41 protein-coding genes, 3 tRNA genes and 5 pseudogenes (1 of these 49 running past the window's edge) are annotated in these 57671 nt (G+C 70.1%); 29 read left to right on the forward strand and 20 right to left on the reverse strand.

The window, feature by feature from the left end:
• Nucleotides 1-166 precede the first annotated feature (166 nt).
• Entirely contained in the window at nt 167-4903 is a 4737-nt protein-coding gene (locus ACIBB8_RS00215) for an aminotransferase class I/II-fold pyridoxal phosphate-dependent enzyme (protein WP_398948143.1), read from the reverse strand.
• 47 nt (nt 4904-4950) lie between these two features.
• A complete protein-coding gene (locus tag ACIBB8_RS00220) occupies nt 4951-5271 on the reverse strand; it encodes a hypothetical protein (protein WP_398948144.1) in 321 nt (106 codons plus the stop codon).
• Between the two features lie 417 nt (nt 5272-5688).
• Here ACIBB8_RS00220 and ACIBB8_RS00225 point away from each other — a divergent pair, with 417 nt between their 5' ends.
• The 4 genes from ACIBB8_RS00225 to ACIBB8_RS00240 all read left to right on the forward strand — a co-directional run bounded on the left by ACIBB8_RS00225 (nt 5689) and on the right by ACIBB8_RS00240 (nt 11578).
• Nucleotides 5689-7965 (forward strand): MMPL family transporter, encoded by a 2277-nt coding sequence (locus ACIBB8_RS00225; protein WP_398948145.1) that lies wholly within the window; start codon nt 5689-5691, stop codon nt 7963-7965.
• A complete protein-coding gene (locus ACIBB8_RS00230) occupies nt 7962-8972 on the forward strand; it encodes a hypothetical protein (protein ID WP_398948146.1) in 1011 nt (336 codons plus the stop codon). Before ACIBB8_RS00225 ends, ACIBB8_RS00230 begins: the two co-directional genes overlap by 4 nt.
• Before the next feature lie 288 nt (nt 8973-9260).
• The gene (locus ACIBB8_RS00235) at nt 9261-10214 is read left to right on the forward strand and encodes an IclR family transcriptional regulator (RefSeq protein WP_398948147.1); all 954 of its coding nucleotides are present in this window, start codon (nt 9261-9263) and stop codon (nt 10212-10214) included.
• Nucleotides 10215-10309: 95 nt separating this feature from the next.
• Nucleotides 10310-11578 carry a beta-ketoacyl-[acyl-carrier-protein] synthase family protein gene (locus tag ACIBB8_RS00240; protein WP_398948148.1) on the forward strand — a complete coding sequence of 423 codons (1269 nt, stop codon included), beginning with the start codon at nt 10310-10312 and terminating at the stop codon, nt 11576-11578.
• 106 nt (nt 11579-11684) lie between these two features.
• On the opposite strand, the gene ACIBB8_RS00245 is transcribed toward ACIBB8_RS00240, so the two are convergent.
• From ACIBB8_RS00245 to ACIBB8_RS00260, 4 genes are all read right to left on the reverse strand, one after another.
• Nucleotides 11685-12122: a transcriptional repressor gene (locus ACIBB8_RS00245; protein ID WP_366689607.1), complete on the reverse strand. Its 438-nt coding sequence runs from the start codon at nt 12120-12122 to the stop codon at nt 11685-11687.
• A gap of 65 nt (nt 12123-12187) precedes the next feature.
• Nucleotides 12188-13096: a metal ABC transporter permease gene (locus ACIBB8_RS00250; RefSeq protein WP_398948149.1), complete on the reverse strand. Its 909-nt coding sequence runs from the start codon at nt 13094-13096 to the stop codon at nt 12188-12190.
• Nucleotides 13097-13098: 2 nt separating this feature from the next.
• Nucleotides 13099-13881, reverse strand: a complete 783-nt coding sequence (locus tag ACIBB8_RS00255; protein ID WP_398948150.1) for a metal ABC transporter ATP-binding protein — start codon at nt 13879-13881, stop codon at nt 13099-13101.
• 38 nt (nt 13882-13919) lie between these two features.
• Nucleotides 13920-14885, reverse strand: a complete 966-nt coding sequence (locus tag ACIBB8_RS00260; RefSeq protein ID WP_398948151.1) for a metal ABC transporter substrate-binding protein — start codon at nt 14883-14885, stop codon at nt 13920-13922.
• A gap of 208 nt (nt 14886-15093) precedes the next feature.
• Here ACIBB8_RS00260 and ACIBB8_RS00265 point away from each other — a divergent pair, with 208 nt between their 5' ends.
• The 6 genes and pseudogenes from ACIBB8_RS00265 (at nt 15094) to ACIBB8_RS00290 (ending at nt 23083) form a co-directional block, all read left to right on the forward strand.
• The gene (locus ACIBB8_RS00265) at nt 15094-16476 is read left to right on the forward strand and encodes a glycine--tRNA ligase (protein WP_398948152.1); all 1383 of its coding nucleotides are present in this window, start codon (nt 15094-15096) and stop codon (nt 16474-16476) included.
• 101 nt (nt 16477-16577) lie between these two features.
• A pseudogene (locus ACIBB8_RS00270) lies at nt 16578-16783 on the forward strand (hypothetical protein).
• 232 nt (nt 16784-17015) lie between these two features.
• On the forward strand, nt 17016-17246 hold the full coding sequence (locus ACIBB8_RS00275; protein WP_398948698.1) for a DUF6243 family protein: 231 nt from the start codon (nt 17016-17018) through the stop codon (nt 17244-17246).
• 353 nt (nt 17247-17599) lie between these two features.
• A complete protein-coding gene (gene dusB / locus ACIBB8_RS00280) occupies nt 17600-18748 on the forward strand; it encodes a tRNA dihydrouridine synthase DusB (RefSeq protein ID WP_398948153.1) in 1149 nt (382 codons plus the stop codon).
• 773 nt (nt 18749-19521) lie between these two features.
• Nucleotides 19522-22260, forward strand: a complete 2739-nt coding sequence (gene ppdK, locus ACIBB8_RS00285) for a pyruvate, phosphate dikinase (RefSeq protein ID WP_398948154.1) — start codon at nt 19522-19524, stop codon at nt 22258-22260.
• Between the two features lie 412 nt (nt 22261-22672).
• Nucleotides 22673-23083 (forward strand): VOC family protein, encoded by a 411-nt coding sequence (locus ACIBB8_RS00290; protein ID WP_398948155.1) that lies wholly within the window; start codon nt 22673-22675, stop codon nt 23081-23083.
• Between the two features lie 21 nt (nt 23084-23104).
• Here ACIBB8_RS00290 and ACIBB8_RS00295 read toward each other — a convergent pair.
• Together ACIBB8_RS00295 and ACIBB8_RS00300 are read right to left on the reverse strand one after the other, a co-directional pair.
• Nucleotides 23105-23350: pseudogene (locus tag ACIBB8_RS00295) on the reverse strand (short-chain dehydrogenase); the annotation flags it as partial.
• Nucleotides 23351-23566, reverse strand: a pseudogene (locus ACIBB8_RS00300) (nitrite reductase (NAD(P)H) small subunit); the annotation flags it as partial.
• A gap of 291 nt (nt 23567-23857) precedes the next feature.
• Between ACIBB8_RS00300 and ACIBB8_RS00305 the strand changes: the two are divergent.
• From ACIBB8_RS00305 to ACIBB8_RS00315, 3 genes and pseudogenes are all read left to right on the forward strand, one after another.
• Nucleotides 23858-24262 (forward strand): nuclear transport factor 2 family protein, encoded by a 405-nt coding sequence (locus ACIBB8_RS00305; protein ID WP_398948156.1) that lies wholly within the window; start codon nt 23858-23860, stop codon nt 24260-24262.
• A 737-nt stretch (nt 24263-24999) separates the two neighbouring features.
• Nucleotides 25000-25781, forward strand: a pseudogene (locus tag ACIBB8_RS00310) (polysaccharide deacetylase family protein).
• Between the two features lie 312 nt (nt 25782-26093).
• Nucleotides 26094-26879 (forward strand): sulfite exporter TauE/SafE family protein, encoded by a 786-nt coding sequence (locus ACIBB8_RS00315; RefSeq protein WP_398948157.1) that lies wholly within the window; start codon nt 26094-26096, stop codon nt 26877-26879.
• Nucleotides 26880-26918: 39 nt separating this feature from the next.
• Here ACIBB8_RS00315 and ACIBB8_RS00320 read toward each other — a convergent pair whose 3' ends face one another.
• The 3 genes from ACIBB8_RS00320 to ACIBB8_RS00330 form a co-directional block, all read right to left on the reverse strand.
• Complete coding sequence (locus ACIBB8_RS00320; protein WP_398948158.1) at nt 26919-27542, reverse strand: class F sortase; 624 nt, start codon at nt 27540-27542, stop codon at nt 26919-26921.
• Nucleotides 27543-27669: 127 nt separating this feature from the next.
• Nucleotides 27670-28506 (reverse strand): hypothetical protein, encoded by an 837-nt coding sequence (locus tag ACIBB8_RS00325; protein WP_398948732.1) that lies wholly within the window; start codon nt 28504-28506, stop codon nt 27670-27672.
• A gap of 694 nt (nt 28507-29200) precedes the next feature.
• The gene (locus ACIBB8_RS00330) at nt 29201-29992 is read right to left on the reverse strand and encodes an aminotransferase class IV family protein (protein ID WP_398948159.1); all 792 of its coding nucleotides are present in this window, start codon (nt 29990-29992) and stop codon (nt 29201-29203) included.
• A gap of 74 nt (nt 29993-30066) precedes the next feature.
• On the opposite strand from ACIBB8_RS00330, the gene ACIBB8_RS00335 reads away from it, so the two are divergent.
• A complete protein-coding gene (locus tag ACIBB8_RS00335; protein WP_398948160.1) occupies nt 30067-30657 on the forward strand; it encodes an NADPH-dependent FMN reductase in 591 nt (196 codons plus the stop codon).
• Nucleotides 30658-30713: 56 nt separating this feature from the next.
• On the opposite strand, the gene ACIBB8_RS00340 is transcribed toward ACIBB8_RS00335, so the two are convergent.
• On the reverse strand, nt 30714-32363 hold the full coding sequence (locus ACIBB8_RS00340; RefSeq protein ID WP_398948161.1) for a M4 family metallopeptidase: 1650 nt from the start codon (nt 32361-32363) through the stop codon (nt 30714-30716).
• A gap of 191 nt (nt 32364-32554) precedes the next feature.
• Between ACIBB8_RS00340 and cutA the strand changes: the two genes are divergently transcribed.
• Nucleotides 32555-32893, forward strand: a complete 339-nt coding sequence (gene cutA / locus ACIBB8_RS00345) for a divalent-cation tolerance protein CutA (RefSeq protein ID WP_366134771.1) — start codon at nt 32555-32557, stop codon at nt 32891-32893.
• Between the two features lie 2 nt (nt 32894-32895).
• The gene (locus tag ACIBB8_RS00350; protein ID WP_398948162.1) at nt 32896-33363 is read left to right on the forward strand and encodes a gamma-glutamylcyclotransferase family protein; all 468 of its coding nucleotides are present in this window, start codon (nt 32896-32898) and stop codon (nt 33361-33363) included.
• Here the strand turns inward: ACIBB8_RS00350 and ACIBB8_RS00355 are convergent.
• A pseudogene (locus ACIBB8_RS00355) lies at nt 33323-33592 on the reverse strand (molybdopterin dinucleotide binding domain-containing protein); the annotation flags it as partial. The gene ACIBB8_RS00350 and the pseudogene ACIBB8_RS00355 overlap by 41 nt on opposite strands.
• A 3-nt stretch (nt 33593-33595) precedes the next feature.
• Nucleotides 33596-34300, reverse strand: a complete 705-nt coding sequence (locus ACIBB8_RS00360) for a vancomycin high temperature exclusion protein (RefSeq protein WP_398948163.1) — start codon at nt 34298-34300, stop codon at nt 33596-33598.
• Nucleotides 34301-34890: 590 nt separating this feature from the next.
• On the opposite strand from ACIBB8_RS00360, the gene ACIBB8_RS00365 reads away from it, so the two are divergent.
• The 6 genes from ACIBB8_RS00365 (at nt 34891) to ACIBB8_RS00390 (ending at nt 42591) form a co-directional block, all read left to right on the forward strand.
• The gene (locus ACIBB8_RS00365) at nt 34891-35703 is read left to right on the forward strand and encodes an HAD family hydrolase (protein ID WP_398948699.1); all 813 of its coding nucleotides are present in this window, start codon (nt 34891-34893) and stop codon (nt 35701-35703) included.
• A gap of 66 nt (nt 35704-35769) precedes the next feature.
• The gene (locus tag ACIBB8_RS00370; protein ID WP_398948164.1) at nt 35770-36048 is read left to right on the forward strand and encodes a hypothetical protein; all 279 of its coding nucleotides are present in this window, start codon (nt 35770-35772) and stop codon (nt 36046-36048) included.
• 82 nt (nt 36049-36130) lie between these two features.
• On the forward strand, nt 36131-37456 hold the full coding sequence (locus ACIBB8_RS00375; protein WP_398948165.1) for a deoxyguanosinetriphosphate triphosphohydrolase: 1326 nt from the start codon (nt 36131-36133) through the stop codon (nt 37454-37456).
• 541 nt (nt 37457-37997) lie between these two features.
• Nucleotides 37998-39257, forward strand: a complete 1260-nt coding sequence (locus tag ACIBB8_RS00380; protein ID WP_398948166.1) for an NAD(P)/FAD-dependent oxidoreductase — start codon at nt 37998-38000, stop codon at nt 39255-39257.
• A 113-nt stretch (nt 39258-39370) separates the two neighbouring features.
• A complete protein-coding gene (dnaG, locus tag ACIBB8_RS00385) occupies nt 39371-41275 on the forward strand; it encodes a DNA primase (protein WP_398948167.1) in 1905 nt (634 codons plus the stop codon).
• A 200-nt stretch (nt 41276-41475) separates the two neighbouring features.
• On the forward strand, nt 41476-42591 hold the full coding sequence (locus ACIBB8_RS00390) for an RNA polymerase sigma factor (RefSeq protein WP_398948168.1): 1116 nt from the start codon (nt 41476-41478) through the stop codon (nt 42589-42591).
• A 58-nt stretch (nt 42592-42649) separates the two neighbouring features.
• Here the strand turns inward: ACIBB8_RS00390 and ACIBB8_RS00395 are convergent, their stop codons facing one another.
• The 4 genes from ACIBB8_RS00395 to ACIBB8_RS00410 all read right to left on the reverse strand — a co-directional run bounded on the left by ACIBB8_RS00395 (nt 42650) and on the right by ACIBB8_RS00410 (nt 48452).
• Nucleotides 42650-44575 (reverse strand): ABC transporter ATP-binding protein, encoded by a 1926-nt coding sequence (locus ACIBB8_RS00395; protein WP_398948169.1) that lies wholly within the window; start codon nt 44573-44575, stop codon nt 42650-42652.
• The gene (locus ACIBB8_RS00400) at nt 44575-46308 is read right to left on the reverse strand and encodes an ABC transporter ATP-binding protein (RefSeq protein ID WP_398948170.1); all 1734 of its coding nucleotides are present in this window, start codon (nt 46306-46308) and stop codon (nt 44575-44577) included. The genes ACIBB8_RS00395 and ACIBB8_RS00400 overlap by 1 nt, the downstream gene beginning before the upstream one ends.
• Nucleotides 46309-46477: 169 nt before the next feature.
• Nucleotides 46478-47923, reverse strand: a complete 1446-nt coding sequence (locus ACIBB8_RS00405; protein ID WP_398948171.1) for an FGGY family carbohydrate kinase — start codon at nt 47921-47923, stop codon at nt 46478-46480.
• Nucleotides 47924-48146: 223 nt separating this feature from the next.
• Entirely contained in the window at nt 48147-48452 is a 306-nt protein-coding gene (locus ACIBB8_RS00410; RefSeq protein ID WP_398948700.1) for a YtxH domain-containing protein, read from the reverse strand.
• A gap of 183 nt (nt 48453-48635) precedes the next feature.
• Here ACIBB8_RS00410 and ACIBB8_RS00415 point away from each other — a divergent pair.
• The 6 genes from ACIBB8_RS00415 to ACIBB8_RS00440 all read left to right on the forward strand — a co-directional run bounded on the left by ACIBB8_RS00415 (nt 48636) and on the right by ACIBB8_RS00440 (nt 54308).
• Nucleotides 48636-48708 (forward strand) — tRNA-Asn (locus tag ACIBB8_RS00415).
• A 5-nt stretch (nt 48709-48713) separates the two neighbouring features.
• Nucleotides 48714-48786, forward strand: a tRNA-Asn gene (locus ACIBB8_RS00420).
• A 223-nt stretch (nt 48787-49009) separates the two neighbouring features.
• Nucleotides 49010-49083, forward strand: a tRNA-Ile gene (locus ACIBB8_RS00425).
• 1598 nt (nt 49084-50681) lie between these two features.
• Entirely contained in the window at nt 50682-50867 is a 186-nt protein-coding gene (locus tag ACIBB8_RS00430) for a hypothetical protein (protein WP_398948172.1), read from the forward strand.
• Between the two features lie 128 nt (nt 50868-50995).
• On the forward strand, nt 50996-52879 hold the full coding sequence (locus ACIBB8_RS00435) for an ABC transporter ATP-binding protein (RefSeq protein ID WP_398948173.1): 1884 nt from the start codon (nt 50996-50998) through the stop codon (nt 52877-52879).
• Between the two features lie 151 nt (nt 52880-53030).
• Nucleotides 53031-54308: an MFS transporter gene (locus ACIBB8_RS00440; RefSeq protein ID WP_398948174.1), complete on the forward strand. Its 1278-nt coding sequence runs from the start codon at nt 53031-53033 to the stop codon at nt 54306-54308.
• A 166-nt stretch (nt 54309-54474) separates the two neighbouring features.
• Here the strand turns inward: ACIBB8_RS00440 and ACIBB8_RS00445 are convergent, their stop codons facing one another.
• Entirely contained in the window at nt 54475-55275 is an 801-nt protein-coding gene (locus ACIBB8_RS00445) for a VOC family protein (RefSeq protein WP_398948175.1), read from the reverse strand.
• Between the two features lie 117 nt (nt 55276-55392).
• Nucleotides 55393-56868 carry an acyl-CoA synthetase gene (locus ACIBB8_RS00450; protein ID WP_398948176.1) on the reverse strand — a complete coding sequence of 492 codons (1476 nt, stop codon included), beginning with the start codon at nt 56866-56868 and terminating at the stop codon, nt 55393-55395.
• A 508-nt stretch (nt 56869-57376) separates the two neighbouring features.
• On the opposite strand from ACIBB8_RS00450, the gene ACIBB8_RS00455 reads away from it, so the two are divergent.
• Nucleotides 57377-57671, forward strand: the 5' portion of a protein-coding gene (locus ACIBB8_RS00455; RefSeq protein WP_358858953.1) for an Lrp/AsnC family transcriptional regulator. 137 nt of this gene lie beyond the right edge of the window; 295 of the gene's 432 nt are visible here — the first part of the coding sequence; it begins with the start codon at nt 57377-57379; the stop codon falls past the right edge of the window.

The following is a 57671-nucleotide window of genomic DNA, read 5'->3' on the forward strand; positions in this document are numbered from 1 at the left end:
CCTCCGGGCCCGCCGCGCCGGGGGGCCCCCCCCCCCCCCCCCCCCCCGGGGGGTCCCCCCGGGGGGGCCCCCCCCCCCCCCCGGGGGGCCCCCCCCCCCCCCTGCTCCGTGCGCCGACGAGGACGCTGACGGTTCAGGACGCCGGCGGGGTCAGGATGCCGACGGGTCAGGCCAGCTTCGCCAGCTCCTCGGCCATGACCTTCACCGTGTACTCGATCTGCTCCTCGGTGTGCTCGGAGGTGATGAAGAACCGGAGCCGGGCCAGCCGCTCCTCGACCGCCGGGTGCAGGATCGGGTTGGCGCTGATGCCGCGCTGGTAGAGCCGGTCGGCGAGCTTGAGGGCCTTCTCCGAGTCGCCGGTGATGCACGGCACGACCGGCGTGCCCTCGCTGGTACCGACGTCGATCCCGGCCGCCGCGGAGAGCCGCAGGAACAGGGCCGAGCGCTGGTGGAGCCGGTCGAGCCGCTCGGGCTCCTCCTGGATCACCCGCAGCGCGGCCAAGGAGGCGGCGGTGTTCGGCGGGGTGAGGCCGGCGCTGTAGATGAAGCCGGGGAGGGTGTAGCGGAAGTGCTCGATCAGCTCGTGCCGGCCGGCCACGTAACCGCCGCAGCTCGCCAGTGACTTGGACAGGGTGCCCATCCACACGTCGACGTCGTCGGCGTCGACGCCCCAGTGCTGGCCGATGCCGCCACCGGTCTTGCCCAGCACGCCGATGCTGTGGGCCTCGTCCACCATCAACAGCGCCGCGTGCCGCTGCTTGACGGCGATCAGGGCGGGCAGGTCGGCGATGTCGCCGTCCATGCTGTACACGCCCTCGACCACGATCAGCACCCGGCGGTAGCGGTCGCGCACCTGGTGCAGGATCCGGTCCAGAGCGGCGATGTCGTTGTGCGGGAAGGGCTGGCGGCTCGCCCCCGACAGACGGCAGCCCTGGATGATGCTGTCGTGCGCGAGCGCGTCGTGGAGGATCAGGTCCTCGGGGCCCACCAGGTGGCCGATGACGGTGACGTTGGTGGCATGGCCGCTGACCAGCGTGACCGCGTCCTGGGCGCCGACGAGGCGGGCGAGGCCCTGGTCGAGTTCCTCGTGCAGTGGACGGTTGCCGGACAGGATGCGGGCGGCCGAGACCGAGCTGCCGTACTGCTTGACCGCCTTGGTCACGGCCTTGACGACGGTCGGGTGGCCGGACAGGCCCAGGTAGTTGTAGCTGGAGAACGAGATCAGCTCGGTGCCCTCGACCCGGGTGACGTCCCGGATCGTGCCCTCGTGCGGAAGGTAGTAGGGGTTGCGGACTCCGAAGCGCTCGTACATGCGTGAGCGTTCGAGCGTGGCGACGACTTCGGGCAGGGCCCTGACATCACCGGTCGCGGTGCGGTCCGGTGCGGGGACGGCCTCGGTGCGGGGCGCGGGCACGGAGGGTACGGCGGGGACCTCGGTGGGTACCGGCATCGGGGCGGGGGTGGTGGTGGGGGCGGTACCGAGGAGCTCCTGGACCGTCGTGATCAGCTCGCCGACGGTGCTGATCCTCACCACGTCCGAGGCCCGCACCTCGATGTCCGGCCACTGCCTGCGCAGGCCCGCGGCGAGCTCGGCGAGCATGATCGAGTCGAAGCCGAGGTCGGTGGCGAACACGTGCTCCGGCTGCAGGAAGTCCTCGGAGTACGCGCTGACCTTGGCTATCGCGGAGAGTACACGGGATGTCACCACGTCCGCCGGGTCGGCGGTCGCGGGCGCGTGGGCCGTGAGGACGTCGGCCGGTGGCACCGGGACGGGGACCGGACGCGCAGCTGCGGTCACAGTCGCCGGCGCACCGTTCGGTACCGGGCCGTCGACCGCGACGGCGCCGACCGACTGCAGCAGATCGACCTGGGCGTGGAGGAACGAGATAAGGCTGCTCATGCTCGATTCACCGTTCGAGTGGGTGGAGGCGGCGGACGTGTGGTTGGTCGTGGAGCTGTACGGCACGGCGGCCGTGGGCGCGACGACGACCGGAGCCGGGGCCGTGACGGCGGCCGCAGAGGCCACGGAGGCGGCAGGGGTGACAGAGGAGGCCAGGGCGGCAGGGGCCGGAGTGTCGGGGCGCGGGGCGTCGGTGGTCCGTTTCCGGCCCGTTCCCTTGAGGATCGTGAAGGACGAGGTCTCCAGGGGCGACGCCGGAAGCGACAGCAGCGGCGGGGCGTCGGCCGGGAAGAGCGGGGCGGGATCCACCGGCACACCCGCCACCGCGAGCCTGCCCAGCGCCGTCAGGAAGGCCCGCGCGCCGTCCGGCCGGCTCGTGGTGAGCGGTACGACGTCCAGCATCTTGGCACCGGGGGTACGCCGAGCCATCCGAAGCAGCGAGTCGCCGCCGTAGATCTGAACCAGGAAACGCGCCCCGGCGTCCGCCACCGATGTGACGGCCTCACTGAAGCGCACGGGGACGCTGTTGTGCCGGCTCCACAGGTCCCGGATCTCCTGCGGCTGGTTGCACACCCGGCCGCCGACACCGGAGACGAAGGTACGGGCGGGCGCCACGAGCGGCAGGGCCGCGATGCGATGGGTCACCGCCTCGTCGGCCGCGGCCACCAGCGGCGAGTGGAAGGCGTGCGACACCCGCAGCCGCACCGCGGCTACGCCGCGTTCCGCGCAGCGCTCGCGCAGCTGCTCCACGGCCGCCTCGCCGCCGCTGAACACCAGCTGGTGCTCGTGGTTGTAGCAGGCGGGCCAGACCCCGTCCACGTCGGCGGCGAGCTTCTCCGCCTTCTCGTGCGTCGCCTGCACGGCGAGCATCACGCCGGTTCCGGCCGGTACGGCGGCGGCGAGTGCCGCGCCCCGCCGGGCCATGAACCGGACCGTCTCGTCCGCTGCGATCGCGCCGGCCGCGGCCGCCGCCGGGAACTCGCCGACGCTGTGCCCGACGGTGAGGGAGGGGACGACGCCGCAGGCGGCCAGCAGCTCGGTGGTGGCGACTGCGGTGATGCCGAGCGCGGGCTGGCACAGGTCCGTGAGCGTGAGGGCCGCCATCGCCTCGGCGTCGTCGGGCCCGTGCTGCCCCCAGAGCAGGTCGGGCAGTCGCGCGGGGAGCTCCGCCGACTCCTCGGCGGTCAGGGCGGTCAGTTCCTCGGCGCGCCGGGCCGACGCCGGGAAACGCCGGACCAGGTCGGCGAGCATCCCCGGCTGCTGCGCCCCCTGCCCGGGGAAGGCGAAGGCGATCTTTCGCTCCGCCTCGGGCAGCGGCTTGGCCGCGGCGTGGATGCCGGGGGCCAGCTCGCCGATGGCGCCCTCGTCCAGCCGCCGGGCGGCCAGGTCGAGCCGGTCGAGGAGCTCCTGGCGCGTGGCGGCGGCGAACGACAGCCGGGCGGTGAGCAGCTCGCGGCCGGCCAGGGTGCGGGCCACCGCGGCGGGCTGCGCGGCGGACGCGATGACGGCGTCCCGGATCTTCCGGGCGTGCTGGGCCAGTTGAGGCATCGAACCGGCGGACAGGAGGAACAGCCACGGCTCGTCCTCCCGTTCGGGCCGCTCCGGGGCGGGATCGGCCCCGGACTTCGGGAGCGGCGCGCCTTCGAGGACGGCGTGGACGTTCGTGCCGCCGAAGCCGAACGAGCTGACCCCAGCCCGGCGCAGCTCGCCCCGCGGCCACTCCTGCGGCGCGGTGGCCAGGCGCAGCCCCGACTCGTCGAGCCGCAGCTCGGGGCTGGCGCGGTGCTCGGCGGGCTGCGGCGGTACGACACCGTGATGCAGGGCCAGGGCGGCCCGTACGAGGCCCGCCGCGCCGGCCGCGGAGAGGGTGTGGCCGATCAGGGCCTTGGACGAGGAGACGTAGCAGGGCCGGGTCTGGCCCGCCTCGTCGCGCAGCAGGCGCATCGCCTCCATCTCGGTGCGGTCGCCGACCGGCGTGCCGGTGCCGTGGGCCTCCAGCAGGTCGATCGCCCCGGGGGCCACTCCGGCGTCCCGGTAGGCGGCGCGCAGCGCGGCCAGCTGCCCCTGGGCCTGCGGCGTCATCGGGCCGCCGCCGCGCCCGTCGTTGGCAGTGCCGACGCCGCTCACGACGGCGTAGACGCGGTCGCCGGCCGCCAGGGCGTCCGCCAGCGGACGGAGCACCAGCACACCGCCGCCCTCGCCGAGCACGAAGCCGTCCGCCCGCTCGTCGAACGGCCGGCACACGCCGTCCCGGGAGAGCGCGCCGGCCCGGGAGAAGCCGATCATCGCGTTGGGTGTCAGGTTGACGAAGACCCCGCCGACGAGTGCCACCGAGCACCCGCCCGACCGCAGGCTCCGTACCGCCGTGTCCAGTGCCACAAGCGCCGACGAGCAGGCCGCGTCGACGGCGTACGAGGGACCGCCGAGGTCGAACACCTCGCTCACGGCGGCCGGCACCATGTTGCCGATGACGCCGGCGATGGAGAACGGCCCCACGGGCATGACCGCCGACCCGGCGGCCTCTTCCAGGCCGGCCAGGAGTTCGGGGTCGTCCTCGCCGAGGTGAAACGAACCGTCCGCGAGGAGCCTGGCGTTGATCCGCGCGAAGGTCGCGTCGCGGTAGTCGATCGAGGACACCCCGGCGAACACGCCGGTCGTCGCGCGGTCGAAGGAGCCCCGCTCCCAGCCGGCGTCCTGCAGGGCCTCCCGGGCGAGGTCGACGAAGAGGCGTTGCTGGGGGTCCATGGCCCTCGCCCGGCGCGGTGGCACGCCGTAGTGGGACGGGGCGAACTGGTCGATGGCGGGGAGGAAGGCCACCCGGTCGGTGTACGTACTGTGCGACTCCCGGAAATCGCCTGGTCTGTGGTACTTGGAGTGATCCCAGCGGGATTCGGGCACCCCCGCGAACTGAGGCTCGGCGTTGATGGTCATCTGCCAGAACTCGTTGAGGTTCCCGGCGCCGGGAAAGCGGCACGACATGCCGACGATGGCTATACCAGTCACAGCTGCTGATACCCCGATCCGATAGTGACGGATTGCATGACGCGGCGTCAGAAGTGGACGAAATGACAGGTCGTGCCGAGCCGGCCGGGCAACGGGCGGCCCGGCAGGCCGTGGTGATGGAGCGTCTTGATCTGGCTGTACGTCAACTTCGCGCTGCTCCGCCAGAGTTCTGCAAGCGAGGAGGGCAGGCGGCGCATCTTTTCACTCAGCGGAATGAACATGACTTGAAGGGGCGGGTTTCGATCTTCCGTCACGCGTGTCTCGCGGATGTCCGTACGGTTTCGCCGCCCGGCGGCCCGGCCCGCTGCCGCCCTGGCCGGCCGGCTGTCGCGATTCGGGAAGTAGTAGTGGGCGGCCGACGATGCCATGCGCGGCTCGCGGGCCGCCGCCCGTAGGGGCAGCCGCGCCGCTCGCTCCGTGGCGAGCCGGCGCCCGGCCTCCTGCTGATGGCCGCGCCGACCTCGCCGCGGGCCCTTTCTCCGGCTCCTCGGATCCCGCTCATGGCCTCAGGTTTGCCTCGTGGTCACTGATTGGATCGCTGGTCCATGATCAGAGCATTGCTCTTGGATCAGTGTTCACTGAATGGTCACACTGATTCACATCCAGATCGGTGCTCTCGAATGGGAGCATCATTCCGACTCGGGTCGGTCCATCGACAGGCGTGCCCTGCAGAGGACGAGCCGTGCTCCTCGACGCAACGCCCAGTACCGATGAAGCCCGACAGTGCCAAGCAGAGCCCGGACAGGCATCGGACGAACCGTCAGAGAAGAACGAAAGGACCTCCCATGGTGACCACTTCGGTGCCACCCCAAAGCGGTCGGCAGAGCCGACGCGGCCCGTGGTTCACCCTGCTCGCAGGGCTGCTGTTCCTGATCATCACCGGCGCGGCCGGCGCAGGCGTACTCGAAAACCTCAAGTCCGGCGGGTTCGACAACCCCGACTCCGACTCCGTGGCCGCCGCCTCGGCGCTGGAGCACTCCTTCCCGGAGAGCCAGCCCAACATGGTGGTCATGATCAAGGACGCCGAGGGCGGGGTCGACAGCGCCGCAGCGCGCGCCGCCGCCAATCGGGTCACCAAGACGATCGGCGACGGCTCCGGAGCCCGGATCGTCTCCTCGTACTTCGCCACCCACGACCCGTCTCTGCGCACCGACGACGCGGGACTGGTCCTGGTCCGGGTCGACGGTGACGAGAACGAAAGCCTCAAGACCACCAAGAAGCTCCACGAGGACCTGTCCGACCCGGACGGCGACGTGGCGGTGTCCTTCGGCGGCATCAACGCCGTCAACAACGACATGAACACACAGATCGAGAAGGACATCGTCGCCGCGGAGTCCATCGCGATCCCGCTGACGCTGCTGCTGCTCGTTCTCGTGTTCCGCGGCGTGATCGCGGCGCTGCTCCCGCTGGTGCTCGCGCTGCTCACCGTGGTCGGTTCCATGGGCATTCTCAACGTCCTCTCCCGGTTCACCGACGTCTCGGTCTTCGGGGTGAACCTCATCACCGCGCTCGGCCTCGGTCTCGCGGTCGACTACAGCCTGCTGATCGTCACCCGCTACCGCGAGGAACGCGCCGCCGGCCGCAGCAACGCCGACGCCCTCCGCGTCACCCGCGCGACCGCGGGCCGCACCGTGTTCGTCAGCGGTGGCGTCGTCGGTGCCGCCCTCGCCACGCTGCTGGTCTTCGACCAGTACTTCCTGCGCTCCTTCGCCTTCGCCGGCATTTCGGTGGTCCTGCTGTCCGTCGGTGGCGCCCTCCTGCTGCTGCCCCCGGCCCTCACGCTGCTCGGCGACAGGATCGACGCCCTGGGCTGGGCCCGGCGGACCGCGCCCCGCCCCGCCGCGAACACCACCTGGGGCCGCATCGCCGGTCTCGCGTTCCGCCGGCCGCTGCTGCTCGCCATGCCCGTCGTCATTCTGCTGATCGGCATCGCACTGCCCTTCGGGCACTCGCAGTTCGGCGTCCCCGACGAGCGGGTGCTGCCGAAGGGCAGCGAGAGCCGGGTCGTGGCCGAGGCGCTGCGCAAGGACTTCGGCACCGGCGACGAGCACGCGCTCAACGTGGTCGCCCAGAACTGGAAGGGCACCGACGCGGACCTCGCGACGTACGCCACCGCGCTGTCCCGGACGGACCAGGTGACCAAGGTCGTCAGCGCCGCGGGCGTCTTCGAGAAGGGGGCCAAGGCCGCCCCCATGCCGGAGGCCCAGGCGGCCCGTTACGACAACGGCACCGCGACCTGGCTCCAGGTCCAGACGGACGTGGCCCCGTACTCCTCCGAGGGATCCCAACTCGCCCACGACGTAAGGAACATCGCCCCCCCGGCCGGCAACCGCGTGCTCGTCGGCGGTCAGGCGGCTCAGGTCGCCGACATCAACGAGTCCATCGCCGACAAGCTGCCGATCGCCCTCGTCCTGATCGTGGTCTTCAGCCTTCTGTTCCTGTTCCTGCTCACCGGCAGCGTGGTCCAGCCGATCAGGGCACTGCTGCTCAACCTGCTCAGCCTGGGCTCGATCCTCGGCGTGACGGTCTGGATCTTCCAGGACGGCAACCTCTCCGGCGTCCTCGGCTTCACCCCCTCGCCGCTGGCGGTCTCCATGCCGGTCCTGGTCTTCTGCATCGCCTTCGGACTGTCGATGGACTACGAAGTCTTCTTGATCTCCCGGATCAAGGAGCACTACGAGCGCACCGGCGACCTGGCCACCGCCGTCCGCGACGGCCTCGGCGCGAGCGGGCCGGTGATCACCGCTGCCGCGGCCATCCTCGCGGTCTCCTTCTTCGCGATGCTCACCTCCGGCGTCTCCCTGATCAAGCTGTACGGCGCCGCTACGGGCCTGGCGATCCTCATCGACGCCGTCCTGGTGCGCGGCGCGCTCGTACCGGCATCGCTGCGGGCCACCGGCCGCATCAGCTGGTGGGCCCCCTCCTGGCTGCGGAGCGTCCACGGGCGCTTCGGCATCCGGGAGTCGGCCGGGGAAACGGCCCCCGCCACCACAGGCCCGACCACCGGGGCGGACACCGCCGCGGCCGAGGAGCGGCGTCACAAGGAAGGAGCCAGAGCATGACGAGTCCCGAGAAGACGACCACGTTCCTGGACCGGCTGAGCGAGGTCGCCACCCAGGCCTCCCGGGCGGCGAACGCGCACAACACCCAACCCTGGGAGCTCCGCCAGGGCACCGACCACGTCGAGGTCGGCTGGCGCGCCGAGGACGCGCTGGGGCCGAGCGACCCGGCCCACCGCGACCTGCGGCTGTCGCTGGGCACGTACGTGGAGAGCCTGCTCATCGCCGCGGCCGAGAAGGGCATCTCCGTCGGCTTCGAGCTCGACCTCGACATCACGGCCCGCCGCGTGGGCCGGCTGCGGCCGGCCGAGCGTCCCTACGACACCGGCTTCCGGGCGTCCGACATCGCCGGCCGCCGGGTCTGGCGCGGCGCCTGGACCCCGCAGCAGATCGACCCGGAGGTGATCGAGGCCGCGCGGGAAACCGCCCGCACGGCGGGCTTCCGGGTGGCCGCGATCAGCACGGCCGCGGCCAGGCCGCTGCTCGTCCGCGCCTACCACTGGTTCTTCGGCGACCCCGGAATCGCCGCCGAACTCATGGCATGGACCCGGCTGAGCCCCCGTCACCCCAAGTACGACCGCGACGGTCTGAACGACGTCATGCTGGTACTGAACCGGGTGGAGCGCTTCCTCATGGGGCTGCTCTTCTCCCCGGCCGTCTACCGGGCGCTGCGCCCGCTGGGGCTGCCTCGTCTCCTCACCCCGCTCTCCTCCGGCGCGACCGCCGGTGACGGCGTCGTCCTGGTGATCCTGGGCAAGGGCGAGGACCCGGCTCAGGAGGTGACGGCCGGACGCCTGGTCACCCGCCTCTGGCTGGACCTCTTCCGGCAGGGGATCTACGTCCACCCCCAGAGCCACGTCATCGACTGCCCGCACACGGTCGGGGACCTGGCCGCCCTGTGCGGGGCCGAGGACGGCGAACGCCCGCTGGTCTTCTTCAGAGTGGGCATCCCCGCGGTCGACCCCTCCCTGCGCCCCCGGCACCCGCGCCGCGACCTGCCGCCGCAGTGACCCGGCACGGCCGCGTGGCCGGGCTTTGACGCCCCGTCACGCGGCCTGTGCGGCAACCGGGGTGACGGTCGGTCCGGAGACGGCCGGCCCCTGGCGACCACCCGCCCGTCGCACGACGGCGCTCATGCCGTCGCCGCCGACGGGCGGGTGACGTGCTTGTTAGGGCACTGGCTTCCTCCGTGTCATCGAAGCGACCTTCACAATTGCTCCATACCTGTGAGGATCTTGCTCGTCTCATCGGGGGATCGCAGTGCACAAAGATGCACCAGGCGAAAGCGAGGCCTACGGATGGAAATCCGCAGCACCACGGAAAACCGCTCGGTTGTCGAGCGCGCCTTCAGTGTTCTCGGTGTCTTCAGCGGTCGGGACCACTCGCTGTCGGTGAGCGATATCAGCCGCCTCTCCGGCCTTCCCGTGGCGACGGCACACCGCATGGCGACCAAGCTCGTCTCCCTGGGAGTGCTGGAGCGGGGGGAGGGGGGTAAATACACCATCGGGCTGAGGCTGTGGGAACTGGCCGCGCACGCGCCGCGGCACCGCGCGCTGCGCGCCGCGGCGCTGCCGCACATGCTGCGACTCCACGAGAAGACGAAAGCAACGGTGAATCTCTCGGTCCGCGACGGCGCCGAGGGGATCTGGCTGGAGAGTCTCGGCTCGGGCGGACCGGTGCGTGTGGCACCGATGACCGTCGGCGACCGGTTCCCCCTGCACACCACGGCCTCGGGAAACGTCCTGTTCGCCTACGCGAGCCCCGACGCGCAGGAGGACATCCTGGCCCGCACGCTGACCCGGCACCCTGCAGGGGCAGTGCCCGACCCCCTGGTCCTGCGCAGGATCGTCAGCCAGGTCAGGCGCTCGGGCTACGCCGCAGGCGACTTCCGGACGGAGCGGTGCACCTTCGCGGCCGCCGCCCCGCTGCGGGACCGCGCCGGGGCCGTCGTCGCGTCCCTGTCCCTGGTGACGGATCTCGCCGGGGCCGGCGGACCGCAATGCGTCAGCCCCTTGCTGGCGACGGCCGTACGCATATCCCGGAAAATCGCCACCGCTCAGGACCGGGACGGCGGAATTCCGCACCAACGGGCACACGCTCAGGGGGAACGTTCCCTTCCACTCCGCACGTTCAGAGCCGCGGAATCGGCCACGGAATCAGCCATGGAATCGGCCGTGGAAGGCGCCGCGGTATCTGCCGTCGGAGCAGTCGTGGAAGGGGGCTTGGAAACCACGCTCATCCGCCATCCCTGACTATTCGATCGCCCCAGGACGCAGCGAGAAACAGAGCGAGCCGGAGCGGACCCGAGGCCGCGCAATTCCAGTTCAGACGTTGGAGACAGATTTCTGTGGAGAAGAAGAACCGCACCGTAGTGGTCACCGGCATGGGCGCGACCACGCCGCTCGGTGGCGACACCACCGCGACCTGGGACGCCCTGCTCGCCGGGCGCTCCGGCGTCCGACGGCTCGCGCACGAATGGGCCGAGGAACTCCCGGTGCGCATTGCCGCCGAGATCGCGGTGGAGCCCGCGGAGATCTTCCCGCCCGCCCAGGCGCGCAGGCTCGACCGCGCCGCCCAGTTCGCCCTCGTCGCGGCCCGCGAGGCGTGGGAGGACGCCGGGTTCAAGGGCCGGGCGGGAGACGACGAGCCAGTCGACCCCGACCGCCTCGGCGTCGTGGTCGCCACCGCGGTGGGCGGGGTGACGTCCATGTTCGAGCAGTACGACATCCTCAAGACGCAGGGGGCCCGCAAGGTCTCCCCGCACACGATCCCGATGATGATGCCCAACACCGCGTCGGCCCACATCAGCCTCGAAGTCGGTGCCCGCGCCGGGGTCCACACCTTCGCGAGCGCCTGCGCCTCCGGCGCCGAGGCCATCGGCTACGCCATCACCATGATCCGCAGCGGCCGCGCCGACGTCGTTGTCGCCGGCGGCACCGAGGCGGCGGTGCACCCGCTGAACTTCGCCGCCTTCGGCAACATGATGGCGATGTCCAAGAACAACGACGATCCGACCGGCGCCTCGCGCCCCTTCGACGCCGGGCGCGACGGTTTCGTCCTGGGCGAGGGCGCGGGCCTCGTCGTCCTGGAGTCCGCCGAGCACGCCGCCCGGCGCGGTGCCAGGGTCTACGCCGAGGCCCTCGGCGAAGGCGTCTCCTTCGACGGCCACCACATCACCCAGCCGGAGCCGACGGGCCGCGGCATATCCGCCGCGCTGCGGTCCCTGACGGACTCCACCGGCCTCGAGCCCGCCGAGATCGCGCACATCAACGCGCACGCCACCTCGACCCCGCTCGGCGACGTCGCCGAGATCAGGGCACTGCGCCAGGTCTTCGGCGACCACACCGACCACTTCGCGATATCGGCCACCAAGTCCATGACCGGGCACCTGATCGGCGGTGCGGGCGGCCTGGAGACGATCGCCACCGTGCTCGCCCTGCACCACAGGCTCGCCCCGCCGACCATCAACGTCGACGACCCCGACCCGGCGATCGACGCGGACGCCGACATCGTCCGTGGCGAGCCCCGCCCCCTGCCCGACGGACGGATCGCTGCGCTCAACAACTCCTTCGGCTTCGGCGGCCACAACGTGGTGCTGGCGTTCCGTACCGTGTGACGCTCCGGCGGCCACCGCCTGACGCACCGGCGCCCGTCATCACGACGCACGGGCGGGCGGCGCTCCTTCGAGCACCGCCCGCCGGTCCCGCGTACCGCAGGCCCGCTCAGCTCTCCGGCGGTGCCGCGCACTCCGCGCACGTCCCGAAGATTTCCACCGTGTGGGCCACGTTCACATACCCGTGCTGCGAAGCGATCGTCTCCGCCCACTGCTCCACCGCGGGACCCTCGACCTCGACCGCCTTACCGCAGACCCGGCACACCAGATGGTGGTGGTGCTCGCCGGTCGAGCAGCGCCGGTAGACGGACTCACCGTCCGTCGTACGCAGGACGTCCACCTCGCCCGCATCGGCGAGGGACTGCAGGGTGCGGTAGACGGTGGTCAGTCCGACCGAGTCACCGCGGTGCTTGAGTACGTCGTGCAGCTCCTGGGCGCTGCGGAACTCGTCCACCTCGTCGAGCGCCGCCGCCACCGCGGCCCGCTGCCGGGTCGACCGGCCGCGTACCGGGGCTGCGTTCGTTCCACTGATCGGCGCCGTCGCCACAGGTGCCTCCTCATGTCGCCCGTACATGTGTCGGGCCATTGTGCCAGCCCGCCCGTGCGCCGGGGTCAGACCCGGATGCCGTTCGTGGCGGGGCGGGCAGCCGGTACTTCCGGAGTCTCCCCTTCCAGGGTGCACTCCGCCGAGACCGCGTCGCTGCTGCGGGCGCGCCTTCTGGCCAGCGGCGTGGCGAGCAGGGTCAGCACGACGAAGACGCCGATGGCCAGCAGCACGATGGTCGCGCCGGGCGGTACGTCCTGGTAGTAGGAGGTCACGGTGCCGGCCAGGGTCACCGCCGTACCGATGACGACGGACAGCACGAACGTCACCTTGAAGGACTTCGAGATCTGCTGCGCCGCGGCGACCGGGACCACCATCAGCGCGCTGACCAGCAGCAGACCGACGACCCGCATCGCCACGGTGACGGTCACCGCCGCCGTGACCGCGATCAGCAGATTGAGTGCGCGCACCGGCAGTCCGGTGACCCGCGCGAACTCCTCGTCCTGACTGACCGCGAACAACTGCCGCCGCAGCCCCAGCGTCACCAGCAGCACGAAGGCGGCGAGCAGGCAGATCGCGGTGATGTCCTCGGACGAGACCGTGGAGAGGGAGCCGAAGAGGTACGAGGTGAGGTTGGCGTTGGAGCCGGTGTCGGAAAGATTGATCAGCAGCACACCGCCCGCCATACCGCCGTAGAAGAGCATGGCCAGCGCGATGTCGCCGCGCGTGCGTCCGTACCAGCGGACCAGTTCCATGACGATCGAGCCGACGACGGCGACGGCCGTGGCCATCCAGACCGGGCTGGTGGAGAGCAGGAAGCCGAGACCGACACCGGTCATCGCGATGTGGCCGATGCCGTCGCCCATCAGGGCCTGGCGGCGCTGCACGAGGTAGATGCCGACGGCGGGGGCGATGACGCCGACCAGTACGGCGGCGAGCAGGGCCCGCTGCATGAAGGGGGGCTGGAGAAATTCCATGATCAGGTCAGCAGTCCCGTCCGGACGGGCTCGGAAGCCGCATGGGGGTGTACATGGTCGTGGCCGGGCAGCGCGTGCTGGCCGACGGCCTTCGGGGGCGGCCCGTCATGCATCACACAGCCGTCGCGGAGGACGATCGCGCGGTCGATGAGGGGTTCCAGCGGGCCCAGCTCGTGCAGGACGAGCAGCACGGTGGTGCCGGCCGCCACCTGCTCGCGCAGTGTCTCGGCGAGGATCTCCTGGCTGGTCAGGTCGACGCCGGCCATGGGCTCGTCCATGATCAGCAGCTCGGGCTCGGCGGCGAGTGCCCGCGCGATCAGCACCCGCTGGTGCTGACCGCCGGAGAGCGCGCTCACCGAGTCCCCGGCCCGGTCGGCGAGGCCGACGAGCGCGATGGCGCGGTCGACGGCGGCCCGGTCCGCCTTGCGGAGCAGCCCCAGCTTCGTGCGGGACAGCCGCCCGGCGGAGACGACCTCGCGGATGGTGGCGGGAACCCCGCTGGCCGCCGTGGTGCGCTGCGGTACGTAGCCGATCCGTGCCCAGCTGCGGAAGCGGCGCAGGGGGGTGCCGAACAGCTCGACCGAGCCGCCGGTGAGCGGGACCTGGCCGATGACGGACCGGACGGCCGTGGACTTGCCGGAGCCGTTGGCGCCGAGCAGCGCGGCGACCTCGCCGCGGTGCACGGTGAGATCGATGCCACGCAGCACGGGGCGCGCGCCGAGAGTCGCGGTGGCACCGCGCAGGGCTATCACGGGGTCGGGCTGGGTGCTCTCGGGCTCGGGCATGAGCGCCTCCGATGCTGCTGTGGCGGGTGTTACGCGGGTCACTTCGCGCCGAGCGCCTTCTGGAGGGCGGCGAGGTTGGACTGCATGACCTCGAAGTAGTCAGCGCCCTTGGACTTGTCGGTGATTCCCTCGAGCGGGTCGAGGACGTCGGTCCTCAGGCCGGTGTCCGCCGCGACGGTCTTCGCGGTCTTGTCGCTGGCGAGGGTCTCGAAGAAGACCGTGGTGGCCTTGGTCTTCTTCGCGATGGTGTGGATCTCCTGGATCCGGGCGGGGCTGGGCTCGGCCTCGGGGTCGATGCCGGCGATGCCCTCCTGGACCAGGCCGTAGCGCTCGGCGAGGTAGCCGAAGGCGGAGTGGGTGGTGATGAACGTCTTGGTGGCGGTGTTCTTCAGGCCCGTCTCGTACGCCGTGTTCAGCGCATCGAGCCTCTTGACCAGGGCGTCCGTGTTCTTGCGGTAGTCCGCGGCGTGGCCGGGGTCGGTCTTCTCCAGGGACGCGCCGACGCCCTTGGCGACCTCGGCGTACTTCAGCGGGTCCAGCCAGATGTGCGGGTCGGCCCCGGCACCCTCGCCCTTGTGCTCGGAACCGTGCTCGTGGCCGTGCTCGTCGCCGCCGGTCTCGGTGCCGTGGTCCTCCAGCGTGGTCAGCTTCCCCGCGTCGACGCTGTGGGTCGACCCGGACAGCTTGATCGCGTCGTCGACGGCGGGCTGGATACCCTTGAGGTAGAGGATGTAGTCGGCGTCGCCGAGTCCGCCGATCTGCCGCGGACTGAGTTCCAGGTCATGCGGCTCGACGCCCGGCTTGGTCAGCGTGCTGACCGAGACGTGGGTCCCGCCGATCTCCTCGGCAAGGAACTGCATGGGATAGAACGACGCCACCACATTCAGCTTGTCGCCGGCCTTGCGGGCGGCGGCGTCCGACGGGGAGCAGGCGGAGAGGGCCGTGAGCCCGAGGACGACTGCTCCGGCGACGGCAGCGGTGGGTATGAGGCGGCGTATGTTCATGACAGTCATTTTCAACAAAACTGGAAACGATTGTCAACAAGCCTGATGGGACGCCCACTGGGTGAGCCGTCCGCGCACCGATTTGATCCGGAGGGCGTGCCCGCCGGTAATCTGAAGCATTCGCCCGCCCGTCTCCCGACCACCACCCCCCACCGAGGCGCTTCGCGCCACCCCTGTCCAATTTCGTCGTCGTAATGAAGAGAGCACCGTGGCCGCCGACAAGATCGACTCCATCGTCAGCCTGAGCAAGCGCCGTGGCTTCGTTTACCCCTGCAGTGAGATCTACGGTGGCCAGAAGGCCGCCTGGGACTACGGGCCGCTGGGCGTGGAGATGAAGGAGAACCTCAAGCGCCAGTGGTGGCGCTACATGGTTACTTCGCGCGAAGACGTGGTCGGTCTCGACTCGTCGGTCGTCCTCGCCCCCGAGGTGTGGGTCGCCTCCGGCCACGTCGCCACGTTCACCGACCCGCTGACCGAGTGCACCTCCTGTCACAAGCGCTTCCGCGCGGACCACCTGGAAGAGGCGTACGAGGAGAAGCACGGCAAGCCTCCGGTCAACGGGCTCGCCGACCTCAACTGCCCCAACTGCGGCAACAAGGGCACCTTCACCGAGCCCAAGCAGTTCTCGGGTCTGCTCTCCACGCACCTCGGCCCGACCCAGGACTCCGGTTCGGTCGCCTACCTGCGTCCCGAGACCGCGCAGGGCATCTTCACCAACTTCGGTCAGGTCCAGCAGACCTCGCGCAAGAAGCCGCCGTTCGGTATCGCGCAGATGGGCAAGTCCTTCCGGAACGAGATCACTCCGGGCAACTTCATCTTCCGGACCCGCGAGTTCGAGCAGATGGAGATGGAATTCTTCGTCAAGCCGGGCGAGGACGAGGAGTGGCACGAGTACTGGATGGAGCAGCGCTGGAACTGGTACACGGACCTGGGCCTGCGCGAGGAGAACATGCGCTGGTTCGAGCACCCGAGGGAGAAGCTCTCCCACTACTCCAAGCGCACCGCTGACATCGAGTACCGCTTCCGCTTCGGCGGCAGCGAGTGGGGCGAGCTGGAGGGCGTCGCCAACCGCACGGACTACGACCTCAAGGCCCACTCCGCCGCTTCCGGCACGGACCTGTCGTTCTTTGACCAGGAGGCCGGCGAACGCTGGACCCCGTACGTCATCGAGCCTGCGGCCGGTGTCGGACGTTCGATGCTCGCCTTCCTCCTCGACGCCTACATCGAGGACGAGGCGCCCAACGCCAAGGGCGTCATGGAGAAGCGCACCGTGATGCGCCTCGACCCGCGCCTCGCGCCGGTCAAGGTCGCGGTGCTGCCGCTGTCCCGCAACCCGCAGCTGTCGCCGAAGGCCAAGGGCCTCGCGACCGACCTGCGGAAGAACTGGAACATCGAGTTCGACGACGCGGGCGCCATCGGCCGCCGCTACCGCCGCCAGGACGAGATCGGTACGCCGTTCTGCGTCACCGTCGACTTCGACACCCTCGACGACAACGCGGTCACGGTGCGCGAGCGCGACACCATGAAGCAGGAGCGCGTCTCGCTGGACCAGATCCAGGCGTACCTCGGCGCCCGTCTGCTCGGCTGCTGACGCATCGCTGTTCCACCGCGAAGCCCCCGGTTCCCCGTACGGAACCGGGGGCTTCGTCGCACACCGGGCACCACGCGACCATGCGTCAACAGGAGGCTCGGATGCCGTCCATGACCACGAGCAAGGTCACCCGATGGGATCAGTGCACGGCCGTGGACATGTCGTCCATGTACGGAAGTCGGGGATGCAGCGGCAACTGAGCCGCGACACGTGCGACTGGCGCGAGGGCGTGCAGTTCCTGCCCTGGCTCAAGGCCGAGGAACACCTGACCCGGGCCCACCGGCCGACGATCGACCCGACGGCCTGAGGCCTCCGGCGCGGGGCGGCGGGGCAAGAAAACGGCACCGGCCGAAAACGGCACCGACCGGAATTCGGGTGCCGCACCTGGTCCGGCCGGGGTACGGTTCCCGCATGTCTTCGTTCTTCCAGATCTACGAGTGAGAGCGCGGTGGGCCCGACCGCCCGCCGCCCACCGGATCGATTCCAGGTCGCTCACGACCTCATGTCTCATGACGTCTCACCACGAATGGGAGAACTCCGTGGCCAAGAGCCGCAACAACCTTCTCGGTGTCGGCGGACAGCGCAAGAAGCTGTCCCGCGCCGATCAGCAGGGAGCGGGCAGCCCGCGTAACGCCGACCGCAGGACCGCGGACGACCGGAAGCAGGAGCTGCTGCGCAAGATGCGCGAGCGCGCCGGATCCGGGCAGGCCCCGGCGTCCGCCGATGCCGCGACGTCGACCCACGAGGGCGACTCCGCGAAGCAGAGCTGACGCCTCCTCGGCGCCCGTACGACTGTGGGCCCGGATCACGCCTGGCGATCCGGGCCCACACTCGTGCCCCGCTGGGTACGGCCAAAAGTGACGGGGGAGGCCCCGAACCATCACTTTGGTGGTGCGGGGGCCCCGCACACCGGCGCCGTACCCGGCGCCCCGGATCGCACGATCACCGTAGCCCGAACAGCCCAGGCCCCCGCACGCCCGGAAACCGACCCTCACACGGTCGAGTCAAACCGCCCTCGTGCGCACTCCCCGGCGAACAGCCGGCAACCCCTGGCTTGTGCGGTTGCCCGCTTCTCGCCCCGGCGCCCGCCGAAGCAGTTTCCGCCGTACGCGACAATGGAGCAATGACCACGCTCGCCCCCTCGCTCCCGCAGCTCCGGATCGGCCCGCACGCGGTGCAGCCGCCGGTGGTGCTCGCGCCCATGGCAGGTATCACCAACGCTCCGTTCCGCACCCTGTGCCGGGAGTTCTCCGGCGGCAAGGGGCTGTTCGTCAGCGAGATGATCACGACGCGGGCGCTGGTCGAGCGCAACGAGAAGACCATGCAGCTCATCCACTTCGACGCGAGCGAGACCCCGCGCTCGATCCAGCTGTACGGAGTGGACCCGGTCACGGTCGGCAAGGCCGTCCGCATGATCGTCGACGAGAACCTCGCCGACCACATCGACCTGAACTTCGGCTGTCCGGTCCCCAAGGTGACCCGCAAGGGAGGCGGCTCCGCGCTCCCGTTCAAGCGGCCGCTGCTGCGCGCGATCCTCCACGAGGCCGTGTCCAACGCGGGCGACCTGCCGGTCACCATCAAGATGCGCAAGGGCATCAACGACGACCACCTCACCTACCTCGACGCGGGCCGGATCGCGGTGGAGGAGGGCGTCACGGCCGTCGCCCTGCACGGCAGGACCGCCGCCCAGCACTACGGCGGCACCGCCGACTGGGACGCGATCGCCCGTCTCAAGGAGCACGTCCCGGAGATCCCGGTCCTCGGCAACGGCGACATCTGGTGTGCGGACGACGCCCGCCGGATGATGCGCGAGACCGGCTGCGACGGCGTGGTCGTGGGCCGCGGCTGCCTGGGGCGCCCGTGGCTCTTCGGTGACCTGGTGAGTGCCTTCGAGGGTACGGAGGCGAGGCAGGCGCCGACGCTCCGGGAGGTCGCGACGGTGATGCTGCGGCACGCGACGCTGCTGGGGGAGTGGATCGGCGACGAGACACGTGGCGTGATCGACTTCCGTAAGCATGTGGCCTGGTACCTCAAGGGCTTCTCGGTCGGCTCGGAGATGCGCAAGAAGCTGGCGATCACCTCGTCGCTGGACGAGCTGGGTGCGCAGCTGCACGAGCTCGACCTGGACCAGGCCTGGCCGGACGGGGCGGACGGGCCGCGCGGGCGCACGTCCGGCAACAACCGTGTGGTGCTGCCGGACGGCTGGCTGAAGGACCCCTACGACTGCTCCGGCGTGAGCGCGGAGGCCGAGCTCGACACCTCGGGCGGCTGAGAGCCTGTCGGGTGACGTCCGCCCGACCAGAGGGCGCCCGACAGGCTCTCAGAGCCTGTCGGGCGCCCTCTGATCGGGCGGCCACGCCCTGGCACGCACGCTTCCCGCGTTGCCGAAATGCCCTAGTAGCTCCGCTACGAGGACCTTCCAGCGCCTTGGAATCGCACGCACCAGACCGCGTCCGCTTTCCGATCGAAGGTCACCCGACAGGCTCTGAGGCACCGGGTGCCCTTGATCCACTCCCGCTCATCTGAGCGTCAATCCGGAGTGAATCGAGGGTGAATCGGGGGCGGACCGGATGGCGCGGGGCGCCGCGGCGTGCGAGGGCGATGCCCCGTCCGCATTTCCTTCGCGCTTCGCGGTCGGCTCATGACCGTGCGTGGCCTCGGAAGCGTCCGGATAGTGACATCTGAGCACGCGCTGGGGCGTGATTCTCGCCACCCCTGAGGGGTGCATTGCTCAGATGAGCGGGTTTTTGGGAACTGCACTTCTCAAATGATGGCACTCGGTGCCACCTATCCTTCACTTTGATCGATCAACACATCCACTACGCACCGTGTGTAATTCTCGCCATCAAGAGGGCTTTGGGTAGCGATGCGTTCAAGAAGTGAATGAATGCTTCGATGCGTGAGTCTGGAAAGAAACTTTCGATCTGCTGGCGGACGAGTGGTTAAGGCCGCATGACGCGCAAGTGGACGTACCCAGACACCTTCGATCTGGGTATGTTCCTCGCCGTCAGGGCAGCCACCCGCGTCCTCGAGGAGTCGAGACCCGTGTCGGAAAACAAAGATCTCCACGTATCCACCCCGGAGCTCCAGGGTCAGAAGTTCGTTTATGACTTCACCGAGGGCAACAAGGATCTGAAGGACCTTCTCGGCGGCAAGGGTGCCAACCTCGCCGAGATGACAAACCTCGGGTTGCCCGTCCCTCCGGGCTTCACGATCACCACCGAGGCGTGCAAGGTCTACCTCGGGAGTGGTGAGGAGCCGACGGCGCTCCGCGACGAGGTGAGTGCGCACCTCGACGCCCTGGAGAAGCAGATGGGCAAGAAGCTCGGCCAGGCTGATGACCCGCTGCTGGTCTCCGTCCGCTCCGGCGCGAAGTTCTCGATGCCCGGCATGATGGACACGGTTCTCAACATCGGCCTCTCCGACGAGTCCGTCGTCGGTCTCGCCGCCCAGGCCGGCGACGAGCGGTTCGCGTGGGACTCGTACCGCCGCCTCATCCAGATGTTCGGCAAGACCGTCCTCGGGGTCGACGGCGATCTCTTCGAGGAGGCGCTGGAGGCCGCGAAGGAGGCCAAGGGCGTCACCGTCGACGTGGATCTCGACGCGGCCGACCTGAAGAAGCTGGTCAAGCAGTTCAAGAAGATCGTCACGCGCGACGCCGGGCGTGACTTCCCGCAGGACCCGCGCGAGCAGATGGACCTGGCCATAAAGGCCGTCTTCGACTCGTGGAACACCGACCGCGCCAAGCTCTACCGCCGCCAGGAGCGCATCCCCGGCGACCTCGGCACGGCCGTCAACATCTGTTCGATGGTCTTCGGCAACCTCGGTCCCGACTCCGGTACGGGCGTCGCCTTCACCCGCGACCCGGCCAGCGGCCACGCGGGCGTGTACGGCGACTACCTGCAGAACGCGCAGGGCGAGGACGTCGTCGCGGGCATCCGCAACACCGTGCCGCTCGCCGATCTGGAGTCGATCGACAAGAAGTCGTACGACCAGCTGATGCAGATCATGCAGACCCTCGAAACGCACTACAAGGACCTGTGCGACATCGAGTTCACCATCGAGCGCGGCCAGCTGTGGATGCTCCAGACCCGGGTCGGCAAGCGCACCGCCGGTGCCGCGTTCCGGATCGCGACGCAGCTCGTCGACCAGGGGCTCATCGACGAGGCGGAGGCGCTCCAGCGCGTCAACGGGGCGCAGCTGGCGCAGCTGATGTTCCCGCGCTTCGACGAGGACGCGAAAACGGTGCTCCTCGGCCGTGGCATCGCTGCGTCGCCGGGCGCCGCGGTCGGCAAGGCGGTCTTCGACTCGTACACCGCGGTCAAGTGGTCCCGGTCGGGCGAGAAGGTCATCCTGATCCGCCGCGAGACCAACCCCGACGACCTCGACGGCATGATCGCCGCCGAGGGCATCCTGACCTCGCGCGGCGGCAAGACCTCGCACGCCGCCGTCGTCGCCCGTGGCATGGGCAAGACCTGTGTCTGCGGCGCCGAGGAGATCGAGGTCGACACCAAGCGGCGTCGGCTGACCGTCGGCGGGACCGTCGTCGAGGAGGGCGACATCGTCTCGGTCGACGGCTCCACCGGCAAGGTGTACCTCGGTGAGGTCCCCGTCGTGCCGTCCCCGGTCGTCGAGTACTTCGAGGGCCGGATGCACGCGGGCGCCGACGACGCCGACGAGCTGGTCGCCGCCGTGCACCGGATCATGGCGTACGCGGACCGGGTGCGCCGGCTGCGGGTGCGGGCCAACGCGGACAACGCCGAGGACGCGCTGCGGGCGCGGCGCTTCGGAGCCCAGGGCATCGGCCTGTGCCGCACCGAGCACATGTTCCTCGGCGAGCGCCGCGAGATGGTCGAGAAGCTGATCCTCGCGGACACCGACGACGAGCGTGAGGCCGCGCTCGCCGCGCTGCTGCCGCTCCAGAAGGCCGACTTCATCGAGCTGTTCGAGTCGATGGACGGGCTGCCCGTCACCGTGCGGCTGCTCGACCCGCCGCTGCACGAGTTCCTGCCCGACATCACCGAGCTGTCGGTACGGGTCGCACTCGCCGAGTCCCGCAAGGACGCGAACGAGAACGACCTGCGGCTGCTCCAGGCCGTGCACAAGCTGCACGAGCAGAACCCGATGCTCGGTCTGCGTGGCGTCCGGCTCGGTCTGGTCATCCCCGGTCTGTTCGCGATGCAGGTGCGGGCGATCGCCGAGGCGGCCGCCCACCGCAAGAACGCCAAGGGCGACCCGCGCGCCGAGATCATGATTCCGCTCGTCGGCACGGTCCAGGAGCTGGAGATCGTCCGCGAGGAGGCCGACCAGGTCATCGCCGAGGTCGAGGCAGCCACCGGCACCGAGCTGAAGCTGACGATCGGCACGATGATCGAGCTTCCGCGTGCCGCGCTGACCGCCGGTCAGATCGCCGAGGCCGCGCAGTTCTTCTCCTTCGGCACGAACGACCTGACCCAGACGGTGTGGGGCTTCTCCCGTGACGACGTGGAGGCCTCGTTCTTCACCGCGTACCTGGAGAAGGGCATCTTCGGGGTGTCGCCGTTCGAGACGATCGACAAGGACGGCGTCGGGTCGCTGGTCCGCAGCGCCGTCGCGGCCGGCCGGGCCACTCGCCCGGACCTGAAGCTCGGTGTCTGCGGCGAGCACGGCGGCGACCCGGATTCGGTGCACTTCTTCCACGAGGTGGGCCTCGACTACGTCTCCTGCTCGCCGTTCCGGATCCCTGTCGCGCGCCTGGAGGCAGGCCGGGCAGCGGCAGAGGCGAAGGGCAGCGACAGCCGCTGACCTGATCACCCGGACTCCGGGGCTGTCTTCGGCTCACCTCCACCCTCAACGACTCGACGACAGCTTCAGGCGGCCCTGAAGCGGCGGCACCCTGTGCGGGGTGCCGTCGCTTCGTCATGCCCGGATCCCGCGCTCGCCCGCCGGGCCGGGGTGTCCCTGGCCTCGGCGCCCGAGAACCAGTCGTCCCGGTCCCGGCCGGTCTGTTCCCGGAGCGCGTCGGCCGGCAGCTTCTCGGTGGTCCGTCGGCCGGTCGATCCGCCGCCTGCTCCGTCCTTCGACGCGTTCGTGGCTCCGACGACAAAGAAACTCCGGAAGATTTCTTCGCCGTCGGCGATGAGTTCGGCGGCGGCCGGACGTCTACCCCTTGGAAGCGCTCGAAGGGAGCGCCACCGATGAGCAGAGAAGAGCGGACATGAACCAGATGATCTTCGTGAACCTGCCGGTCAAGGACCTTGAGACGACGAAGGGCTTCTTCGCCAAGCTCGGCTTCTCCTGCAACCCGCAGTTCACTGACGAGAACACCGCGTGTCTCGTCATCAGTGACACGATCTTCGCCATGCTCCTCACCGAGCCCCGCTTCAAGGAGTTCACCAAGAAGGACGTCGCGGACGCGTCGAAGTCCACCGAGGTGATCATCGCGCTGAGCGCCGAGAGCCGCGAGAAGGTCGACGAGCTGGTCGACACGGCGCTCGCCTCCGGCGGTTCGCCCGCCAACGAGCCCATGGACTACGGGCACATGTACGGCCGGTCCTTCCAGGACCCGGACCACCACATCTGGGAGGTCATGTGGATGGACCCGGCCGCCGTCCAGGGGCAGGGCTGACGCATCGGAGCACCTCGGGCCTCAGCGGGTGAGGCCCGGCCAGGTCACCCCGGTGAGCTGCTCGGACGCCACCCACAGGCGTTCGCTCGCCACATCGTTGCGCGTCCAGCCCGTCCGCCAGGACGGGGCGGGCGCACCCCGCCAGCCCAGCAGCTTCGGGCCGGTGAACGAATCGGGGCGCACCCCGGGCGCGGTAGCCGCGTACAGCGTCGGCAGCGCACCGGAGGACGCGGGCTGGGCGAGGATCCGGTTGCCGAGTCCGGCCAACGGCCGCCCCTCGGCCGACCCGACCAGGCCGTGCGAGAGGACGTACGCCCCGTGAACGGCTCGCGGTCGTCGATCGCGTACGCACGCTCTGCCCGGTCCACGAAGAGCGCGACCTGGCGGCCGTCCGGGAGGAGCGCGGCAACGCCGCGCCCGGGGGTCAGCCGCGACCGCGCGCAGACCGTGAAGCCAGTCGTTCCCGTCGGCGAGCTGGACCACGGGGTTCTGCTGCGCCGTCCCCGCCGCCTCCCGCCCGTGCGAGTCGCGCCGCTCGGCGTATGAGGTGATGCTGAGGGGGAAACCGTCGCCGGACGGGGCACCAGGCATTTTCACGCATCACGAGTTATCCGGTGTTGATCCGCAGCTTTCCTGAAGCCGAGTCGCTGCGTTGGGCTGTCTACGCCGTCACCGTTGCCCATGACGTTCAACGGCCCAGCTTCCTGGGAGGAAGCCTCGAAGCGTTCCCCGGGGCCCCGGACCGCTCCGGCCGCCTGCAGAAGGGACAATGCGATGGATCCTGATATCCGGACCAGGGACGCACTCGCGGAACACTGGCGGGCATCGGAACGTGGGGATGCCGAAGCCGAGCACGCCATCTACGCTGTGGACGCGATCCTCGACTACCCCCAGTCAGGCGAACGATTCCGGGGCCGCGCGACGATTTCGGCGCAACGTGGGGGGCACCCTGCCAGTCGGCACTTCACCGTCCACCGGATCGTTGGCAGCGGGGATCTGTGGGTGAGCGAGTGTGTCATCACGTACGACGGGGTGCCCACCTACTCAGTGAGCATGATGGAATTTGCCCACGGGCATGTGGTGCACGAGACGCAGTACTTCGCGGACGCCTTCGGTGCGCCTGAATGGCGGACAGCACTCGCGGAGCCGATGCCGGGCAGGGATATCGCCAGGGCCTGATCCAGGGCTACAGCGGGCGGGCGGTTCAGGGATTGTGGGCGCCTCGGCAAGCCCCTTGTTGACCGTTCCGGATGACGGCCGATCAGCTCCCAGCACACGCGTTCCAGTTCGTTCCACGCAGGCACGATGGCGCCGACGGAGGACGCGTCCGCCATGTGCCGAGCATCCCCGGACACCGCCCCGACGCCGAATCACCTCAACGAAGGACCTGTGAAAGACAGCACTGGGCGGCCATCAGCGGGAGGGAGCATTTCGACCGACGAGGTACTCCAACTCACCTCCGGAACCGGGCCCGGAGACGGCCGCGAGCTCGCTTGACTCACCCGGCCGACTCCTGGCCGATGGCGGCTACCTGTCCACGCGCCCCAAAAGTGGTCTGGACAATGAACAAGGCCCTGGTCTCTGACCAGGGCCTTCATCATGGAGCGGGTGACGAGAATCGAACTCGCGCTCTGAGCTCGGGAATCAACCGGCACCTGGTCTCGTGCGCGGCCTCTGACCTGCGGGGAAGCGCTCCGACGGCCTGGCCCTGACTGCATCCGTGCGGATCTGCGTCTGCCGCCCTCGCCGGCACCTTTTCGAGGTCGTTGCGCCCCTCATCTGTCGCGGGGCTCCTGCGTTTGTCGCCGGTCCCCTGCGGATTCGTCTGCGATCGGTAACAGAGGGATCTTGTGCGGGCGTTCGTATGTCTTGATGAGGGCAGGGCATCGGCGGAGACAGCAAAGGGGTGGGCGGGCATGGCAAGGCACAAGGGAAGGGGATGGCACGGCCGGCTTCTCGCGGCGGCGCTCGGGGTGACAGCGGTGGCCGCTGCCACCTCGGTGTGGACCGCGCAGGCCGACACCGCCGGAGGGCGGCAGCCGCAAGCGCGTGTCTCAGTGCCGGACGCCCAGCCTCAGGACCGGACCGTGACCAAGGTGGCGGCGGACATCGCACACGCCTCGGACCGCGGCGCCCGGGGCGTCAACATCACCATCGACGACGGACCGGACCCGGTCTGGACGCCGCAGGTGCTGCAACTGCTGAAGGACAGCGGTGTGAAGGCCACGTTCTGCATGGTGGGCACGCAGGCCCAGGCACACCCGGACCTGGTCAAGGAGGTCGTGGCGGCCGGGCACCGGCTGTGCAACCACGCGGTCTCGCACGACACCACCATGGACACCAAGTCCGAGGCATACCAGTCTCAGCAGATCCTGGATGCCGAACGCATGATCACCAAGGCGTCCGGAGGCGTCCGGCCGCAGTATTACCGGGCCCCGGGCGGCGCTTTCACCCCGTACACCGGCGGCTCGCCGCGTCCCGGGGGATGCGACCGTTGGGCTGGAACGTCGACTCCAAAGACTTCGAGCGTCCCGGTGTGGACACCATGGTCGCCACCGTCGAGCGCGAGATCTCCAACGGGCCGACCGTCCTCTTCCACGACGCGGGAGGAGATCGCTCCCAGACCGTGGCCGCTCTGCGCGAGATCCTGCCCTGGCTGAAGCAGCAGGGGTACTCCTTCGGCTTCCCCGTGCGGTGAGTGAGGCTCGCCCGCACTGACATTCCGATCTTGAGCGACAGCAGGAGGTCGCGAGCGGACTGGATGACCTCGTGCGGGCCGCCCGCGAGAAGGCCAAGGAGGAGCCTTCTGGTGCGGAGGTGATACGGGACGCTTGAACTGGTCCAGGCAACAAAGAAGCCCCCGGCCGCCGGCCTGGGGCTCTTTCATGGAGCGGGTGACGAGAATCGAACTCGCGCTCTGAGCACCGGAAGCTCAGAGTTGGCTCAACTTTCCGGCGATCCCGCAGAAGCAGTTGGACGGGACATGTATCGCGTCCGTAGGGTCGCGCACATGCCCGACATCACTCTGACCACCCTCGTTGTCCTGTGCCTCGCCGCTGCCGCCGCGGGCTGGATCGATGCCGTGGTGGGCGGTGGCGGGCTGCTCCTGCTGCCCGCGCTGCTGCTCGGTCTGCCGCACGTCCCGGCCGCGCATGTCCTCGGCACCAACAAGGCGGTGGCCATCGTCGGTACCTCGGGCGCCGCTGTGACCTACGTGCGCAAGGCGCCGGTGAAGGTCGGGACGGCGGTACGGATCGGGCTGATGGCGCTGGCCGGATCGATGACCGGTGCCTTCTTCGCCGCCGGGATCAGCAGTGACGTGCTCCGTCCGGTGATCATGGTGGTGCTGCTGGCGGTGGCGGCGTTCGTGATGCTGCGGCCGCAGTTCGGCAAGGAGGCGGGCGAGGGCACGGACCGGAAGGTCACCCGGGCCCGTACCGTCACCGCGATCGTGCTGGTCGGCGGCGGCATCGGCCTCTACGACGGGCTGTTCGGGCCCGGCACCGGCACGTTCCTGGTGCTCGCGCTGACCGCCGTGCTCCACCTCGACCTGGTGACGGCGTCCGCCACCGCCAAGATCGTCAACGTCTGCACCAACGCCGGCGCCCTCGCGATGTTCGCCTACCAGGGCAGCGTGTTGTGGCAACTGGCCGCGTTGATGGCGGTGTTCAACCTGGCGGGTGGGCTGCTCGGTGCGCGGATGGCGCTGCGCAAGGGCAGCGAGTTCGTCCGTGGTGTGCTGCTGGTCGTGGTGTTCTCACTCGTCGCGAAGCTGGCGTTCGACCAGTGGGCCTGACGGCCTCCCCCACGACAGGGAGTGGATCGGCGGCCGACGTCAGCGCACTCCGGTGAGGTGCGCGTACGCGACCACGTTGCCCTGGTAGCCGGTCTCCCGTGAGAAGCCGCCGCCGCAGGTGATCAGCCGCAGCGCGGCGAACGGCGAGGCGCCGTACACCCGCCGGTCGGGGAAGTCCTTGTTCTTGTACACCTCGATGGCATCGAGCGAGAAGACGGCGGTGCTCCCGTCCTGCCGGACCACCTCGACGGTGCTGCCCTTGGCCAGGGTCCCCAGGTCGTAGAAGACGGACCGTCCCTTTGCGTTGTCGACATGGCCGGCGACGAGCGCGGTGCCCTTGGCGCCGGGCGGGGTGCCGTCCTTGTACCAGCCGACGACGTTGCGGTTCTCGGCCGGCGGCACGTCGAGGCTGCCGTCGGACCTGAGCCCGAGCCGGATCATCGGGGTGTCCACCTTGATGCTCGGGATGCGGAGACGGACGGGTGTCGAGGGCCGCAACGGGGCGGCGACGGGCGAGCCGGGCTGCACTCCGGGACCGGCGGTGAAGGCCTGGGCGGTCGTCGGCTGCGGCGGTACCAGCACGGTGCCGGCGCCGTGCTGGATCAGCCAGACGCCGACCAGCGCTGCGACGGCGACCAGCCAGCCCTTGGCCTTCTGGAACACGGTCGTCCTCCGGGATGTCGTCCTTCGGGACGGGAAGGACGTGAGGAAGGAAGTGGGGGTCCCGTCCCGGTGACACGGGGCCACCGGGACGGAATCGTGGCGGTACGGGGACGTGGGTACGTCCCCGTCAGCTGTCCGCCTGCGTGCCGCTCGCCCGACGACGCAGGAGCCAGGCTCCGCCGACGGCGGACGCGGCGAGAACGCCGACACCCGCCGCGATCTGGGAGGTGTCCGGGCGGACGCTGCCGCCTACACCAGTTCTGACGTGCCCGGAGGGAGAGATGGGCACGGTGTCACCGCCGTTGCCTTGGTCGTTGCCGTTGCCGTTGCCGTTGCCGTTGCCGTTGCCGTTGCCTTGGCCGTTGTCGTTGCCGTTGCCTTGGCCGTTTCCGGTGTCACGACCGGTGTTGCTCCCGGTCCCGTTCCCGGTGGAGTTGCCGAGGCCGAAGGGGTTCTGGTTCCCGAGGAGGCTCCCGCCCCTGGCTGTCAGGTTGTCGAGGGAAGGCACCGAGTTGCCGCTGCCCGTGTTGTTGCCGTAGCCGTTGTCCTTCACGGTGCCGGCGGGGGGACCCGCAGCGACGTACTTCGCGCTATTCGCCGCCTTCACCCGCAGCGTGCCCGTGGCCATGTTGCCGTTCTCACAGGTCACGTCGATGCGGTACGGACCGGCATGGGCCTTCTTCGGCACCGTGAACGTGCCGACCACCTCCTCCTCGCGGGCGGTGGACGCCAGCGTGACGTTGCCCGCTTCCAGGGGGTTCGCATTCCCGGCGGCCTTCGTATCGTTCCCGCAAGCGGTGGTGCTCAACGTGACCGTGGTGCCCGGAGCCGCCTCCGCCGGAGATATCTTCAGCTGACCGACGTCCCCTGCATACGCGGACGGCGCGGCGGTGGACAGGCCGAGCGTGGCAGCGGTGAGTGCTGCGGCGGCGGTGCCGGTCACGAGGCGGGCAGGACTGCGCATGGGGTTCCTCCGAGCAGAGGCGCTGGCGAGTATCTCCTGGTGCAGAGCTAACGGGCGGCGCGCCACCCATGCATGCTGAAGCCGGGTCAGCTTTCACCCGACCGGTCCGGGCCGGGCGCCTTGTCGAGAGGTAAGCGTGCAGGTCAGAGCGGGGATGGGAGGGCAGGCGGCCGGCCCCGCGACACACCGTGCCGATCGGGTGACGAGCTACGAGAAACGAGTGGTGCACGTCACAGGCATGACCTCGCCGGCCTCGGGCACACGCAGGACACCCCCCACGGGACGGCTTTTCCCCCGACAGGCTCTCAGAGCCTGTCGGGTGACCTCTGATCGGGCGGCCACGCCCTGGCACGCACGCTTCCCGCGTTGCCGAAATGCCCTAGTAGCTCCGCTACGAGGACCTTCCAGCGCCTTGGAACCGCACGCACCAGACCGCGTCCGCTTTCCGATCGAAGGTCACCCGACAGGCTCTCAGGCCGCCGCCCTCATCGGACCCACCCCCCTGGGCCCGATGGGGGCGGTCCCGTCCCGTCACTCGGGGGGCGAGGCGGTCCAGGTGGCAGCCGGGGGCCGGACACGGGCGCGGAGAGGCTGCCCCTCGGTGCCGGGGGAGTCGCTGCCGGGCCCGCAGGGGTGCGGCCGGGGGAGGCCGGAGCCCTCGATGTGGATCTGCAGGGGCCCCAGGCTTCCCCTCTCAGACGGTGTCCCAGGGCGCAGCCTCGTACGCCGACCCCACCCGCTTCATGAGTTCCTCGTCGACCACGAACTCCGTGTCGTCGATCCGGCGGATCGGAGCGATGCCCTGCGTGTTGGTGAGGAATGCCGACCGGTAGGCGCCGATCCCGTCCAGCGTCACCGGGCGCCGTACGGACTCCAGCCCGGCGCCCGGCAGTTCCTGCTCCAGCAGGGCCATGGTGATGCCGAGCAGTGCGGGCGCGTCGGGCCAGACGACCGAAGTGCCGTCCCAGAAGGCGACGTTGGTGATCGCCCCTTCCGACACCGTCCCGTCCGGTGCGACCAGCAGCGCTTCGTCGAAGCCGGAGCGTGCGGCGAGCTGCCCGTAATAGGTCTGGCCGAACTCGCCGGGGCGCTTGATGTGCGGGACGGTGCGGACATACGGAACGGACATCAGGCAGTGCGGTTCGGTGGACTTCCGCGCCGGTCCGCGCACGGTGACCATGACGGTCGTCCCGGTGTCGCCCGGCGGCAGGAAGGCGTGCACCCGGGTCGAGGCGTCCCGTACCCCGGCGCCGTCCAGCGCGTGCCGGATCAGCTCGCGCACCCGGCCGCCGTCGAGCCCATGACCGAAGAGCTCCCGGTTGGCGGTGTCCAGCCGGGCCAGGTGGAGCGCGAGGCCGCGTATCTTCCCGTCCCTGACCTGCATGGCGGTGAAGTGACCGTAGTTGGAGAAGGCGGGGATTCGGAGATCCGCCTCCGTTGCTGTGTGTCCGTTGAACTCGACGTACAGGGGCGCGGCGGTCGTCATGTGTTCCACGGTACGCCGGAGAGGTGAGCGGCGGCGCTTGACCTCAACCATGGTTGACATACGAGTCTCGCCGCATGGAACTCACCACATCGCCCCTGAAGGTCGCGGTCATCCTCGCCAGCAACCGCGAGGGCCGCTTCGCCCCGGTCGTCGCCGACTGGTTCCTCTCCCGTACCGCCGCTCACCCGGGCATCGAGACCGACCTGATCGATGTCGCCGAACTCGATCTCCCGTTCGCGCTCACCTACCGCCCGGGACCGGACGTGCAGGCCCGACTGGCGAGAGTGTCGTCCAGGCTGGCCGCCGCCGATGCCTTCGTCGTGGTCACGCCCGAGTACAACCACTCGTACCCCGCCCCGCTGAAGAACCTCATCGACTGGCATCACGCCGAATGGCAGGCCAAGCCCGTCGCCTTCGTCTCGTACGGGGGAGTGTCGGGCGGCCTGCGGGCCGTCGAACATCTTCGCCAGGTCTTCGCCGAGCTGCACGCCGTCTCCCTCCGCGACACCGTGTCGTTCCACAACGCGGGCGCCCTCTTCGACGACGAGGGCCGGCACAAGGACCCCGTGGCCGTCGACGCGGCGGCGAAGACTCTGCTCGACCAGCTGACCTGGTGGGGGAGTGCGCTGCGGGACGCCAAGGCGGCCCGCCCGTACGGAGGCTGATCCCTTCTCGGCTGGACGCAGGTCCCGGAGCGTGTGCTTCCGGGACCTGCTCCCTGTCAGCCGACCGAGACCGCGGACCAGGTCGCGGCCACCGCGTTCTGCTCCGCACTGCCCGCCCCGTACAGGTCCTTCGCCGCGTTGAGCGTCGCCGTGCGGGCGGCGGCGTAGTTGGCCGAGGACGTCATGTAGACCGTCAGCGCCCGGTACCAGATCTTGCCGAGCTTGTCCTTGCCGATGCCGCTCAGCGTCGCCCCGTCGCACGTGGTGCCGTTGTGCTGGACGCCGCCGATCGTCTTCGGGCCGCTGCCCTCGGCCAGCAGATAGGCGAAGTGGTTGGCGACACCGGACGAATAGTGCACATCCAGATTGCCGACCGAGGAGCTCCAGCAGTCCGCCGATTTGCCGTCCTTGGAGGGCTGGTCCATGAACCGCAGGGCGGCCTTCCCGAAGCCGGGCTTCACGATCTTCTCGCCGATCAGGTAGTCGCCCGGGTCCTGCGCGTTGTTCGCGTGGAACTCGACCAGCGTGCCGAAGATGTCGGAGGTCGCTTCGTTGAGACCGCCCGGCTCACCGGAGTAGGTGAGGTTCGCGGTCTTGGACGTCACGCCGTGCGACATCTCGTGCCCCGCCACGTCCAGCGCGACCAGTGGCCCGAAGGTCGAGCCGTCGCCGTCGCCGTACGTCATGCAGAAGCAACTGTCGTCCCAGAAAGCGTTGTTGTAGTTGTTCCCGTAGTGGACGCGGTTGTACGAGCCCTTGCCGTCCCCGGCAATGCCGTTCCGGCCGTGCACGTTCTTGTAGTAGTCCCAGGTCGTGTCCGTGCCGTACTGGGCATCGACCGCCGCCGATGCGCGGTCGGAGGTGGTGCCGTTGCCCCAGTGGTTGTCGGCGTCGGTGAACAGCACCGCGGGGGCCCGGCTCCAGCAGAGGGAGAAGATGCAGCCGTCGGTCTTGTTCTGCGCGTCCCCGGTGTACGTGTTGCCGCGCGTCGCGTCCTTGAGCTGGTACGCCGACCCGGACTGGGTCGTCTCCAGCGGGACCGTACCGCCGTAGAGGGACTGGCCGTCCCCGCCGGCCGTCTCCAGGCTGCCCCAGGCGTCGATCTGCCGGCCCGTGCGCGCATCGGTGAGCACGACCCGGGCGACGGGGTTGCCCAGTGAGTCCTTGCCCGCGGCCTCGGTGCGCCAGGCCAGTCTGGGCGTGCCGTGCAGGGCGTCCACGACGAGCTTCGGCTTGGCGGCGACCTTGCGGAGCTTCTCGCCGCGGTGGGCGGAGCGCAGGGCGGCCGCACCCAGTTCCGCGGCCGTCGGCGCGGAGAGGGACGGGTTCACGGTCGGCACCGCGAGATCCCCGCGTGCGGCCCGGTCGGCGCTCCGATAGGTGCCGTCGGGTGCCAAGTGGACGATGAAGTCGCCACCCAGTACAGGAAGTTGGTGGTAGGTGCGGTCGTAGCGCACATGCTGACTGCCGTCGTTGTCGACGATCACATCGCGCACGGTCGCCTCCTGGGCGCCGGTGAGACCCAGCCCGGCGGCGTGCCCGATGAGGGCCGCCTCGGCGTGGCGGACGGCTGCGGCGCGGCTCGGGGTGGGGTGGTCGGCCGCGGCTGCGTCCGCGGTGGCGGTGAGGGTGGAGGCCAGCAGGGTCACGGCGGCCGCGGCCATGGCGACCGGGGTGAGGTGCGATGCGTGCCGGATCGTTCTCATCGGACTCCTCGGTGTGCGCGGGGGCGATGACGATGGATCTGAGCTCGCATCAGATTTAAGGGTTCATGACATGTCATGTCCATACCGTCTCGGAGGGTCGAGGGGAGGACAGCGGGCCGGAGCACCCGGACAATCGACGAAGAAGGAAGCCCGACAGGCAGAAGAGCCGAGAAGAACCGAGGAGAACGACGGTGACATCGCCGGCATGGCTGACCGTACTGACCACCACGGACAGCGAGGAGAAGGCCCACGCCCTGGCCCAGGGCGCGGTGGAGGCACGGCTCGCCGCGTGCGCGCAGATCTCCGCGCCCGTCACCTCCGTCTACCGGTGGCAGAACGCCATCGAGACCACCGAGGAATGGCAGGTGCTGTTCAAGACGACGGCCGAGCGCTACGACGAACTGGAGGAACACCTCCGGGCGGCACACGACTACGAGACCCCGGAGATCATCGCCGTGCCCGTGGTACGCGGAAGCGCCGGCTACCTCAACTGGCTGACATCCCAGACCGGCCCGGTCACGGCCCTCTGACCATGCCGCAGACCGCCCCCGAACTGCCCTTCTTCGTCTACGGAACGCTGCTCCCCGGCGAACCCAACCACGACCCGTTCCTCCGCGGCCGGGCGATCGCGGAACAGCCCGCCCTGCTGCCGGGCGCGCTCCTCTACGACGGCCCCGGCTACCCGTACGCGATCGAGGGCCACGGCACCGTGCACGGCACGATGGTGACCGCCGCGCCCGCGAGCTACGCCGAACTGCTCGTACAGCTCGACCGGCTGGAGGAGTATCTCGGTCCCGGACACCCGGGCAACCTGTACGAGAGGGTCGCCCGAGAAGTCCGCCTCCCGGCCGGGAAGCCGCCCGGCACCGGAGCCGCCCGCGCCTGGGTCTACCTCGCCGCCGCTCCGGTCGCCCGCTCCCTCCGTTCCAACGGCACCCTCATCCCCGGAGGCAGCTGGCTCACCCGCCGGCAGCCTCCACCCGCACCGCGCACACCTTGAACTCCGGCATCCGCGACACCGGGTCCAGCGCCGGGTTCTTCAACGTGTCGGCCCGGCCCTCACCCACCCAGTGGAACGGCATGAAGACGGCGTCCTGCCGGATGGCCCCAGTGATCCGGGCAGGCGCCACCGCCCGCCCGCGCCGCGAGGCCTCCACCGGGACCGTGAGATCGGCCGGTGCCTTACGGCCTCCCCCGCGGCAGGGAGTGAGCTCCCGACGTGGGGGAGGCCGTTACCCCTGAGGGGGTGTCCGGGCCCTCAGCGCCTCCCCGACCCCGGGCTCCTTCGGCCCCAGGAAGCGCGGGTCCGGCTTGAACATCGCGTCCAGCGCCGCCTTCCCCGCCGCGAACACCTCCCGCGTCCCGCCGTAGTACCAGGTCGCATCGTGCTTGGCGTCGACCCCGACACCGTAGGCATCGATCCCCGCGGCGCGGCACAGCGCGATCGCCCGTCGGATATGGAACCCCTGGCTCACCAGCACAGCCCGGTCGACACCGAAGATCTTCTTGGCCCGCACGCAGGAGTCCCAGGTGTCGAAGCCGGCGAAGTCGCTGACGATCCGCTGGTCCGGCACCCCGTGCGCGACGAGAAACGTCCGCATGGCGTCCGGCTCGTCGTACTCCTTCCGGCTGTTGTCCCCGGTGACGAGCACGACCTTCACCCTGCCGTCCCGGTACAGCTCGGCGGCGGCCCGCAGGCGGTTCGCGAGATACGGCGACGGCTTCCCGTCCCACAGCCCGGCCCCGAACACCACGGCGACCTGCTGCGCGGGCGCGTCCGCGGTCGTCCGGACACGGGCGTCGGCCACGGAGTGCGTCCACGTCGAGGGTGCCAGCCCCAGCACACAGGCGATCATGACCCCTTGCACGGCCCGGCGCTGCCCACGCCGCGTGTGCGGCCACAGCCGCCCCGGCCATTGCAGCCGCTTCCCTCGCATGGGGCCCCTTGTCCGTGTCGGTGCGTTGTCTGGTTGGACGAGTATCCGGGCGCAAGGGTTCTCCGCCCTGCGGACTTCTTCGCCGGCGAGCCTTCGACGCGATCCTGGTGAACCACTGACGAGCCGTCGACACGCCGGGCATCATGGCAGTCATGAACCTCCCGAGTGCCCGCACACACTCCGACGACTGGGTGACCATCGCCGCGTACGAGAACGTGAAGGGCCGCCCGCACCCGGCGGCCGCCGTCCGCGCCTGACTGCGTGACCGAGGCATCGACTGGATGCCGTTCCCGCTCGACGACGTGCGATGCGGCCTGGCCTGCGGCCCCGGCCCCGACGGGCACTGGCACGGCTGGATCACCGTCCGCATCCGCGCAACAGCCCTCCTCCCGCTCGGCCTTCACCCTGATCAGCCCTGGTCGCGGCCCAACTCGCCCTCGCCGCCGCGCTGGTGGCATGCGGCGGCGGAGCGTGCCGTACGCCCGCCACACCCGGATTCCGCCCAGTGGTGCCCCTCCCGGCAAGCTTTGTCCCGCCGCGGCAAACATGGCCGGTCACGCCAGTAGCATCGTCCGATGCTGCTTCCCCGGATGATCGCCTCCGACCTCGACGGCACTCTCCTGCGGGGCGACGGAACTCTCTCGCCCCGCACCCTCCGCGCCCTGCGCACGGCCGAGAGCGCCGGTGCGGAGGTCGTCCTCGTCACCGCCAGGCCGCCCAGGTTCGTCGACCGGCTCGCCGACGCGACCGGGCTGGCGGGGACGGCGGTGTGCAGCAACGGCGCGCTCGTCTACGACATCGGGACGCGTACGGTCGTCTCCTCCCGCGCCCTGTCCGTCGCCGTCGCCCGGCGCGTGGCCACGGCGGTCGCCGCCGCCGTGCCGGAGGTGGGATTCGCCCTGGAGACCGGCAGCCAGGTGCTGTACGAACCGGCGTACCGGCTGCGGCTCTCCGAGGACGTCGACGCCGAACTGCCCGTACCGTCCCTCGCCGACCTGTGGCTCACCGATGTGCCCGTCACCAAACTCCTCGCCTGGTCCGCCCGGCTCGACGCGGACACCCTGCTGGCCGCCGCCCGCGAAGGGGCGGGCGCGGCGGGCCGCGAGGTGCAGTTCACCCACTCCGGCGGACGCGGACTCCTGGAGATCAGCGCGTCCGGAGTCACCAAGGCGGGCACCCTCGCCGAGCTCTGCGCCGGGCGCGGGATCGACGCCACGGAGGTCATCGCCTTCGGTGACATGCCCAACGACCTGACCGTCCTCGACTGGGCGGGCATCGGCTACGCCATGGGCAACGCCCACCCGGCCGTGCTCGCCGCCGTACCCACGCACACGGTATCCAACGAGGAGGACGGGGTCGCGCACATCCTGGAGGGCCTCTTCGGGCCGCCGGCCGCTCCGTGAGCCCGCGGCAAAGACCCGTCACCCCTGCGCAACGACCCGGCAACCTAAGCCCTGCACCATCGGTCCATGACGGAGTCGGCATCGGCACAACCCCGTGAGTCCCTGCCTCTCGACAGCACAGCGCAACTGTTGACCCGCATCACCGCCCAGCTCGGCATCCAGCTCAGCCACGTCTCCCTGAACGGAACGCGCAGGCCGCCCGTGCAGCGCACCGTCCGGCCCGCACCGGGCACCACCGCCCCCGCACTCGTCGCCGTCGCCCACGGCAACCGGGACCGGCAGGCGCTGGGCACGGCACCGGTACGACCGGGCGCCGCCCGGCCAGGCACGTTCCGGCGCACATGAGGCGCATGAATCCGCAGCGAACGGGCCTCTTCCGGCGTCCGCCTGAGCCGTCTTGTCGGTCCGGCCGATTACTGTCGGGACCATGGACGGTACGCAGGGCACACAGGACCACGGCACCGCGCCCTATGGTGCTGCCGACGCCGAGCGCTGGGACACCGAGCCCGACAAACGGCCCGGTCGCACCGCCTTCCAGCGGGACCGCGCCCGCGTGCTGCACTCCGCCGCGCTGCGCAGACTCGCCGGGAAGACTCAGGTCGTCACGCCCGGCACCCGCAGCCTCGCCTGGGACGCCAGCCCCCGGACCAGACTCACCCACTCCCTGGAGTGCGCCCAGGTCGGCCGGGAACTCGGGGCCGCACTCGGCTGCGACCCCGACCTGGTCGAGACGGCGTGCCTGGCGCACGACCTGGGGCACCCGCCGTTCGGGCACAACGGCGAGCAGGCGCTCAACGACTTCGCCTCGGACTGCGGGGGCTTCGAGGGCAACGCCCAGTCGCTGCGGCTGCTGACCCGCCTCGAACCGAAGCGGTTCGTGCGCGATGTGCGGACCGGCGAGCTGGTCAGTGTCGGCCTCAATCTGACCCGGGCCGCGCTCGACGCCGCCACCAAGTACCCGTGGCCGCGCGGCGCCCACCCCACCGACCCCGGCTCGCCGAAATTCGGGGTCTACGAGGACGACCTGCCGGTCTTCCGCTGGGCCCGCGAGGGTGCCCCGCGGCGCCGCAAGTGTTTCGAGGCCCAGGTGATGGACTGGTCCGACGACGTCGCGTACTCCGTGCACGACTTCGAGGACGGACTGCACGCCGGTCACATCGACCCCAACTGCCTCTTCGCCGAGCCGGAGTGCCGCGAGATCTGGGACGTCGCGATCGGACGGTACGTCCCGGCCGACACCGACCCGCAGGAGCTGGCCGACGCCCTCGACCGGCTCATGGCCCAGGAGTGGTGGCCGCACGGCTACGACGGATCGGCCGTCGCCCAGGCCCGGCTGAAGGACGCGACGAGCCAGCTGATCGGCAGGTTCTGCCTCGCGGCCGAGACCGCCACCCGGCAGGCGTACGGGCACGGCCGCCTCGGACGGTACGCCGCCGAACTCGTCGTCCCCCGCGAGGCGCGCAGCGAATGCGCGGTCCTGAAGGCCGTGGCCGACCGCTATGTAATGCAGCGTTCCGAACAGGAGGCGATCCGTGCCGAGCAGCGGATCATCATCGCCGAACTGGCGGCGGCGCTGACCGCGCGCGCCCCGGAGGGCCTGGAACCGCAGTTCCGCGCACTGTACGAGCACGCGCCCGACGACGGCGCGCGCAAGCGGGTCCTGGTCGACCAGATCGCCGCCCTCACCGATGCCTCGGCCCGTTCCCTGAACGTCTCGCTCACCCCGCGGGGGCGGTGGTCGCGGGAGGGCTGAGAGCCCGTCCTGACGGTTCCCTGTCCCGGGGCACGCACGCCCCACCGCCGCGCGGGAGCGACCGATCAGCTGCGACACCGCGTGCCGCCGTCCGGGCGACTCCGTGGCGGGCGGTGGTCGCCGCGTGTCCGACGAGGGCGGCAGGCGGGGCCATCCGCACCGGGCGTCTTCGCCGGCACGCACCGGGGTCCCTCGCAGGCGGCTCCCTCGGGCATGTCCTGCGGCAGTGGGGCGCGGCGATGACGCACAGCGATGCCGCAGGTGATGTGCTGGGAACACGTACCGCACTGCGCAGGGGAGCGGGGCCGCCGTGACAGCAGCTGTCGCACCCCCATGCCACCCGCCCACTCCGGCCCCCTGTACCAGGTGTCGCCGGCTCCGTCCGGGGGACCCTGCTCCGCGTGGTGCCGGTCCCGGTTGGCAGACTGGCCTGTGACCACTGGGTGTGACCTGATCGGGGTACACCCTCTTTCGCCATCACGCTGTGTGCGGGACGCTCGCAGTTGGCGGCGCCGCGCAGCAAGCACCGAGGAGGCATCAAGTGGTCGACGCACATCGCACGTTCGTCATCGTCGGCGGAGGACTGGCAGGAGCGAAGGCGGCAGAGACACTCCGGTCGGAGGGGTTCAGCGGCCGGGTGATCCTGGTCGGCGATGAGCGTGACCATCCGTACGAACGGCCTCCCCTCTCCAAGGGCTATCTGGCCGGCAAGGAGGCACGCGAGAGCGTATTCGTCCACGAGACCGCCTGGTACGCGGGCGCCGATGTGGAGCTGCACCTCGGCACGCCCGTCACCGCCCTCGACCGCGACGCCCGCTCCGTGGAGCTCGGGGACGGCACGGTCATCCACTACGACAAGCTGCTGCTCGCCACCGGCGCCGAACCGCGCCGCCTCGACATTCCCGGTACGGACCTGGCGGGCGTCCACCATCTGCGCCGCCTCGCGCACGCCGACCGGCTGAAGAACGTGCTGTCCGCGCTCGGCCGCGACAACGGCCATCTGGTGATCGCCGGAGCCGGCTGGATCGGCCTCGAGGTCGCGGCGGCGGCCCGCGGATACGGCGCGGAGGTCACCATCGTCGAACCGGAGGCGACCCCGCTGTTCCGGGTCATCGGCCCGGAACTCGGCCAGATCTTCACCGAGCTCCACAGCGACCACGGCGTCCGCTTCCACTTCGGCCGCAAGCTCACCGAGATCATCGGCCAGGACGGGATGGTTCTCGCCGCCCGCACCGACGACGGTGAGGAACACCCCGCCCACGACGTGCTCGCCGCGATCGGCGCAGCCCCGCGCGCCGCCCTCGCCGAGGCCGCCGGTCTCGACATCGCGGCCCGCAGCGACGGCGGCGGCATCGCCGTCGACGCCTCGCTGCGCACCTCCGACCCGCATATCTACGCGGCCGGGGACGTCGCCAACGCGCTGCACCCGCTGCTCGGTACCCGGCTGCGCGTGGAGCACTGGGCGAACGCGCTGAACAGTGGTCCGGCCGCGGCCCGCGCCATGCTCGGCCAGGACGTCAGCTACGACCGGGTGCCGTATTTCTTCTCCGACCAGTACGACCTCGGGCTCGAGTACTCGGGCTGGGCGCCGCCGGGCTCGTACGACCAGGTCGTGATCCGCGGGGACGCGGGCAAGCGGGAGTTCATCGCGTTCTGGCTGAAGGACCGCAGGGTGCTGGCCGGGATGAACGTCAATGTGTGGGACGTCACCGAGAGTGTGCAGGAGCTGATCAAGGCCGGCCGGCCGGTCGACGCGGACGCGCTCGCGGACCCGTCGGTACCGCTGGAATCCCTGGTCTGAGCCCTTTGCGGAAGCTTCTGTTCCGTGTCGGCCGGGTGTGTTCACGGTCCCACCCGGCGCCCGCGACACCGACACGGACCCGTCCTGTCCGAGCCCACCCGTAGACTTCACCCGTGGCAGGCAGGATCAATGACGACGATGTGAAGGCGGTCCGGGACGCGGTCCCGATCGACGCCGTCGTTTCCGAGTACCTGCAGCTGAGGAACGCGGGCGGAGGCAACCTCAAGGGGCTCTGCCCGTTCCACGACGAGAAGTCCCCCTCCTTCCAGGTCAGCCCGAGCAAGGGTCTCTTCCACTGCTTCGGCTGCCAGGAGGGCGGCGACACGATCGCCTTCGTGATGAAGATCGACCATCTCTCCTTCTCAGAGACGGTCGAGCGCCTCGCCGCCAAGGCGGGCATCACCCTGCGGTACGAGGAGGGTGGCTACAACCCCTCCCACCAGCGTGGCGAGCGCATCCGGCTGGTCGAGGCGCACAAGATCGCCGCCCAGTTCTACGTCGAGCAGCTGAACAGCCCCGAGGCGGAGATCGGCCGGAAGTTCCTCGCCGAGCGCGGCTTCGACCAGGTGGCCGCCGCCCACTTCGGCGTCGGCTACAGCCCGGCCGGCTGGGACCACCTCACCCGCTACCTTCGTGGCAAGGGGTTCAGCGACCGGGAGCTGATCACCTCCGGCCTCTCCCAGGACGGCCGCCGCGGCCCCATCGACCGTTTCCGCGGCCGGCTGATGTGGCCGATCAGCGACACGTCGGGCGAGGTCGTCGGCTTCGGCGCCCGCAAGCTCCGCGACGACGACAACGGCCCCAAGTACCTCAACACCCCCGAGACCGCGATCTACAAGAAGTCGCAGGTGCTGTACGGGATCGACCTCGCGAAGAAGGACATCGCGAAGTCCAGCCGGGCCGTCGTCGTCGAGGGCTACACCGACGTCATGGCCTGCCACCTCGCAGGGATCACCACCGCCATCGCCACCTGCGGCACGGCGTTCGGCGGCGACCACATCAAGATCCTCCGCCGGCTCCTGATGGACAACGGCAGCGCCCGCGTGATCTTCACGTTCGACGGTGACGCGGCAGGTCAGAAGGCCGCCCTGCGCGCCTTCGAGGACGACCAGAAATTTGCCGCGGAGACGTATATCGCGATCGCCCCGGACAACATGGACCCGTGCGATCTGCGCCTCGTCAAAGGCGACGAGGCCGTCCGCGACCTGGTCGAACCCCGCACCCCGCTCTTCGAGTTCGCGCTCCGCCAGATCGTCGGGCGGTACGACCTGGAGACCCCGGCGGGCCGCGGCGCCGCGCTCGACGAGGCCGCGCCCGTCGTCGCCCGGATCAAGAACAGCTCCTCCCAGCACGAGGTCGCCGTCCAGCTGGCCGGGATGCTCGGCATTCTCGACACCCAGTTCGTCGTCAAGCGCGTCGCCCAGCTCGCCCGCTGGGCCCGTGACCGCGGCGACCGGGGTCCCGCACCCGCACCCTCCCGCGGCGGCCCCCCGCACCAGCAGGTCCAGGCCCCCGTCGGCCCCTCGGGCCCCGCGCTCAACCTCCGCAGCCCCGCCCACCGCACCGAGCGGGAGCTCCTCAAGCTCGCCCTGCAGAAGCCCGCCCTGGTCTCCCCGGCCTTCGACGCCTACGGGATCGACGAGTTCACCGCCCCGCCGTACGCCGCGGTGCGCCAGTGCATCGCGGAGGCGGGCGGCGCCGAACAGGGCCTCGCCGACAACCGTGAGTATCTGGTCGGCGTCCTCGACGCCGCCCCCAACGACACCGTGCGCAAGCTGGTCACCGAGCTCGCCGTCGAGGTCTTCCACGGCAAGTCCATCGACGAGGCGTACGCGGGCGAGCATCTGGTCAAGGTCCGGCTGCGCGCCGTGGACCGCCGGATCAACGACGTCCAGGGCAGCCTCACCCGCCTGGGCAGCAATGTCGCCCCGGATCACCTGGCTGCCGCGCAGAACGAGGTCTGGGTGCTGCAGCAGTACGCCCAGTCCCTGCGCAATCAGGGCGCCGACGCACTCTGACCGCCCCCCCCCGAGGGCTCCCCCCGGTAACCGGCCGGTTACGGACCGGACTCAGAAAGTCCGCGCACGCCCCTCGTGGCAGTGATGTGTCTTCCTCCACACTGGATGGCGGTGCCTGAGTCATCGGAGCGCGGTCCGCCCACTGCACGGTGGGCCCCCATCCCCCGCGATCCGGCAGCGATCACCTGGAGGTCGCCCCCGTGCAGACCCGGACCGTGACCACAACCGAGCGTGTCTCGGACGTCCCCGCGCAGCACCGGGCCATGCATCATCCGGAGGCCGCGGTGGATCCGCCGGCACCCGAACCGCCCGGGCCGTCGGACATACCCGAAGCAGCCGACGTCATGGAGGAGCAGGCGGAGCTGCCCGAACCGCCGGAGCCGCGCGGGCGCCCCGACCCCGGCGGTCCGTCCTCCGACCTCTTCCGTCAGTATCTGCGGGAGATCGGACGCATCCCGCTGCTCACCGCCGCCGACGAGGTGGAACTCGCCCGCCGCGTCGAAGCCGGCCTGTTCGCCGAGGAGCGGCTGGCGGGCACCTCGGACCCGGACTCCCGACTCGCCGTCGATCTGGACCGGTTGGTGGTCATGGGGCGGATGGCGAAGCGACGTCTGATCGAGGCGAACCTGCGGCTCGTCGTCTCCGTCGCCAAACGCTACATCGGCCGCGGGCTGACGATGCTCGATCTGGTTCAGGAGGGGAACCTCGGACTGATCAGGGCGGTCGAGAAGTTCGACTACGCCCGGGGCTACAAGTTCTCGACGTACGCGACCTGGTGGATCCGGCAGGCCATGTCCCGCGCCCTCGCCGACCAGGCGCGGACCATAAGGGTTCCGGTCCATGTCGTCGAGCTGATCAACCGCGTCGTACGGGTCCAGCGCCGGATGCTCCAGGAGCGCGGCTACGAGCCGACGCCCGAAGAGGTCGCCGCCCAGCTCGATCTGACGCCGGAACGGGTCGGCGAAATGCTGCGGCTCGCCCAGGAACCCGTCTCGCTGCACGCACCGGTCGGCGAGGAGGACGACGTCGCGCTCGGCGACCTGATCGAGGACGGCGACGCGGCGTCCCCTGTGGAGTCCGCCGCGTTCCTGCTGCTGCGCGAGCACCTCGAAGCGGTGCTCTCCACCCTGAACGAACGGGAGCGGAAGGTCGTCCAGCTGCGCTACGGGCTGGACGACGGCCGGCCCCGCACGCTTGAGGAGATAGGCCGGATCTTCGGCGTGACGCGCGAGCGCATCCGCCAGATCGAATCCAAGACCCTCAACAAGCTGCGGGACCATGCCTTCGCCGACCAGCTCCGCGGCTACCTCGACTAGGAGGGTGCTGAAAGGAGCGTCGTCCGCCGGCAAGGCGGGCCAGGACTTCCGCGAGGAATCAGTCGACCTCGGCGACCGCCTGCGCGAACTGCGCCGCGTACAGCCGGGCGTAGGCCCCCTGCGCCTCCAACAGCTCCTCGTGTGTGCCCTGTTCGACGATCGACCCGTTCTCCATCACCAGGATGACGTCCGCGTCCCGGATGGTGGAGAGCCGGTGCGCGATCACAAAGCTCGTTCGGCCGTGCGCCAGCCGGGCCATCGCCTTCTGGATCAGCACCTCGGTACGCGTGTCGACGGAGCTCGTCGCCTCGTCGAGCACCAGGATCACCGGGTCGGACAGGAACGCCCGTGCGATGGTGATCAGCTGCTTCTCACCCGCGCTGACCCCGGAGCCCTCGTCGTCGATCACCGTGTCGTAACCGTCCGGCAGGGTACGGATGAAGCGGTCGGCGTGGGCCGCCCTCGCCGCCTCCTCGATCTCCTCCCGGGTGACCTCGCGCGAAGCGCCGTACGCGATGTTGTCCGCGATCGAACCGCCGAACAGCCAGGTGTCCTGCAGGACCATGCCGATCCCCGACCGCAGCTCGTCGCGCGACATCTTCGCCACGTCGACCCCGTCGAGAGCGATCCGTCCCTCCGTCACCTCGTAGAAGCGCATGAGCAGGTTGACCAGCGTCGTCTTTCCGGCGCCGGTCGGGCCGACGATCGCGACCGTGTGGCCCGGCTCGACATTCAGCGACAGGTCCTCGATGAGCGGCTTGTCCGGGTCGTAGCGGAACGACACCTTCTCCAGCGAGACGCTGCCGAGCAGTTCCGCCGGACGCTCACTCGTGCCGGGGTCGGCGTCCTGCTCCTCGGCATCCAGCAGCTCGAAGATCCGCTCGGCGGACGCGATGCCCGACTGCACCAGGTTCGCCATCGACGCCACCTGCGTCAGCGGCATCGAGAACTGCCGCGAGTACTGGATGAACGCCTGGACGTCACCGATGGACAGCGAACCCGACGCCACCCGCAGACCACCGACGACGGCGATCAGCACATAGTTCAGGTTCGACACGAACATCATCAGCGGCTGCATGATCCCGCTGTTGAACTGCGCCTTGAAGCTCGCCTCGTACAGCGCGTCGTTCTGCTCGGCGAAGTCCCTCGCGGACTCCTCCTGCCGTCCGAAGACCTTCACCAGGGTGTGCCCGGTGTACATCTCCTCGATATGGGCGTTGAGCTTGCCCGTCACCTTCCACTGCTGCACGAACTGCGGCTGCGACCGCTTGCCGACCCTCGTCGCCACGACCACCGACAGCGGGACCGTCACCAGCGCGACCAGCGCCAGCAGCGGCGAGATCCAGAACATGACGACCAGCACGCCGATGATGGTCAGCAGGGAGTTGATGAGCTGGCCCATCGTCTGCTGCAACGTCTGCGAGATGTTGTCGATGTCGTTGGTCGCCCGGCTGAGCACCTCGCCGCGCTTGGCCCGGTCGAAGTAGGACAGCGGCAGCCGGGACAGCTTCGTCTGGATGTCCTCGCGAATCTGGAACACGACCCGGTTGATCACCCGGATCGACAGGCGCGTCGACACCAGCATCAGCAGACCGGCACCGACGTAGATCGCCAGCGCCGCCAGCAGTACGTTCCCCACCGCACTGAAGTCGATGCCCTGCCCGGGGGTGAAGTCGACCCCGGAGAGCATGTCGGCGAGGCCGCTGTTGCTCTTGTGCAGGCCCTCGATGGCCTGCTCCTTGGTCGTTCCCTCGGGCATCCGCCGGCCGATGACGCCGGCGAACACCAGGTCGGTCGCCTTGCCGAGGATCTTCGGCCCGACGACCGAGAGCCCGACGCTCAGCACACCGGCCGCCAGCATCACGTACAGCGTGGCCTTCTCCGTCGCGAAGCGCTTCAGCAGCCGCTTCGAGGACCCCTTGAAGTCCATGGACCGGTCGGTCGGAGCCCCGCCCGCCATCATGCGTCCGCCAGGACCGGCCATTACGCGGCCTCCGCTTCCGTCAGCTGGGAGAGCACGATCTCCCGGTAGGTCTCATTGCCGTCCATCAGCTCGTAATGGGTGCCGGACCCGACGACCCGGCCCTCGTCGAGCACCAGGATCCGGTCCGCGTCACGGATGGTGGACACCCGCTGCGCCACTATCACCACGGTCGCCTCGGCCGTCTCCCGCGACAGCGCTTCGCGCAGCGCGGCATCCGTCGCGTAGTCGAGCGCGGAGAACGAGTCGTCGAAGAGATAGATCTCCGGCCGCTGCACCAGCGTTCTCGCGATCGCTAGTCGCTGCCGCTGCCCGCCTGAGACATTGGTGCCGCCCTGCGCGATCGGTGCGTGCAGCCCATGCTCCAGCTCCTCGACGAACTCCTTGGCCTGCGCGACCTCCAGCGCGTGCCACAGCTCCTCGTCGGTCGCGTCCGGGTTTCCGTACCGCAGATTCGTCGCGACCGTCCCGGAGAACAGATACGGCTTCTGCGGAACCAGACTCACCGTCTTCGCCAGCAGCGTCGGCTCCAGCATCCGTACGTCCGTGCCGTCGACCAGCACCTGGCCGTCCGTCACATCGAGCAGCCGCGGTACGAGACCGAGCAGCGTCGACTTCCCGCTGCCCGTCGACCCGATGATCGCGGTCGTCTCGCCGGGCCGTGCCACCAGATCCACCGACCGCAGCACCGGCTCCTCGGCGCCCGGATAGCGGAAGTCCACACGCCGCACCTCCAGATGACCGTGGGCGCGCAGCTCTCGCACCGGCTTGACCGGCGGCACGACGCTCGAATCGGTCTCCAGGACCTCCTGGATGCGCTCGGCACACACCTCGGCGCGCGGCACCATCATGAACATGAAGGTGGCCATCATCACCGACATGACGATCTGCATCAGGTAGGCGAGGAACGCGGTCAGCGCGCCGATCTGCATCCCGCCGCTGTCGATCCGGTGCGCACCGAACCAGACCACGGCGATCGACGACACGTTCACGACCGTCATCACGGTCGGGAACATCAGCGCCATCAGACGCCCCGTGGAGAGCGCCACATCGGTCAGTTCGGTGTTGGCGCCGCGGAACCGCTTCTCCTCGTACGAGTCCCGTACGAAGGCGCGGATGACGCGGTTGCCGGTGATCTGCTCGCGCAGCACCCGGTTCACGGTGTCGAGCCGCTCCTGCATCGTGCGGAACAGCGGCCGCATCCGCCGCACGATGAGACCCACCGCGATGCCGAGTACCGGCACCACCGCGAGCAGCACCGCCGACAGCGGAACGTCCTGGCCGAGCGCCAGGATGATGCCGCCTACACACATGATCGGCGCCGAGACCATCATGGTGAACGTCATCAGGACCAGCATCTGGACCTGCTGGACGTCATTGGTCGTCCGGGTGATCAGCGAGGGCGCCCCGAAGCGCCCGACCTCACGTGCCGAGAACGACTGAACCCGCTCGAAGACCGACGCCCGGACGTCCCGGCCGAGTGCGGCCGCGGTGCGCGCACCGTAGAAGACCGCCCCCATGTTGCAGACGACCTGGGCGATGGAGACGCCGAGCATGATGCCGCCGTACTCCAGGATGTAGCCCGTGTCCCCGTCGACGACACCGTTGTCGATGATGTCGGCGTTGAGGGAGGGGAGATAGAGGGTGGCGCAGGTCTGCAGCAGTTGGAGGGCCACCAGCAGCAGGATCGGTTTCTTGTACGGGCCGAGGTAGCCCCGCAGGAGTTTTATGAGCACGCGTGTCTCTCGGAGTCGGCATGAGGTCGGGAGTCGACTCATTTTCCGGCAATGCCCGGTGCGACCGCGAACGTTTTTCCTCAAGCCCAGGTCAAAACGGGACCTGGCTCACTCGCCGGAGACCGGACCTCCGACCGGGGACCGGCCTATGTCACCGAGAGCACCCGGCTCAGAGCGCGGAGTCGAACGCCCCGGGGTGAAGCTGGTCCCGCGTGGCCGTGTACTGCTGCCGCACCGCCTGGCCGACCGGCAGTTCCTCGCCCGGCTCCAGTACCTGGGCCGCCGCACCCTGCCAGGCCGGGGGAGTCTGCGGATCGAGCGTCCCCTGAGAGACCCCGAGCGCCCAGGCCGCCTGCCGGGCGGCGCCCAGCGCCGCGTACTCGGCCGGCTGCGGCACGACGACCTGTGTACCGAGCAGTGCGGGGGCAAGGCCCTGCACGGCCGGCAGTTCGGCCGCCGCCCCCAGCAGGAACACCCGACGGACCTCGACCCCACGGCCGCGCAGCACATCGAGCGCGTCGGCCAGCGAGCACAGCATCCCTTCGAACGCCGCCCGCGCCAGATGCTCCGGCTTCATCGACTCGCGCCGCAGCCCGCTCAGCGTGCCCGCTGCGTGCGGCAGACACGGCGTGCGCTCGCCCTCCAGATAGGGCAGGAGTACGAGTCCGGAGGCGCCCGGCGTCGACTTCAGCGCCAGCGCGGACAGCTCCTCCAGGCTCTCCAGCCCCAGCATCTCGGCGGAGCCCCGCAGAGCACGGACCGCATTGAGTGTGTGCACGACCGGCAGATGCATCCCGGTGGCATCCGCGAACGACGTGATGATCCCGGTCGGATCGAACAGCGCCTCGTGGTGCACCGCCATGACCGAGCCGGAGGCTCCGAGCGACACGACCGCATCGCCGGCCCCGACCCCGAGCCCGAACGCCGCCGCCATCGTCTCGCCGGTCCCGGCCGAGATCAGCAGCCCCTCGGGCGTCGTCCCGGCCACATCGGAGGGACCGAGCACCTCCGGCAGCGCCGCCTGCTGTCCGAGCGCGAGCTCTACCAGATCGGGCCGGTACGAACCGGTACTGGCCGACCAGTACCCCGTCCCGGACGCGGCACCGCGGTCGGTGGTCCGCCGGCTCGGCCGGCCCAGCAGTTGCCACACCAGCCAGTCGTGCGGCTGCAGCGCCGCGGCGACCCGCCGCGCCGAATCCGGCTCGCTCCGCGCCAGCCACCGCAGCTTCGACACCGGCTGCGCGGCCTGCGGGACAGCCCCGACCGCCTCGGCCCAGGCCTGCCGCCCGCCGAGCCCGTCGATCAGATCGGCTGCGGCGACCTGCGCCCGCTTGTCGTTGCCGAGCAGCGCCGGACGGACGAGATTGCCCTGCTGGTCCAGCGGCACCAGACCATGCTGCTGCGCGGAGACCCCGATGGCCTGCACACCTTCGAGCAGCCCGCCGGTGGCCGCCTCACCGAGTGAGAGCAGCCACGCCTGCGGGTCCACCTCGGTGGCCTTCGCCTCGACGGGATGTGCGGCGTACCCCTGCCGGAGTACGGCACCCGTGTCCGCATCGCAGACGACGATGTGCGTGAAGGCCGAAGAACTGTCCAAGCCGGCGACTATGCCCATGGGGAGATTCTGCCGCACCGCCGGACCATTCCCGTACGGGAGGAGGGCCGGCCGGCCCGGTTACGGCCGGGTGCGCGATAGAGAGTGGATCAGCGAGCGGCGTCATGGGGCTTCGAATCCAAGGCGGAGGAGGGAGGCGACGCGGAGCGTCGTCGACCGACGACAACGCCGGAGGCGGAGTCGCATGACGCCGGGAGCCCGCTCGCTATCGCGCACCCGGCCGTTACGTGTTGCTGGTGCCCCAGTCGTCCTCGATGCCCTGCCCCTGGCCCCGCTCCCGCAGCGACCGCATCCGCTCGACCACCGAGGCGGGCATCTTTTCCCCTACTTTGTCGCTCACCGCGTGGTACGCCTTGCCGGCGAACTCGCGGCCGGACTGCGCCGCGGACTCGGCGCTGTTGCGCACGGCCGGATTCTGGGCGAACTGGCGTGCGGACTTCTTCATCTGCTCGTAGCGCTCGCGCCCGGCCCGTGTGCCGAGTACGTAACCGAGGGCCAGTCCGGCGATGAACGTGAGCCGGTACCGCATGGCTGCCACCCTTCTCCTGCTCCGTGCGACGTGTGCTGCCCGCCTACCCGTCGGCACCCGAGATCACCCCGGGGCGATACCGATTGGCAAAGCACCCCCCTGCTTGCGCTAATGTATGTGTCGCAGCGAACGCGCGCCGCCCGGCAGTAGCCAGGCAGGTAAGGTTCGGTGCAAACGCAGCAATCCCCTGTAGCTCAATTGGCAGAGCAGCCGGCTGTTAACCGGCAGGTTACTGGTTCGAGTCCAGTCGGGGGAGCGCGATCCCCTGTAGCTCAATTGGCAGAGCATTCGGCTGTTAACCGGAGGGTTACTGGTTCGAGTCCAGTCGGGGGAGCGGAACGGGAGAGGGCCCTTCGGGGTCCTCTTTCGTGTGCCCGGCCGGAGCCGGGGCCGGCGTCGGCACGGACTCTTTCGCGTCTGATTTCCGCTGTTCGGAACCGGGCAGCGGCCGACTCTGTCTTCATGGTCATGCGAAGCCGACCATCCGGAGCGAGAGATCGTATGACCGGCTATGCTGCGGCAGACGGCGCGCACACTTGTACGCGCCACGCCGAAACGGGGCGGTAGCTCAGCCGGTTAGAGCAGCGGACTCATAATCCGTCGGCCGTGGGTTCGAGTCCCACCCGCCCCACGTTCACTGTTCCTGGCGGAAACGTTTGACCTGGAACAACGCAGAGGCCTCCGCGTCCGCGGGGGCCTCTTCGTGTCCCTCGTGATCGCTCGCTCGCCCCATGCTCGCCCGAAGTGTTGGCGGAGTCGGTGAGGCGCGCCGGTGGTTTCCCTCGAACAGCGGGTCGCACGGGTGCGGTGGCCGGCCATGCGTGCTCCGTGAGGAGCGTCGTCCGGTGCGTGCGATCGCAAGGCGGCCGGACGTCCTGGGGTTGGGGTCTCCCCTGCTCGAACGAAGCTGAGAGCTCGGGGAAGGAGCTGCCAGGGCTTTCGGCCGACGCGGCGAGCGGGCGTGCCGGGCGGCGCGACGGGGCAAAGCCCGCTGGGAGGGGCGCCGGCATCTGCCCGGCCGGACGGTCCCGCCGCTGGGGGGCGCAGGCAGGTGGAACGGTGACTCTACGACCAGTGACTGGGCCTTGACGCTCCTGCGGAAGCGCCGGCGCCTGGAGTCCTGGGTCCGTCGGCTCCACGAAGGGATCCGGGAACGGGCCGTCGTGGCCCCCTGGTGGCAGGGGGAGTCTGCTTGGCCGGAGGCCGGGGCCGCCCGAGACGTTGCCCAGGAGCTGAGGCGGGAGCTGTGTATGCCGCCGAGCAGGGGGTGGCCGGGGAGGGCGTCGCGGACTGGGCGGACACAGGGAAGGTATGCGTCGACCGTGACGGCACGTGGCTGCGCCCCGAGGGGGTGTCCGATGAGTTCCGGCGGACCGTGAGGCCGGCCTGTCGCCGATCGGCCTCCGGGACCTCCCGCACTGCGCGGCGACCCTCACGCATCGGGGCGACGGCGACCTGCACGTTATTAAGGAGGCGCTGCATTAAGGAGGCGCTGCGTCGCTCCACGACCCCGCTCGCCTGGGACATCTGCACGTCGCTGCTGAAGGAGGTCGAACTCGCGATGGGAGGCGGGCCGCGGGCCCGAAGGGGCGATGTGCGGCCGGTGACCGAGTAACGCCCTGCGTGTTCGTCCGGGGGTGCATCACCGCAGGTCGCGGGGCACCCTAGCTCGGTCGAACGCCCCACAACGGGGTGGTGGACGGTATGAGCTGTCACGAGGAAGTCGCTTCGTGCGGTTACGTGTTGCTCGCCCGGACCGGCCCGTGGGGGTCGATGCGGCGCTGCGGTCCCGGGTGCCGGGTGTGCGCCGCGTGTGGGATGCGGTCGGACTTCCCGTGCCTTGTGGACCGTCAGAAACCGTGTGGGTGAGCTCGGTTGATGTACCGCTCGGTGCGCACAAGGGGATTGAGGAGTTGTGTATATGCCATATGAATATGTCTTTGGCATATGCCCTTTCATGGGTGCACGGATGCTCAGTCAGGTGCGCCCTGCCGCGGCGAGGCACCGTCAGGTCGATTGAGGGAGGGCCCCGTACGGCCCGCCGCTGGGTCGTGTGGGAGGGGTGTACAGGAGGGGCGTAACCGGCGATTCCCCCAGAATTCTGGGCCTCTCGTAAGTTTCGCTCGAATCATCTCTTGCCCGACTTGTCGGCAGATGGGGGTAGTCGTACTGTCGGAGGTGCCGCAGTTGGAGCAAGGCGCGGCACACCAACCTCGTGAGGAGCCGAAGATGAATGCACGTAGCTTCTTCCGCCACGGCGGTGGCGGATACGGTGGTGGCGGATTCGGCGGATACGGTCGTGGCGGATTCGGTCGTGGTGGATACGGCCGTGGCGGATTCGGCCGTGGTGGATTCGGCCGTGGTGGATTCGGCCGTGGCGGATACGGTCGCGGCGGCGGGTGGTGCGGCTACTGACCGCACATCCCCCCCATCCCAACTGCTTCGAGGCTGGCTCGCGCTCCGGCGCGGGTCCGCCTCGAAGTGTTGGGGCCTGCGTCTATGGCGACGGACCATAGCCCGAGCACCCCTGTGACGTGACGCCCATGAGCCTCCGCAGCTCACCCCGGCATGCAGCCCGCCCTGACGAGCCGACCCAGTACTCGGCGACGGATGTGCCGATCCGTACCGATCCCATCAGTATCGCCGTCTCGTTCCGGCGCTTCTGGCCACTGACGCGAGGCGACCGGCGCTGGATCGTCCTGATCTGTCTGTTCGCCGTCATGGCCGCGATCGCCGAAACCGTGACGATCCTGCTCTTTGCCGAACTCACCGACAAGGCCCTGCAGGCAGGTTCCGTCAGAGCCTTCTGGAAGCCTGCCGGTCAATGGTTCGCCGTGGCCGCCCTCGGTGCGGTGGTGGGGTATCTGGGCAGTTCGCTCGCGGCCTGGACCGCTGAACGCTTTGTACTGCGGCTACGGGCCCGGGTCTTCTCGCATCTCCAGACGCTGCCGCCGCACTTCTTCCAGCGCAACCGCCGCGGTGACCTGGTGGAGCGGCTGACCGGCGACGTGGAAGCCATCGAGCAGCTCGTGGTCTCCGGCATCGTCGGGGTGACATCGGCCCTCTTCAGCACCGTCTTCTTCTCCGCCGCCGCCCTGTGGCTGCGGTGGGATCTGGCCCTCGTCACCTTTGTCCTGGTCCCGCTCTTCTTCGTCGCGACCCGCATGTTCACGGGGCGTCTGCGTGAGGTGTCCCGTCGCGGACGCGCGGCGGACGGTGCCATCACCGCAGTAGTCGAGGAGACGCTGGTCAACGTCGTTCTGACCCAGGCGTACAACAGGCAGCAGGAGGAGGAGGAAAGGCTCCAGGACAAGGCGCGCAAGCGGCTGAAGGCGGCGGTGTCCGGGGTCCGCCTCACCGCGCTCTACACCGAGTTCGTGGAAATCCTCGAAACGCTCTGCGTCCTGACGATCATCGGTCTGGGGGCATGGGAGATCGCCGCAGGACGGATGTCCCTCGGGCAGCTCCTGGCCTTCGCCGCCTTCATCGGTTACCTCTACCCGCCGGTGCGCTCGCTGGGCCAGCTCGGCCTGACGGCCACCGCTGCGACTGCCGCTGCCGAGCGGCTGCTGGAGATCCTCGACGCCCGGCCCGCCGTCACCGACCCGGCCGATTCGGTGCCCGTGCCCGTCCGCAGCCGCGCATTCGGCAAGGTGGAAGCACGCCAGGTCTCCTTCCGCTATCCCGGCAACAGCGAGCCGGTTCTCCGCGACCTCTCCTTCACCGCGAGCCCCGGGGAGCTGCTGGTCATCACCGGCCCCAGCGGCGCGGGCAAGTCGACCCTGGCGGCTCTGCTGCTGAGGTTCTACGATCCCGACTCCGGCAGCATCCGACTGGACGGTGTGTCCGTGGACCGGATGCCGCTCACCCATCTCCGCCGGAACATCACGCTCCTTCCCCAGGGCACGCTCGTCCTCCACGACACCATCGAGGAGAACATCGGCTGCGGACGTCCCGGCGCCACCCACCGTGATGTCGTGGATGCCGCGCGGGCAGCCGACGCCGACAGCTTCATCCGGGCCCTTCCGGACGGCTACGACACCGTTATTTCCCCCGGAACCGCCCGGCTCTCCGGAGGCCAGTTGCAGCGCGTCGCCATTGCCCGCGCCATGTTGCGTGACGCGCCCGTTCTGCTGCTCGACGAGCCCACCACGGGGCTGGACACCGTGGCCGCTCAGCGCATCCTCGGACCGCTGCGGCGGCTCGCCGAAGGGCGCACCACCATCGTGATCACCCACGATCTGGCCCTGGCCTCGGACGCCGACCGCATTCTGGTGCTGGACGAGGGCCGGCTGGTGGAGTCGGGGACGCATGCGCAACTCCTCGGTCGGAGTGGTCTGTACGCCACGCTGTTCTCCGCCCAGCCCCCGCCGCGGAACGGCGTTGCCCACCCTCCTGCCGGCCCATCAGAAGTTCCCTGGCAGTGAGCGGGTGAGCGGGTGAGCGGGTGAGCGGGTGAGCGGGTGAGCGGGTGATCCCTGGCGGGCGCGCCGGTCCGCGCCGGACGGCAGGCCCCGGCTTCGGCGGCAAGGGCGGCTCCGGGCGAAGGCGGGCGTGCGCCGGTCGTTACCATCCGCTGTGACCGAAACAACCGAAGAACCCGCCCAGCGCTTCCGCATACTCGCCGACCTGACCCCACTGCGGACCTCGCTCGACTACCGCAGGCTCTGGTTCGGGAACACGGTCTCCTGGATCGGCCAGGGGATGACGGCGCTCGCCGTGTCCCTCCAGGTGTACGACATCACCGGATCCGCATTCTCGGTCGGGCTGATCGGAATCTGTTCATTCCTGCCGCTGGTCGTCTTCGGTCTGTACGGCGGTGCCGTCGCGGACACCGTCGACCGTCGCAAGCTGGGGCTGGCCAGCTCGTCCGGTTCGTTCGTGCTCTCCGTCGCCCTGGTCGCCGCCACCGTCGCAGGGGTGGAGCAGGTGGGGCTGCTGTACGCGGTCGTCGCCCTTCAGGCGGTCTGCTTCGCGCTCAACTCACCGGCCCGCAGCTCGATGATCGCCCGGCTGCTGCCGGCCGAGCAGCTGCCCGCCGCCAACGCGCTCAACTCCATGACCGGCACCACCGGTGCACTGGTCGGGCCGATGCTCGGCGGGCTCATCGTCGGCTGGTGGGGGTACCGGGCCGCGTACACCGTCGACGTAGTCACCTTCACCGCCTCGCTGTACGCGATGTGGCGACTGCCCCCGATGCTTCCCGAACGGGGGGACGGTGCGGGAAAGGGGAGCGAGGAGAAGCGGGCGTCCGTCGCCGACGGGCTGCGTTTCCTGGGAGCGCGGCCCAATCTGCGGATGACCTTCTTCAGCGACCTGTGCGCCATGGTCCTCGCCCATCCGCGGGCCCTCTTCCCGGTCGTCGCCGTGGTCTGGTACGGCGGTGACGCGAAGACCACCGGGCTGCTGGTCGCTGCTCCGGCGCTGGGGGCGCTGCTGGGCGGGGTGTTCTCCGGCTGGCTGGGCCGGATCAGACGGCACGGGCTCGCGGTGATCGTCGCCGTGATGTGCTGGGGGAGCGCCATCGCCGTTTTCGGGCTGACCCGTCACCTCTGGCTCGGGCTGATCCTGCTGGCGCTCGCCGGGTGCTCGGACACCATCTCGATGGTCTTCCGCAACACCATGCTCCAGGCGGCGGTGCCGGACGAGATGCGGGGGCGGCTGCAGGGCGTGTTCATCGTGGTGGTGGCCGGTGGGCCGCGGCTCGGCGACTTCCTGGCGGGCTCGGTAGCCGACCTGACGTCCCCGGCGGTGGCGGTCACCGGGGGCGGGATCGCATGCGTGGTCGCGGTGTCGCTGCTCGCGCTGAGGTGGCGCGGGTTCACCCGGTACGACGCGCGCGATCCGCAGCCGTGACCGGTCGGACGCCATGCCCTTCAAGTGCGGCGCTCGCGGTCCCGAGCAATGCTCTCGCTGCTGTGTAGTCGTGTACGGAGCCGAGTGGAGGGGCAGAGACAGCAGCCGGCCGCCGACAGACAGCGACCGGCTGCCGGTGAGCCGGATGGCCGGAGTGTGCCGCCGCTCAGGCGGTCGCGTTGGAGAACTCCGGCATGTCGCCCCCGGTCGTCTTGACGTCGATCACCGAGAACGCCGCACCCTGCGGGTCGCTCAGCGCAGCGAACCGGCCGAAGGGGCTGGTCATCGGCCCGAACCGGAGGATCGCCCCGCGCTCCGTCGCCTTCGCCACCGCCGCGTCGCAGTCCTCGACGGTGAAGTACACGTTGATGTACGGCGGGACCTCGGGCGGGAAGTCGTCCGTCATCTTCATCCGCCCCATGATCGGGTCGGCGCCCAGGTCGTAGATGGAGAAGTCGATCGCGTCGTCCTTCATCTGCTTCACGTTGTACGGGAAGACGGCGGGGAAGAAGGAGTCCGCCGTCGCGGGCTCCCGCGTGAACACCTCCGACCAGCAGTACGCACCAGGCGTGCCCTTGGCCTCGAACCCCTCGTGCTTCCCCGCCTGCCACACGCCGAACGTCACTCCGCTCGGATCGCGGGCCAGCAGCATCGTGCCGAAGTCGCCGACCTGCATCGGGTCCATCAGCACCTCGCCGCCGTTGTCCCGGATCTTCGCGGCGGTGGCGGCGGCGTCGGGCGACGCGAAGTACAGACACCATGCCGACTGGCCCTCCTGGCCGGGCATGGGCGGTACGACGGCGGCCACCGCCTTGCCGTTCGCGTACGCCTGCGTGTAGTTGCCGAACTCCGACGACGCCTCGCTGAAGGTCCAGCCCAGCACGTCACCGTAGAAGCTCTTCGCCCCCTCGAGATCGGTGAACATGGCGTCCGCCCAGCACGGCGTGCCCTCAGGTTCTGCGGCCATCACTCTGCGCTCCTGACTCGATGATTGGTCCGGTTTTTTACGCTAACCAGCCATCCGTCACCGCGCGCGGTGGACTCGCCGTCGGCTGCCGCGATCGCCCGCCGCGCCGTCGGCCGCCTACCCGCCGAGGGACCGCTTCATGATCTTGCCCATGTCGTTACGGGGCAGCGCCGTCAGATAACGGACCGTGCGCGGCCTCTTGTGCGGGGCGAGCTGAGCCGCCACGTGGTCGGCCAGCTCGGCCTCCGTGGGCGGCGCGCCCGGATCGGACGGCACCACCCAGGCGACGATCCGCTCGCCCAGATCCGGGTCCGGCTCCCCGGTGACGGCGGCCTCGCGGACGCCCGGGTGGTCCAGCAGCGCGTTCTCGATCTCGCCCGCGCCGATCTTGTAGCCCCCGCTCTTGATCAGGTCGGTCGCCTTGCGGCCGACGATCCGTACACAGCCGTCCGTGTCGAGGGTCGCCATGTCGCCCGTACGGAACCAGCCGTCCTCGGTGAACGCGGCCGCCGTCGCGTCCGGGCGGTTCAGATAGCCGGTGAAGACGTTCGGGCCGCGTACCTGGATCTCGCCCACAGCGCCCTCGGCCGTCGGGTCGGCGAGCGGTGCGCCGTCCTCCTCGACCAGCCGGAGTTCGACGCCGAGCAGGGGTGCGCCGACCGTTCCGGGCCGCGGTTCGCCGTCCGCGCGGACACCGGTGTTCATCAGGGTCTCGGTCATGCCGTACCGCTCGACGACCCGGCGCCCGGTCGCCGCCGCGATCCGCTCGTGGTCATGGACGGGCAGCGCAGCCGACCCCGAGACCAGCAGCCGCGCCCCTGCGAGTGCCTTCGCCAGCCCGGCGGCGTCCGTCGCCGAACTGTCGCCGAGGGTCTCGGCCAGCCGGTGGTACATCGTCGGTACGCCGAACAGCATCGTGCCGCCGGACCCCAGCTCCCGGGCCACACCCTCGGCGGAGAACCGCCCCAGATGACGCACCGAACCGCCCCGGCGCAGCGGACCCAGGACGCCGAGGATCAGACCGTGCACATGGAACAGCGGCAGGGCGTGGACGAGGACGTCGTCGCCGGTCCACTGCCAGGCGTCCTCAAGCGCGTCCAGGGAGGCGGCGATCGCCCGGCGCGGCAGGATCGCGCCCTTGGGCGGGCCCGTGGTGCCGGAGGTGTAGACGATCAGGGCGGGGGACTCGGAGGAGGGCTCGGGGAAGCCGGCGCGGCTCGCCGCGGTTGCCGACGTGTCGACATTCGTACGGTCCAGCGCGCCCAACGCGGGCGGGAGCACGTCGCCCGCCCCGGCCAGCACCGCCGACGGGGCGCTGTCGGCGACGATGTGGGCCAGTTCCCGCTCGCCCGTCCTCGGGTTCAGGGGTACGGCGGGCACCCCGGCCCGCAGCGCCGCCACCACCGCGACCACGGTCTCCGGGGTCGGTGTGGCCCAGACGGCGACCCGCCCGGCACCCGCGAGCCGCGCGGCGAGGGCGTCCGAGGCCGCTGCCAACTGTGCGTACGTCAGGGTGCGTCCGCCGAACCGGACGGCTTCCCGGGAGGCGGCCGGGCCGGAACCGTCCTGGAGCGCAGGCAGAAGAGGAGTCACCCTTCCGACCCTAGGGCCTGTTCTGAGTTCCCTGCCTGCGCCCCGACGCCCGGCACGCACGCTCGCCGCACGGCCCCGCAGGACAGGTGGCTCCGCCACATGACCTGCGACACCGCACGCCGATCGCACGCACCGACCGCCGCTGCGCCCGCGCTTCACGCGAACGACGGGGAACTCAGAACAGACCCTAGGGCCTGTTCTGAGTTCCCTGCCTGCGCCCCGACGCCCGGCACGCACGCACCGACCGCCGCTGCGCCGCGCTTCGCGCGAACGACGGGGAACTCAGAACAGGCCCTAACGGCCTCCCCCACGACAGAGAGTGGGCTCCCGACGCCCTGTGTGAGACTCCTCGGCGGCCGGAGCGGGGCACACGGCTCGACGGCTGTTTCCCCCGGTCGGTCAAGGCCGGACGCGGTGGCGGGCCCGCCGGCCTGCTCCATGTGGGGCACGGGAACCCGGCCCCGGGTCTCCGCCGTCGTAATCCGGCACAAGCTGCGACAATCGCGGTATGGACCGTCTGGACAGGGAGATCCTCAGCGTCCTCCAGGAGGACGCGCGGATCTCGTATCGCGATCTGGGGGTACGGGTCGGCCTCAGCGCCAACGCCGCGGCCGACCGGGTGCGCCGGCTGCGCCGGGACGGCGTCATCCGCGGCTTCACCGTGATCATCGACCCGGCCGCCGACACCCGGACGGGCCTGGTGGTCTTCATCGATGTGACGCTGCGTATCGACACGAGCAACGAGGTGTTCGAACGCGCGGTGCTCGCGCTGCCCGGCATCACCGAAGTGGTGCATGTGACGG

This window comes from Streptomyces sp. NPDC051286 (genome assembly GCF_044455345.1).
Lineage (GTDB): Bacteria > Actinomycetota > Actinomycetes > Streptomycetales > Streptomycetaceae > Streptomyces.

Excerpts from the sequence above, each read along its gene's own strand:
- ACIBB8_RS00305 (WP_398948156.1), top strand. The coding sequence starts at position 23,858 with ATGGATCCTGATATCCGGACCAGGGACGCACTCGCGGAACACTGGCGG.
- ACIBB8_RS00435 (WP_398948173.1), top strand. The coding sequence starts at position 50,996 with ATGAGCCTCCGCAGCTCACCCCGGCATGCAGCCCGCCCTGACGAGCCG.
- ACIBB8_RS00330 (WP_398948159.1), bottom strand. The coding sequence starts at position 29,992 with ATGACGACCGCCGCGCCCCTGTACGTCGAGTTCAACGGACACACAGCA.
- ACIBB8_RS00325 (WP_398948732.1), bottom strand. The coding sequence starts at position 28,506 with ATGCGCAGTCCTGCCCGCCTCGTGACCGGCACCGCCGCCGCAGCACTC.
- ACIBB8_RS00290 (WP_398948155.1), top strand. The coding sequence starts at position 22,673 with ATGAACCAGATGATCTTCGTGAACCTGCCGGTCAAGGACCTTGAGACG.
- ACIBB8_RS00235 (WP_398948147.1), top strand. The coding sequence starts at position 9,261 with ATGGAAATCCGCAGCACCACGGAAAACCGCTCGGTTGTCGAGCGCGCC.
- ACIBB8_RS00225 (WP_398948145.1), top strand. The coding sequence starts at position 5,689 with ATGGTGACCACTTCGGTGCCACCCCAAAGCGGTCGGCAGAGCCGACGC.
- ACIBB8_RS00230 (WP_398948146.1), top strand. The coding sequence starts at position 7,962 with ATGACGAGTCCCGAGAAGACGACCACGTTCCTGGACCGGCTGAGCGAG.
- ACIBB8_RS00315 (WP_398948157.1), top strand. The coding sequence starts at position 26,094 with ATGCCCGACATCACTCTGACCACCCTCGTTGTCCTGTGCCTCGCCGCT.
- ACIBB8_RS00220 (WP_398948144.1), bottom strand. The coding sequence starts at position 5,271 with ATGGCATCGTCGGCCGCCCACTACTACTTCCCGAATCGCGACAGCCGG.
- ACIBB8_RS00335 (WP_398948160.1), top strand. The coding sequence starts at position 30,067 with ATGGAACTCACCACATCGCCCCTGAAGGTCGCGGTCATCCTCGCCAGC.
- ACIBB8_RS00375 (WP_398948165.1), top strand. The coding sequence starts at position 36,131 with ATGGACGGTACGCAGGGCACACAGGACCACGGCACCGCGCCCTATGGT.
- ACIBB8_RS00405 (WP_398948171.1), bottom strand. The coding sequence starts at position 47,923 with ATGGGCATAGTCGCCGGCTTGGACAGTTCTTCGGCCTTCACGCACATC.
- ACIBB8_RS00365 (WP_398948699.1), top strand. The coding sequence starts at position 34,891 with ATGATCGCCTCCGACCTCGACGGCACTCTCCTGCGGGGCGACGGAACT.
- ACIBB8_RS00260 (WP_398948151.1), bottom strand. The coding sequence starts at position 14,885 with ATGAACATACGCCGCCTCATACCCACCGCTGCCGTCGCCGGAGCAGTC.
- ACIBB8_RS00250 (WP_398948149.1), bottom strand. The coding sequence starts at position 13,096 with ATGGAATTTCTCCAGCCCCCCTTCATGCAGCGGGCCCTGCTCGCCGCC.
- ACIBB8_RS00370 (WP_398948164.1), top strand. The coding sequence starts at position 35,770 with ATGACGGAGTCGGCATCGGCACAACCCCGTGAGTCCCTGCCTCTCGAC.
- ACIBB8_RS00410 (WP_398948700.1), bottom strand. The coding sequence starts at position 48,452 with ATGCGGTACCGGCTCACGTTCATCGCCGGACTGGCCCTCGGTTACGTA.
- ACIBB8_RS00360 (WP_398948163.1), bottom strand. The coding sequence starts at position 34,300 with ATGCGAGGGAAGCGGCTGCAATGGCCGGGGCGGCTGTGGCCGCACACG.
- ACIBB8_RS00395 (WP_398948169.1), bottom strand. The coding sequence starts at position 44,575 with ATGGCCGGTCCTGGCGGACGCATGATGGCGGGCGGGGCTCCGACCGAC.
- ACIBB8_RS00430 (WP_398948172.1), top strand. The coding sequence starts at position 50,682 with ATGAATGCACGTAGCTTCTTCCGCCACGGCGGTGGCGGATACGGTGGT.
- ACIBB8_RS00445 (WP_398948175.1), bottom strand. The coding sequence starts at position 55,275 with ATGGCCGCAGAACCTGAGGGCACGCCGTGCTGGGCGGACGCCATGTTC.
- ACIBB8_RS00350 (WP_398948162.1), top strand. The coding sequence starts at position 32,896 with ATGCCGCAGACCGCCCCCGAACTGCCCTTCTTCGTCTACGGAACGCTG.
- dusB (WP_398948153.1), top strand. The coding sequence starts at position 17,600 with ATGACCACGCTCGCCCCCTCGCTCCCGCAGCTCCGGATCGGCCCGCAC.
- ACIBB8_RS00255 (WP_398948150.1), bottom strand. The coding sequence starts at position 13,881 with ATGCCCGAGCCCGAGAGCACCCAGCCCGACCCCGTGATAGCCCTGCGC.
- ACIBB8_RS00340 (WP_398948161.1), bottom strand. The coding sequence starts at position 32,363 with ATGAGAACGATCCGGCACGCATCGCACCTCACCCCGGTCGCCATGGCC.